Source organism: Meishania litoralis (assembly GCF_042611095.1).
In the GTDB taxonomy this organism is placed as follows: Bacteria; Bacteroidota; Bacteroidia; order Flavobacteriales; family Flavobacteriaceae; genus Meishania; species Meishania litoralis.
This window is the reverse complement of sequence record NZ_JBHFPV010000002.1, coordinates 744920-802104: the sequence shown is the minus strand read 5'-3', so window position 1 is coordinate 802104 and position 57185 is coordinate 744920. Positions and strand designations below refer to the sequence as shown.

Sequence of the window (57185 nt, the reverse complement as noted above, 5' to 3'; positions counted from 1 at the left end):
CGATTTCTTCGTCGTTCATATCCCTGTTTATTCGAATGATCAGATCATATTCCGAATTGGCCACCGCCTGCAACATATTAGCCGATTTGGGTATTTCTGCTTGATTGTTTTGACCGAATACGTTTTGAAAACCGATCAGCACTATAACCGTAAAGAGAATGTTTGCTTGTTTTTTCATGGTTCCAAATTAGAAGTTTACTAAAAGTAAGCATATTAAATAAGGTGCCCCAAGGGTACTACGAATTCAATTGCGGTGTATGATGCCTTTATTTTTCAAATATCCGGTTGAGGGCTTGCTGGCGATAATCAAAAATCTCTTTTAGTTTGGGTTCAATGATAATGCTGTTGGCGATTTTACCCAAAATACCGAACGGAGGCTGATAGCTTACAATATCCCGCATTAGGGTGCCCCCGTCACTTTCTTCCAAAAAATGCTGATGATGCCATAATTTATAGGGGCCAACGCGTTGTTCGTCTACGAAATAGCTTTGATGGCGTACATGGGTTATTTCGGTAACCCAAGTCGTCTTGATACCCCATAGCGGCGATACTTTATAGCCTATGATCATACCTTCGTACATTTCATCGGGGTTATCGTCGGGCACAATATCAAAGCCCATGTAATCGGGGGTTATTTTTTTGAGGTTTACGGGCTTCGAAATAAAATGCCATAGATCGGAGATAGGTTGGTCAAAGTGCTGGGCTCGCTTGAATTGATAGAATGCCATCGTATTATTTTATGGCTAAAAACCTAAGACCCGAGGGACTATTCGCCTATTTTCAGCCGATTTTTCGTTTAGCGTATCAATTTAATAAAAAGTAGCCATGAATTATAGCTATTGTCGGTAATCGAAAGCTTCGCAACCTGTTAGTATCAATGCAGCAATGCAAAAAGTAGTGAATTCTTTTCCTTCAGTTTCATAGTGGTCAATTTCTCAACACTTAATGATCATTGCTCCCAAGTGTGGCCGGTTATTATTTGTTCAACGCCCCAAGTCTTTCCACTTTTTTCAACCACTTTGTTCTGAACGATTCTGTTGATAGCCGTATAGGTCCAATGGTCGTGATCCTAACCTTTTTTATTCCGATAAAATTCAATGTTCCCTTTTTCATGGCGTAGTGGCTTGGGCTTCTATTGATCCACCGGTAATACCACGGGGGTTGATCCAAAGTACAAATAATCCGGGCCGTTTTTCCTTTTAAACGCCTTTCCCACCACAAAGAATTATGCTTCTTTTTAAAAGCGAAACCCGGTAGCAAGATCCGGTCTATAAATCCTTTGGTCATTGCCGGCAGGGCGCTCCACCAAACGGGATAGACCCAGACCAAATGGGTAGCCCACTTTAGTTTTTCTTGGGCCTCAAGCAGGTCAGGTTCCAATTCCATTCGTTTGCGATATCCAAATTCAAGATTTGGGTTGAAATCCAAATCCCTGATGTTTATCTCTTTTACCTCGGCTTTAGAAGCCAGGGCGCCCTTTTTATAAGCCTCTGAAAGTCCGAAATTGAAGCTTTCAGGATCTGGATGACCGTTTATAATAAGTATTCTTTCCATTTTTTTTTTTTTGAATGTTCTATTAAAATAAGGGTTTCATCCTTTCCTCGAAACGAGTACCCGTCAAATTTTCGACGCTAAAGAATTTGAATAAAAGAAAAGAAGTGCTTACGGTCAAGAAGGCAGTGCAAACCATAAAGGTGGCCATGCCGCTTACCAGTGCCAAATATTCATTGCCGATATTTTTGAGGTACAAGTGCACCGCTACCGCATAGTCGTAAAAACGATAAGATGTTTCGTATATAAGCCAAGAGGGATAAAACCATTTTCTGATCGGCGACCACCATTTTCCCCAAATAGATGTTGGCAATTTGTTATTGTCTTCCATTGTTTTGATTTTTTTACAAAGTTCATTGAAATGGAAGTCTTGTCATTTGATATAAATCAAATTCGCATTTTGCGATTTCTTATTCTGCTCAAAGTCTCTAAAGTAATGCCTAAATAGGAAGCAATGTGGGTTAACGGAATTCTTTGGGCAATATCTGGGTAAATGCCTATTAAATGACCATATCGCTCATCGGCCTTTGCAAATTGAATGGTATGTAACCGTTCGCAAAGTCCCAACATGGTTTCGGTCACTACTTTACTGATAAAGCGTTCAAAATCATGATGCTTCTCACAGAGTTCGTCAACCGTACTTTTTGAGAACTCCAAAACTGTTGAATCGTCGATAAATTCAATATAGTGCGGACTCGGTTCATCGCTGAAAAAACTTATTATGGAGGCCATGAACTGATTTTCAAACGTAAACCAATCAGAAATATCCTTACCGTCTTTTAGATAATAGGCCCTGGCACACCCTTTTACGATTAAATACGCTTTTTTGGAATATTGCCCCTCACGAACAACGATCTCACCTTTTTTGAAGTTACTGATTTTAGATGCGGCAGCGAACTCTTGTTGGGCATCGATCGACAATGGGGCATATGCCTTTTCTACTTCAAATAAAATTTTGTCGAGATCCATAATAATGGGTTGCAACTTAAGGCCAAGGCAGTTGAGTCTTGCCCACGAAGATATGATAAATACTTAATGGTGGTGCGGGGATGGCACGGATTTGGAAATTTGCGCCGATGTCAAGTTGAATTATCACCTCTATTACTTACAGCGTTTATTATAGTCGATCAATTCTTGGAACATTCCAATGTTGATAATACGTCCAAACTCAATTTTGCTTTCACAATTTTGGGTGATTAAAGATCACGGCATAAAGTTATCCTTCATTTTTTAAATGGTCAAAACACCTAATGCTACGTTGGGTCGAATATTTTATGATTTGAGCATATATCATTATGACTTTTATATCTGTCTTTTGAGATGGAATCGGGTACCTTCTTTACATAAAATGCATAATCAAAGTGAAATTCATCTGAATGTATTATGACCCGGTTGCGCACGAACGGTCATTTTAATGCCGTTTACAGGTTGTACTAAGATATATACATGGTAAATTAGGGTTATTACAATTGTATTATATACGCCATGGCCGAATATAGGATACCATAAATTTCTTTTATTAAATAAGAATAGCCCAAGATATACTGCACCTACGATCAATGCATTTAAAAGTCCGGCCCCGCCTAATCGATAGTGATATGCGCCAAAAATAATGGCCGTTCCAATAAAGGCAATAGTCGTTGCATATCTACCCGGGACCATTTTTTCAAGTCGGGAAAAGATGAATCCATGAAATACAATTTCTTCATAAAAATCTTATCATCTAAATTTTTTGGTGTCCATTCAGATCAAGATTTAATATCAACGGACACCAACATTGTTAGTGCTATTATGGCATTAAATGTTTCATACATTATTTAATACCTTTAGTTTATTGATTATAAGTATTTCTTTCTCAAAATTGTAGCCAATGGCACGTGTATGATTGACTGCGGGCTTTTCGACGGAAAATGTCCTCCTGGGACTAAAGATATTTGATTGCAGGAAATTCACTTGTTGAATTTCCACCCGCGATTAAATCATATACCGCTTGAATTGCGTTAGTTTTTTTTAACGTCCAATTGAAAGAACATGACCGCATTTTGGTAAAAAATCTTTCTTTTATCCAATTCGGTCAAAAAATCAAAGCTCTCTAGTTTTTTTATACTGTTTTCCAACTCATCTGGCCAGTACATACAATCTGAACCAAACATTACTCGGTCAATCATATCATATTTTTTAACCTTGCGCAAAAAGTCCTCGGCTTGGCTCTGGGTTATTTTGCGGTAGGAATACAATATCCATCCCAAATCCACAAATACTTGTGGATAAGAATCCATTAGGGCAAGGGTGTTTTCATAAAAGGGTAAGCCAGCATGCATCAGATATATTTTCAGTTTAGGATATTTAATCAAAACGGGCTCTAGCAATAAGGGGTCACCTAAAGCTAATCGATAGTTAGGGTAGCGAAGATGTATATTTGTTGGCCCACGCCCAGTGTGCAAGGCAATCGGAATACCTTCTTGCTCACATATTTTTAGGTAAGGTGCATAAGCATCATCGGCAAGAGTCATTCCATTGAACATGGGCTGTATCTCACCCCAAACTTGAATTTTTCCTTGCTTGATCAGTCTTTTAAATTCTATTGTGTCCAGTAATTTGTTCGATTCGTAACCTTCGAGCATATTCGCTTCCATATCCTCATCATATTGTCCGCCACTTTTAACTGCGTAAACAATGTTATAGGTTTCGAACACTTTGCGCATTTCATTTTTAAAATCTTCAAAGGTTGGAGGCGACCCTTCGATGAATTTGTACGTCTCAGGTGTGAATCCATGAAGATGAACATCGATAATGGGTTTAATTCCGTCTTGGCCTAAAACCATTTTGGCCACAAAAAAAAGTAGTAAAAGTATGTATGGTTTTTTCATTTCTGCCATTGTTTACCGAAGGGCCAAACGCAGTTCTGCAAATTTTAACGAAATATAGTGAAATCGCGCAACTATCGTTCGGCGATTCGTTTTGGTTTGACGCCGGTCGGTGGCGAGGATCCCATGTGAGTGTTATATGGCAATTCGGTTTGGCTATGCGCCGTGCCGACGTTTAAGAGGCATTGACATCATAGCTTGTGTTGTAGCGCGTATTAATCCACTAATCGTAAACAATTCAAAATTTTAATTCGGAATTCTCGTATGCCACTTGGGATTTCCCTGACATGCGCCCCATGGAGGCTCGTTTGAAACATAAAATCTTACTTCTACAAAACTGTATAGTTGCTTTGATAATGTCATTATCAAATCTTGTTCTTCCAAGGGTAACTTACCAAGATCAATTTCTTTAACTTCCGCTGATTCTTTAGCAATTTGCTTGGAAAGACTTTGAATCAAATCAACCGATTTTGGTAGATATTCCTTTGCAAATTCTGTTACAAGGAATCGATTTGTGAAATCTTCTGCTATCGGGTGATCTTCAAGCGTCCAGGGGCCAACAATATAGATTAGTCTTTTTAAAGACTCTTCGGCACTTAATTTAGATTCTTCAGTACAACTTAGAACTCCAGCAAAAGGTATAAAAGCAAGCAGTCTATAACTTTGTATTACAAATCGACGTCGCGTTATATTTTCCATAATTATTTATTTTATTCCTTTAAGATGATCCGCCAACCTCAGGGCCAAAGCTGAAATTGTCAGTGTAGGTACATTTGCGCCCATATGAGGGAATACCGAATTGCTGACTATATGCAAGTTCTTGAGTCCAAATACTTTTAGGTTTTCATCACAAACTCCTTTATCTGGATTCTTTGCCATAGCGGTGGCCCCTGATGGATGATAACCTACATTAGCTCCGGGTGGACTGACCTCCGAAATGTCTTGTGCCCCCATAGCTTCACCTAATTTTGTGGCAACTTCCGTAAACTTGTGATACCCTTGCATATCCCAATCCGTCAGTTTAAAAGTGATTTTTGCCACTGGATCGCCAAAAGCATCCAATATATCTTTGTCCAATTCTAGCATACTACCGGTATTTACATTTTCTATACCATATGACACTATGGTTGCCATGCGAGGTATTCGTTCCCTTAGTTCATCGAGAGAAAGCCTATTGTTTTTTGATGACCACATAGTTGCTTCATTGCCTATTGGAAACCAATCCATGGCGGGAGAAGAGAACAAAGAAAAAGTTGGGTGTTCATTTCTATCCGCATTCGTCCTGAAATGATCCGATGTCATGGTCTCAAAGCCCAAACGATTTCCTATCGGCTTTCCCATATCATAGGTTATATAAGGAGACAAATGGTCGCTAAACCCACGGCCAAGTTGCCCTCCCATATTTCCAAGGCCATCTTTATGATGATGATGGTCCGCAGATAATAAAAGCATCCGAGCGGTTTCTACACCTCCCATTGCCACAATAAAATTATTTGCCAGAATTGTGACTTCTGACTTATCTTGAATTCGCAATGCGTGTGCGGCAACTATCTTATTTCCCTCTTGATTAGTCTCTAATCTCCGAACACTTAAATGCTCTATTATTTCAACATTTTCATGTTTCTCCAATATCGGGATATGAACCCTGTCAGGTGAATATCGTGCTCCGGAAGGACAAAATTTACATGCTCTGCAAGCCAAACATCCCGAGCGTCCTCGATAAGGAACTGAGTTTACGGATATCGGACATGAGTGTCCTGCCATCCCCATTTTTTTTAATCCGGGGGCAAAGAACTCACTATCAAAATAGGAAGGTGGATGGCCCGGCATTGGAAAAGATCCCGACCGGTGTGAAGCATAAGGGTTGTCCTCATTTGCGGCAACTCCAATTTCGTATTCAGCTTTCAAAAGCCAGGGTTCCAGGTCAGCGTAGGATATAGGCCAATCGCGACCATAACCGAAAAGCGATCTGACTTTCATGTCCTCCTCTGTGGGCCGCATCATAATTCCCTGAAAATGAAGCGCTGTACCGCCCAGTCCAAATAATCTATAATTAGTCCATTCAATCACATCATCTTTTGCAGTCTCCGAACTTAATGGTGTTATTATAGACGGGTCAACATCATCATTGTAATCAGCAAAATCATTTAAGTCCTTTTTGCTTTGTTGCAACATATTAGCACGATCTTCTTCTGAAAATCGAGGACCCTGGTCTATGATCGTGATCTTTTTACCAGAAGATACTAATTGACTTGCTAATAAAATTCCTGCGATACCTCCTCCTAGGATACAGTAATCTGTTTTAATTTCTTCAGCCATTTTTAGTTCTTTTATATGTGCTACAACCGAAGGGCCAAACGCAGTTCTTCGCATTTTACGGTAATATAGTGAAATCGGGCAACTATCGTTCGGGAATTCGTCGTTTCGTTTTTGACCGAACCATAAAAAGCCCCGTAAAAGGGCTTATATCGAACTGTTCCATGGTCGGTCAGGGGCTTGTGCAACGGTTACCAATGTTAGCAACTTCTATTCCCATTTTTTTATTCTTAAAATCTATCAAAATTTCACTCTTAAAAAAGAGAATAGATCCTAAAAGTCCATCAATATTATCCTCAATAAATAAGTTTCGATGATAATCAGAATCTAAATAATAAATAATCTGTTTTCCAAAATCTTTTCCATTGATTATAAAGTTATCTTTTGAGTATGCTCCAGGGATAGTGTCATAAGTAGTACCCCAAGAGTGAAATTTATGTAAGTCATAGTTTCCTTTGCTCTTATCCGTCAATTCGTCAAACAAAATTTTATTGCTTACCAAAAGAGGAGTGATGCTCGATCCAGTATCAAAATTCACATCATATTCTTGGTTGTTAATCAAAACCTTTAAAATGACTTTGTTATTTCTTATGGTAAAATCAAAAAAATCGAAATTCTTTGCATATTCTGAAGGAATAGAATCTAGGCTTGCTAGTCTATTGTTAACATAGTCAATTATTAAAGCACGTTCAGAAAATTCCTTTGCTCCAATTGTTCCTATAACACCTTCGGCATCATAGTCATTCCTAACTATCCAATCCTTAACTGCACTTATTTTATTTCCTATTTTGATATTAGGATTACGCAACCAGTAATAATAATCTTCCGTATCGACAGTATCAATAATAAAATCTCGGTTAATTTGAGTATGCTTTTCTAGAGTTGACTCATAAAGCATATTAGTATTAGCCCCTAAATCAAATTGTGCATAGCATTTCACAGAGTCATTTATGACGAGTGGAACTTCCATTCCCAGCTTATCATAATATTCACCTCCTTGCTCGCCTCCAATCCATTTAAATGAAATCCAATTTATACCAGTAGAAGTATTTGTGTCTTTTTTTTTGTCGCTCGATTTATTATCTCCGCAACTCAGAATTGACAGACTCAATAATAATAGTAGTAGTTTGTTCATTTAATTCAATTATCAATGTTCGTTAAGAGACATAGTTTATATTATTGCCAACTGAAGGGCCAAACGCAGTTCTGCGAATTTTAACGAAATATAGTGAAATCGGGCAACTATTGTTCGGCGATTCGTCGTTTAGGTTAGACGCCGGTCGGTGGCGAGGATCCCATGTGAGTGTTATATGGCAATTCGGTTTTTTTATAAGAAAGTAGCGGATTTTTAAACACTGACTTTTCGATTTACAACAGTAGCTAAGTTTAAAAAATTCATCCTAAACTAAGTGCTTAAACCTCTTCTTTTTTGTTTTTATTGGTAACTGGCTTTCTAATTAGAAGTGCATTTTCATTCCCTCGTGGGTTGCTTTAAATCCTAAATTTTCGTAGAATTTAATTGCTTTCAGCCGTTGTTTGTCACTTGTCAATTGCAATAAATGGGCATTCCTCTCTTTTGCCCTATTAATTGCACATTCAAACATTGTTTTTCCAATGCCAAGTCCTCTTTGGTCTTTTCTGATTCTGACAGCTTCGATTTGTGCTCTTATACCACCACGATAAGTTAGATATTGGATGAAAGATAACTGTAAAGTTCCAATAATTTCAGAGTTTTCGTTTTCTACAACAACGAGTTCTTGATTTTGGTCGGCAGCTATATTTTCAAAAGCGTTTAGATATTCAACTGGTAATGGTATTTGATAATTCTCTCTTATTTTTCCAAGTTTATCATCAGTAAGTAGTTCTACTATTTTTGGGATATCATTTCTTGTTGCTTCTCTAAAGGTCATCATTTTACAATCTTTTATTATCCAATAGATTCTTTATCTTTTTTGCTTGTGTCACCATACAAGAATTGGTTAGCCAAATACCAATATTTTCTTTTTTGAGGTGAATAATAACGTTAGCTTTTTTATAAGACTTCTGATCCGGAAAATAAGGAACACCATTAAAGATCCAAGTAATTATTCGTAACCATTTTGCTAGTTTTGGAAACCAAATTTTATTTAATTCCACATATTCTAAATCACTATAGTTATAAATACCAGTATTTTGAATTGTCTTTTCATCAATGATTTGAAATACATTCTTCAAAAATTGAATTTCAATTTTTGGATTTTCTTTCAAAAGAACATTTTCACTCATTTTTTCTGGGTTTAATTCTTGTTTAGTTCTAAATTTCATAGGCCTTTTTAGCACTTGCTATTTGCTCTTGTTCAGTTGTTTCTGGATAAAGCACATATTTTGGTGCAAGAATGGGTTTAGTCTTTTCTACTGTAATTTCCGTGATCGTAGTAAAAGGAAAATCGCCTCCTGTCATTTCAGTTAAAATTTTTTCCATTTCCAAGAAGTCAGAATCGACTTTTGTAATTATTCTAGCTTTTCCTTTGATTTGAAATCCTTTTTGTAACAAGATGTCAATGAAACTGACACACACATTTTTGTTCTCCTTGATATTCCTGACAGTTTGAGGCGAAGCGATATTGGCAACAATGATTTTGTCTGTATCGTAATAATTAAAAATTTCTTTTGGAGAAACATTAGGGACATTATCAGGGGAAGCTGTTGCAAGCCAACATAACACACTCTTATTGATGTACTTCTTAATTTCTGGGCTTAATTCCATTTTATTGTGTTAAACTTTTTATACATTTTTCTCTGATAGTCCAAAGCTGAGTAAATTCTAATTTTGAGTTGGTCTTTTTTATCCAGTCTTTAATAAACTCTTTGTGGAAATTAACCTTAAATTTAGCAACTTGTTCTGGTTGAATTTCAAGTTCTCAATGATATCATTTTCAAGTTTGCTGAAATTGCTTTCAGAAGTTGTTACATCAATTCTTTTTTCTCAATATTTAAGTAGCAATGTGCCTCTGGAATAAAATCCAGCTTATTTATAGCTAACACATTTCCAACTTTTGGCGTGTTTGTTTCATTCATTCGATACATTCCAGGAATGAGTTTTATGTTTGGAATATCATTTAATTCTGCTAGTTTTCTTAGCATTGCATGTTTAGAACTACAACTTCCTTTTTGTTCTGAAATGACTAATTTAAAATCTGTTCGATTAGAGTTTCGCCCAAATGGTAAGCATCTTACAAATTCAATGGCTTCTTCCCAAGTTTTAATTCCTTTATCCTTGATTGGGTTGGTTAATTCATCTTTAGATGTTAGTTTTTGTTCGTGAGTTTTTATATTTCTTTTGAGAATACCTCATTTTCATATTCTTTGCCATTGACAAAAAAAGTTGATTTACCAACATCCTTGTATTCATTTCGTTGATAGAATTTAATGGCTCTAATATTATTCCTATGGACCGAAAGCCATATAGAATTTGCTTTAAATTCTTTGGCTTTCCTCTCAAGAAAGGTTAAAAATTGTTGTCCAACTTTTAGTGGGATAAAATCATTTAAAATATAAATTCGTTCTAACTGACAACTATTCTGTGAGTCAACATTTTTATGGGAAGAATTAAAAACCAGTTTTGCGTAGCCAATAGGCAAATCATCTTTACTAATAATGAAAAAGATGTTTTTCGTATCGCTTATCTCTTTTTTAGTTTGCAAAACTGAAAAAGCACTTTCATTGTATTTCATTAGGTCTTTTTCGTTGTCAATAAAATGACCGTGAGATTCAGTATAAGTTACTGTACCTAAAAGAGCCAAAATTTTTGCATCTTTAAAATGAGCTTTATTTATTGAAATCATTATCATCTATTTTTAAACTTTTCAGCCTGTAAATATGGAGAACTACTGCTATAGAGCAACCAATAATTATAGGGAAAGCAATTAATAGTATTCCGTAAATGATATAGATAAAATTGGCAAGAGCTGAAATTAGTCTTAATTTATATTCCCCTTTTACCGACATAGAATATAAATTTATTACCAAAGCAGAGTAACCTATTATGTCAATTGTTATAGATTTTAACATATACTATACTTTTTACAGTGTAAAAATATTTTGATTATTTTTGCCATGCAATAACTGTTAAAATTGATAGGTTAAAGTTTATAGTTATGATTTTAGAGGGAAAACATAAGGCATATAAAATAAATGATAGAGTTTATCATTGTGGAACTGACATTACCATGAGCTACATTGGTGGAAAATGGAAATGTGTGGTTTTATGGTATTTAAGACATGGTACTCTGCGTTTTTCTGAACTAAAACGTTTGATTCCTGATATAACTGAAAAAATGTTGAGTATTCAGCTAAAATCGTTACAAGAAGATGGCCTAATTACACGGCTTAGTTTTGGTAAAAGAGCTCCATTTCGAGTCCAGTATGAATTAACAGATTTTGGTTTGAGTTTAATTCCAGTTATAGAAGTTATTACAAATTGGGGAATAGAACTGGGCAACAATAAAGGAGAAATAATTGAAGTTCTGTGAGTTTCGTCAGCTTACGGCCGACCGAGTAATTAAACGCAGTTCTGCCGTGAGATGAAATGATACTGAATTCCTTTGCGATGTGTAGAGATAGAACTTGAAATGATAGTACGATTATTTTGAGATGCATTGATAGCGGTGGCCAACAAACTACGCAAACAGTGATTCGCCATTACAAAACCTGAACTGCCCTACGATGAGAATTATGTGTCGAAAGCGGCTAAAAGAAGAAACTTATTTTTTTACCTCAGTTCTTTGTTGTGCCTAGAAATTGTTTGATTTTTTTGTTTTCTTATAATGTTTTATCATTTTCCCAAAATCTTTGTCCTTTCTACGCTTTTCGGCTACAGCTGATTCATAATGTTCTTTCTCACGTTCCATTTTCAAAAAGTTCTCGAAATGCGATTTCTCAATCTGTCCATTATCTATCGCTAGTTGAACCGCGCAACCAATTTCAGAAGTGTGGGTGCAATCTGAAAACTTGCAGCTTTGTGCCAAGTCGTATATTTTTTCAAATGTACTTTCTATTCCTAGTGAACTATCTGTAATGCCCACTTCTCGCATTCCCGGATTGTCAATAAGTATGGCTCCATTTATCATCGGAATTAATTCACGACGAGTTGTAACGTGTTTACCTCTATCAATACTTTGGCTAATGTTGGCCGTTTTCATTCGACTTTCTCCAATCAAACTGTTAATCAGGGATGATTTCCCCACACCTGATGAACCAAGAAGACAATATGTCTTTCCTTTATAGAGAAGTTTTTTCAATTTATCTATTCCTTCCTTTGTTTCATTACTTACAGGGATAAGCGGAACATTTTTAACTCTGATTTTTATTTTGTTGAGCAAGTCATTCAGGTTCTCTTCGTCCGTTAAGTCCGTTTTGGTAATAACGATTATTGGCTCAATCCTGGAAGTGTAGCAAAGCGTTAAATATCGTTCCAGTCGGTTGATGTTAAAATCTCTATTTACCGATTGTACAATTAATCCATAATCGATATTGCTGGCAATTATTTGCAGCTCACCAAACTTGTTCACGGCTTGTCTCGAAAGCGTTGAAATTCTGGGTAAAATGCTATTAATAACAGCAAAATCTGTTTCATGATAAATCAAAGAAACCCAATCTCCAACGGCCGGAAAATCTTTACGACTCTTGGCGGAAAATCTCAAATTTCCTGTAATTTCCGCTTCAAATTCACCTTTTTCACTTTTAACAATATACCTTTCCTTTTGCTCGGAAATTACACGTCCAATTTCAAAGTCTTTGAGGTTATTATCGATTCTTAACTTTTCGAAATAATTATTATATCCTAAATCTTGAAGTGTCATATTTACCGTGGTATTCATAATTGACTTTCCTAGTTTAATTTAATGATTTTGGTTCTTTCGTTTACTAAAGTCTCAAATCGATTCAATTCTTCTACATTTTTGATTTCATAATGCATCGGAATAGTAATTTTGGGTCGAATTATATTCACCATCTTAGCAGCCTCTTCTGCATTCATCGTTAGATTATCTCCTCCGATTGGAACCAGAGCGACATCAATACCGCTTAGTTGTTCCATTTCAGAAATATAGTCCGTATCTCCTGTATGGTAAACTTTTAAGCCATTTTTTAATGTAATCACATAGCCTACATTTTCTTTCGATTTAGGGTGTGCTTTAATCCATAAAAAAACGGATTTTGTATTGTACGCAAAAGTTGTCCCGATGCTAAACTCTTCAAATTGCAATTGCTGATTGGGCCTTACGACTTGCACTTTGTCTTTAACATCTCCCAATTTTTTTGAAACTCCTTTTGAACAAATCATCTTTGTTTCATTCTTTAAAAGGTTTTTAATATCCTTTAAAGAGAAATGGTCTGGATGAGCATGAGTTATTAAAATATAATCTGCTTGCTCTGCATTCTCAATTCCGACTGGATCAATGTAAATAACCTTATCATCAATTTTCAGCTGAAAACTCGATGGAAAAAAGTGTGACTTGTTCACCTTGATTGCTCCCCAAGTTGTTAAGGTTGTTTTTTCTTCAATAGTTACCTTTTGAGGTATTGGATTTCTTTTTTCGCTTATTTTTACTTTTACCATGGTACAACCTTGATTAATTAACAAAACCAAGCAGAGCATTAGAAAATGTAATCTGTTTGTCCGCATTTGTAATGGAATATTTTACAAAGTTAAATATCCGAAATGTCAAACTTTAGACGCTTCCGTCTAACTTAATGGTCTTTTGATTTTTGGAAAAGAAACACCATTTTACGAATATCCGAGAAGTATTCTCTTAGCCAATCTCGGTTCAAAGTCTCGTAGGTGATTTGAAGGTAAAAATTTTCCAAACTAAGGTGCAATACCATTTTAGCTAGCGGACTGTTTTCTGATAAACAGATGATATTCTTCCATACAGGTAATAGTCCTTGAATTGAGAATTGATTTATTCGGGACAAACAGTTTTTGAATTCTTGATTGTCTCGGTGAATTCTTAGTTGACGGTTAAATAATAAGTCAATTTTATGTTCGATGATAATGGATATCAACTCTTCTTCATTCTTTGCCTTTGCTTCTTTTGTCGAAATATTTTTTGCTCGGCTTAAGTGAAAGTCCAATAAGTGTTTTGTGAAAATTTCTAAGTCAGCAAACAAATGATAAAAGGAAGATTTATTCTTTCCCACTTCTTTAGATAATCGTTCTATCTTAAGCCCCCTTGGTCCTTCAAAAGCAAAATGCTTATAGCCTGTTTCTAACCATATGCTCTCTATTTCTCTCATTTATAACCAAAGAAATTCTAACTGATTAATGTTTATTGTGTGAGGTTTTGTATTAAGCACAACTAAAGAGCCAAACGCAGTTCTTCGCATTTTACGGTAATATAGTGAAATCGGGCAACTATTGTTCGGGAATTCGACCTTCCGTTATTGACCGAACCATAAAAAAGCCCCGTAAAAGGGCTTATATCGAACTGTTCCATGGTCGGTCAGGGGCTTGTGCAACGGTTACCGGTGTTGTGTGCAGTACTTTTAATTATATTTCAGTTCTCTCATTATCTTAATTGATTTTCTAAGCTGAGCCTCTGAAAACTTTCTGTTCAGAGTGTTTTCAGGATGGTGAATCGAGTGTCTTATATATTTTGGAAGTGATACGTTGTATGTATTATTATTTCTAGAGTCTATCCATTGTCTATCTTGGTCTAAACCATCAAGCCTTGCTTTGTCAACTTCCTCCAAGTAACCATAAAGCTCATTATGATAATCGGTTGTTGGAATATCGAACACTTCAAAGTTTACTTCTGAATATGTACTTGTTGTTCTTTCTATTCTTTCAACTTTAGTTTTCTCATTATTTTCTTTATAAACTTTGAAATTTCTATTCAGATTGTTTTTATCGATTAGATAATTAGAATGTGTTGCATAAATGACAAATGTCGAATCTTGTTTAGATGTTATCTTATTTAATTCCTTTCTCAAATTTAATTGAGCCTGAGGATGTAAATGAGTTTCTGGTTCATCAATTAGCAAAATCTTATTGTTTAATGATTCTGTTTTATCGTCAGCAGATATAGTAAGCAGGAAGCTTATAAATTGTTTAAAACCATCTGACCTTTGAGAAGGTGTTTTCGCTTTGTCGTGAACATTTTTATCTTCAATTAAAAGCGATATTTTATCGCTATCTATTTCAAAGAGTACTGAAATTGGGTGATTCTCCCATATATTATTAATGTGTTCAGTCACTTTTCGACTCAACAACGATTCTAAATTCCTTATACGTGCGTGACTGGTTAAAGAACTTATTTTAGATGTAATTTGTTTTGTTGTTTTAATACCTGCAAGTTTAAAGCAGTTATGTAGAGGAATTGAAGTTGTGGCAGGTTTTGTTGAAAACTCTGTTAAACTAATATCATCTAAAACTAAATATTTTGCTGTTGACTCCCAAAATACCACTGTGTGAGAATACCTGTAAAAAAAATCAGGATTATTGGCTTCCATAAAAGATATTAAATTGAAGTCATATTCTTCACTTTCTTTATCTTTCTTTTGAATCGTAGTTTCTTTGCTATAATAATCTTTAAAAATGGCAGTCTTGAAATTGATTGTTTCCGATATTTCTCTTTCGCTATCAGAATCATTTTTATGAATTACAGTAATTGAAACTTCAGTTGCTGAAACTTTGTTGATTATTTCCTTTGGGCATTTATGATCTTTTACTAAAGTCTCCCTAAGTTCTTTTAAATCATTTTGTTCTAATGAATAATGAAAAGTAATTTCTATATTCTCTAATTCGTCAAAAAAATCTTCAGGATATGCCAACTCTTTGTGGTCATATAATGAAATTCCCATAAGTATACTGCTCTTTCCTGATTCATTAATACCAAATAGGCAATAGGTGTAATTATCACCTATTTTCTTTAATTCAATTTCTACGTGCTCAATGCTTTTGTAGTTTTTGATTTCAATCCTGTTTAACTTCATTCAATTTGTTTGTGTTTGGTATTCTGACTAACGGTTAAATTTAGTATAATTTTCCTACACAAAATTTGACTCGTTAGCTTAACAAATTAATAGAGTTTCTTTATGTAGGGAATTACCGTCATTTATATGAATCGTAGCTTTGGAATGTGCGCTCAGCTTGAGCGGCTATGGTTTCATACATAATGTTGGTAGTCATTTATTCATCAATTCTTTCTTGAATTACACCTCTTTTTATCACTGAATTAATCGATAGAGTATTACCTATGTTTTCCAAAGGGTCTTTATCGAGCAATACAAAATTTGCAATTTTACCAACCTCGACGGAACCTAAGCTATCTTGTGCATTCATCATTTCAGCAGCATTAAGTGTTCCCATTTTTATGATCTCAACTGGTTCCATTCCTCCTAGTTCTAGCAGTTGCATTTCTTCATGTAGACTATATCCCGGAAAATTGAAATCATTTCCAGTGTCGGTACCCAGAACCATGTTAAATCCCATATCGCTTAAAAATTTAATGTCTTCAACCTGTGGAAGCATGAAAGCCTCAATACTGTTTTCATCTATTCCATATTCATCCATGAGAATTCTTATATAAATTTTCGCTCGATCAATTAATTCTGGAGTGAGTTCGTTTACGGCCTCTTTATATACGCCAAGCATTGATTTAGACTCAAACCACTCTGGGTGTAGGGGATAAAGGAACGACTTATCAATCATTAATGTAGTTACCCAATATGGGTTTCTCTTCACAAATTTCTGAAGTAGTCTTATTTGAATGCTATCATGAGGATCAATGTTTACCCCGGTGAAATGAACCAAATTTTGAACACCGCCATTGATGGCCATTTCCAGTTCTATGTTATCACTTACATGCGCAAATACTTCCAGTCCATATTTCGAAGCTTCCTTTACAGTCTTGTCAATAAACAGCTGAGGCATTCTTTCAACGAATGGAGGAGCAGGTCCATCTTCAATTGTAAGCTTGATTCCAACGATCGGATATTGAGATACTTTCTGGACAAGATTTTCAATCTGTAAGGTGTCTTTTAAATAAAAAATTGTTTCGCCATCACGCCAGTTGCTGCCCCTATATGTCTTTGCTGGATGACGTCCTTCCATTGTAAAGTGCTGACTGGTATGATAAACAAAAGGTGCAGGAATGGAATCTTGATTCCCCTGTTTACGCATTGACGCATAGAAGTCATTTGTACATAAACCTCCACCAGTGACAAACACTGAAGTCACTCCGTAATGGATAAACCTGGGAAAATCTCTTTCAAAATATCCGGTGTGAACATGACAGTCAAATAATCCCGGAATAAGAAATTTCCCTGTTCCATCAATGCTCTTTCCGTTACTATTCGAAATGATTGAATCAATCGCAACTATTTTACCTTCAGTGATCCCAATTGAAACTCCAGTTTGTAAAGGTTTTCCAGTTCCATCGATAAGGTTGACGTTGGATATCACTAAATCATATTGTTCTGACTTTTGGTAAGAACAGCCTGTAAGAAAGGCAATCAATGTAAGGATGATAAACTGTTTCATATGTCTTCAATGACCACCAACCGAATGGCTAAACGCGGTTCTACTAATTTTACCGAAATATAGTGAAATCGGGCAACTATCGTTCGGCGATTTGACCTTCCGTTTTTGACCGAACAATAAAAGAGCCCCGCAAAAGGGCTCCTATTTACCTGTACCGTGGTCGGTCAGTGACTTGTGCAACGGTTACCGGTGTTACTGGTTAGTGCTATATTGTTTTCAATACTCCTGCGTCTGCTCTTAGAGTTGCTCCGTTTGTTGCAATAGATAAAGGGCTTGATAAATAAACCGCTAAATTGGCTATCTCTGTCGGGTCAATGAAACGTTGTAACAAGATATGAGGGTTTGACTGTTGAAGTATTACATTTTTCATTTGCTCAACGTCAAGTTTTTGCATTTGAGCAATTTGCTCAACAACTGTCGCAACCCCGTCTGAATAAGTTGGTCCGCCTAAAACTGTGTTTATGGTAACTTCCGTTCCTTTTGTCAGTTTTGAAAGTCCATTTGCAATAGCTGACATTGCTGATTTTGTCATACCGTAATGTATCATATTTTCCGGAACATTTACTCCCGATTCACTACTAATAAAGATAATTCGCCCCCATTTTTTATTCAGCATTTCTGGTAATAGCTGTCTTGATAAACGAATACTACTCATTACATTTATTTCAAAATATTTATACCAATCTTCGTCTGTAATATTTTCAAATTTTTCAATCCCGAAAATACCAAGATTGTTAACCAAAATATCAATGTTAGAAAGTTGGTTTAGCAATTTTTCTACTTCTTCTTTTTTTGAAAAATCTGCTGATATTGCTGCAATATTGGAGTTTGGAAATTCTTTCTGTAACTTCTCTTTGGCTTGATTGGTCTTTTCGGTCTGTCTTCCGTTAATTGTAACGGACGCGCCCTCTTTTAACAACTGCCGTGCAATAGCAAAGCCAATTCCTTGTGTTGAGCCACTTATAAATGCGCTTTTCTCGTTTAGTTCTAAATTCATCGTTTAATTTTGTAATGATTGTTAAATAAATAGTCAAAAAAAATTAGTTTAATATTTGTAGTTGCATTTCTATTTGCTGTTTGAGTATTTTTTCATTAGGGTAAATTCTTCTAAATGAATTAATTCCACACCAAAGCGTAATTAAAAATTTTCCTAAATAATCTGCGGGCAATTTTGATTTTATATTCCCTTTTTTTTGTTCTGTAAGAATGATAGAGGTATAAAGTTTTTCTGTGTCTTTCAATATTTCGATTGCTGATTGTTCTAATTCATTATCTACAAATGCCATTTCAACAACTGTATTAGCAATTATGCAACCTTTCAAATGAGTGCTTTTAGAAGCAACAGCTACAGAAAGGAAAAAGTCCTTTATTAGTTTAATGGGACTATCACTTTTTTCTAATTGTATTTTGAAATCGTTAAAATCTTCTCTTCGTTGTTGAAGTGATTTTTTGAAAAGTTCTTTTTTTCCACCTTTGAATGAGTTGTACAAACTTCCTGCACCCGCACCTGTTGCTTTGCTTAGATCTGCTAACGAAGTAGCGTTGAACCCCTTTTTCCAAAATAGCTCTTGTGCTTTCAGAACGACCTCTTTGTCGTTATGTATGTGTGGTCTTCCTTTCATATTATTGTAATGTTCAATACAAAAATAATAAAAGGTAGAATAAATTGGTGCTTTGCATCAACTTGTTTTAAGCAATTGGTCTTACTTTTTGTTTGGTCAGTTTTGGCATCTGACCGTTCAGCATTAGCGCCAATGGTTGGTGTATGAATCACAAAAGCACCTGAAATTCACCGAAAAACATGTCAAGAGCGGGGCCGGGGCCATAGATCTGCAAAAAAAGCTTGCAAAAGGTCCTTGAAAAGTCCATTTTCGCTATTTTGGGCCACCCAAAATCTCACCTTCACTATAGCTTATTGAACCAAAAAGCCCCGCAAAAGGGCTTGTTCGAGGTCTGTTTTTCTTAAATCAGGGGCTTGTGCAATGGTTACCAATGCTGTAATGCGTTTTTATCTTTCACCTTAATGGTTATCAGAGTCGTTAAACTGCCAAAGTACGTTGACTATTTGCCATTTTCCATTGAGTTTTACAATATGCATATAATCAATCCAGTCATCCGCTATAAGTTTTACTGAAGCAGTTTTGTCATAAACATCCAGTATGATAACCTCTTTTTTTGGATTTTCTGGGAATTTGTCTCCGTCTTGGTTATACGTTTCGGCAAGTAAAATCATAGCATCGGTAAAAGTTTCTCTCAAATATTCTTTTCCTGTGTTTTTGTTTGTCCAAAAAGTCCTTTTCACCATTCTCGGATGAGCTGCACTTGCAAACTGTTCGGGTCTTACGTTATGTTGAGACTCAATATAATTTAACGCAACTTGTTTAATATCCAGAGAGTCCTGTCGAGTTTGTCCCTTCACATAAAAAGTGATTAGACAAAAAAGAGAAATCGTAAGAATTATAGATTTATTCATAATTATATCTGTTTTTGACACTGCTTTAAATGCACTACAATGATAGGCGCATGATCTATGGTTCATTTATAAGGTGCATGACGAAGATAACTTTTTGTAAGAAAATGCCATTGTGTTTTGAGACCAAAGTAGTGCTGCCGTTTTTTTGAAACAGCAGCAATGGCAATACATAAAAAGGCCCGCGTCGCGGGCCTTTTGTTGACTGCTGTCTAAACCCAATGGTTTAAAATCGGATCCTGAATGCTTGGTCGGTATCGGTCACTTCGAATTTGGCACCGTCAAAGGTCGGGGGGCCATAGAGGTTCATTTCGCCGGTGGTGGCATAGCTTTCCTTGGGCATGCCGTTTTCCATATCCATTTGTTTATTGTCGTTCTTGTCGTGCATGACCATGATCGCGTAGGTGCCCGGTGCCACGTTTTCAAAAACCAAGCTTACCTCACCGGCCTTTGCGGGCGACATGGCATTGGCTATTCCGATCCCTTTCATGAAGGTATCCGAGGTATGGAGTCCGGCGAGAATGCTTCCGCCCTCCGACAGTACATTTTCAACGGTTACGGTAATGGTGGCCCCATCGTTTTCTTGGGCATTGGCGGTGATCGCGGTGACGATCAAAATGGCTAATACGGTTAATTTTTTCATGAGATGTTTATTTAGATGATTAATTCTTCAGGGTCAAAACTGCGAAGAACATCCCCGCCCCGGAAAAACAAAATACCCAATTGTAAAATTTGGTGGCTGAACTGTAATGCCGATTTTCCTTTTCAATTCAGCATCGAAAAATTACGGTTCGGTACCCTTGTTTATGATTACCGTTTGCCGCGCCCCAATTTTGCCCCATCGATCAACAAATTGAATACGGCAACCTGCCCTGGGCGCAGTCGAAGGGGCAACAAACGAACAGTCATGTTAAAACAACTTTTTACGCTCACCATAGGTTTATCATTTACTTTAGTAACGGCGCAATCGACCGTATCGGGCAATGTAACGGACAAAAACGGGACACCGATAGTAGGGGCCAATATCTATCTCGAAGGAACTTATGACGGGGCTTCATCAGATGACGACGGCAATTTTTTGTTCGAGACCGAAGAAACCGGCACCCAAACGCTGATCGTCTCCATGCTGTCTTTCGAAACATACGTGCAGACCGGCGACGTTTCTTATTTAAACGGTTTAAAAATCGAACTCCATGAGGCCATCAACCAATTGTCGGGGGTAACGCTCACCGCCGGAACTTTCGAGGCGGGCGACAATTCAAAGGTCTCCGTGCTCAAACCTTTGGATATCGTGACCACGGCCGGGGCGGTCGGCGATTTTGTCGGGGCGCTTCAAACGCTTCCGGGAACCACTACTGTAAATGAAGACGGGCGTCTGTTCGTTCGTGGCGGTGAAGCGGGCGAGACGCAGGTCTTCATCGACGGCCTCCGGGTATTCCAGCCCTTTAGCGCAACGGCGAACAACATTCCCACCCGGGGAAGGTTTTCCCCCTTTCTGTTCAAGGGAATCACATTCAGCACCGGGGGCTATTCGGCCGAATATGGTCAAGCATTGTCGAGCGTTCTCCTTTTGAACACCACCGATATGCCTGATCAAGAAAAGACCGATATCGGTATCATGTCGGTCGGCGGTACGTTGGGGCATACCGAGATCTGGGGCGACAAATCATTGAGCGTCAATGCGTCGTACATCAACCTGTCACCGTATCAATGGATCATTCCCAACGATATCGGCGTGCTTTGGAACAAGCCCTATGAATCTTTTTCGGGGGAGGCGGTTTTCCGGAGCAGGAAAGAGAAAAGCATGTTCAAGTTCTACACCGGCTTCAACCAGGCCAATATGGATATCGACCAAGAGGATATCAATTTTGATGACTTTGTGAACTTTAAATTGAAGAACAACAACCTCTATGCGAATACTTCGTACAAGCATTTTTTGGAAAAGGAATGGACGCTCACCGCCGGGGCCAGTGTTTCTTCCGATAAGAACGATATCGGTTTTCGGGCGAATTCGATAACGACCCAAGAGACCGCGGCGCACATAAAACTGAAATTGAAGAAAAATTTCAGCAGTCGTTTTCAATGGCGCTTTGGGGCCGAACATTTTATGGCAAACTATACCGAGGATTTCTTGTCGCCCGACGGGTTTACCTTTGCATCGAACATTACCGATAATCTCAGTGCGGCATTCGCCGAGGCCGATATTTTCTTCAGCAATCGTTTTGCCATGAAGCTCGGTGCGCGGGGCGAGTATTCCTCTATGTTAAAGGCTTCCACCGTTTCCCCCAGGGCTTCGTTGGCGTATAAGAGCGGCGCTAACGCACAGTTTTCGTTGGCCTACGGCAATTTCTACCAGAATCCGTTCAACGATTACTTGAAGTTCGATAAAACGCTTGATTTCGAGAAGACCTCGCACTATATACTGAACTATCAATATTTGGCCGATGGCAAGACTTTTCGTGCGGAAGCTTATTATAAAGACTATGCCGATTTGATCAAATACGATACGCCCATGGCACAGTTCGATTCGCAGTTCAATAATTTAGGAAGCGGTCATGCAGCGGGACTCGATATTTTCTGGAGGGATAACAAGAGCATCAAAAACCTCGATTATTGGGCCTCTTATTCGTATTTGGATACCGAACGCGATTATCGCAATTTCCGCGGGGCCGCCACACCGAACTTCGCCCCGAAACATAATCTTTCACTGGTGACAAAATATTGGGTCGAGGATTGGCGATCGCAAGTGGGACTCTCGTACAGCTTTGGATCCGGAAGACCCTATGATAATCCGAATACACCAGAATTTATGGCCGAAAAGACCAAGGCCTATAATAGCCTTAGCGTGAACTGGGCCTATTTGATCTCACAACAGAAAATCCTATATTTCTCGGTCAGTAACGTGGCAGGGTTCCGCAATGTAAACGGATATCAATATGCCGATGCACCCGATGTAAACGGAATTTTCGATAGGAGGGAAATACGCCCTACGGCCGATGCCTTTTTCTTCGTCGGCTTTTTCTGGACGATCAGTGACGACAACAACAGCAACCAGTTGGATAATCTTTAGGGAAATAAAGCTGGAAGCACGAAGTTTGAAGTACGAGGTACGAAGCTGGAAGTTTGAGGTGCGGCTAAGAACTTTATGCTGACCTCATTGATAAACAACTTCAATATTTCACAATCGCAAAGGGCGTCAAGCTATTTGTAAAACCCTAGCGCCTTTTGTGGTTAAGTTTTGGCCGTACACATATTTACAGGTCAAATTTGTTCACGGTTTCGATTTTGGGTATCTTTTCTCCTCTATTAAGGTCCGAAATATGCAGGCAAAAGAACTTTCCCGAATTCAAAAAATGTTGCAAGACCAAGGGTATATTGACGATGGCGCCATTGCCATGTCGCTGTTCCTTGCCATGAAGTTGGAAAAACCCCTGTTGGTGGAGGGCCCCGCGGGAGTGGGAAAGACCGAGATCGCCAAGGTCATGGCCAAGGCCATGCAGACCGAGCTGATACGTTTGCAATGCTATGAAGGGTTGGATAGCACCCATGCGCTCTACGAATGGAACTACCAGCACCAATTGCTCTACCTTAAGATGCAGGAGGATGGGGGCAAAAAATTGGAAGCTTTGGAGCAGACTATTTTTTCGGATAAGTTTTTATTGAAACGACCGATACTTCAGGCGATAACCCATGAAAGGAATCCGGTTTTGCTGATCGATGAAATCGACAGGGCCGATGAGGAGTTCGAGAGTTTTTTGTTGGAAGTGCTGTCCGATTGGCAGGTGACCATTCCCGAGATCGGAACGATTTCCGCAAAGAGCAGACCGCAGATCATCTTGACCGGCAATCGTACCCGCGAACTTTCGGAGGCCCTGCGCAGAAGATGCCTTTACCTATGGATAGATTACCCGACTTTCGAAAAAGAGTTGGCCATCGTAACCGCAAAAGTGCCTGAAATCGATGCAAAATTGGGGAACCAGATCTGTGCCTTTATGAAGGAGCTGCGTACCCTGAAACTCGAAAAGACACCGGGTATCGCCGAAACGATAGACTGGGCCAGGGCCTTGGCCGGCATGCATTTAGCGCATTTAGATAAACAAATGGTCGAAGATACCTTGGGCGTGGTCTTAAAAGATTGGCAAGATATTCGGCATACCCAAGATTCGCTTTCCGAACTTTTTGAACGTACGGGGGTGGTTTCCAGAATTGTGTAGAGGTCCGATGCCGGAAGTTTGAAGCACGGTGCAACTATTGGAATACAGGACTCGGGAATCTATTTTTATGGTGACCAACAGAAATAATCTGGACAAATAAATGGAAGATAAGCCAAAATTTAAATTCGAGAAATTGCGTATTTGGCAAGATGCTATGGAAATGGGAGATGAAATGGATGAAATGACAAGTAGATTTCCGAAAAAAGAAATATATAACCTCTCATCGCAGCTTAGAAGAGCGGCCGATTCAATCGCTTTGAACATATCTGAAGGATCTATAGTTCAATCAAAACCGGAATTCAGAAAGTTTATGGGATATGCGATTCGATCATTAGCTGAAGTGGTTACATGTTTGCACAAAGCGAAGAATCGCAATTACATAAATGAAGATATCTTTGAACGGCATTACAACAGATCTTACAGATTGATGAATTCGATGATTGCCTTTAGAAATAAAATTTAAGTAAAACTCCGAGCTTCGTGCTTCAAACCTCTAACATAACCTATCGAACAGCACTCTCGGCCAACATCGTATTGCTCTGCCGTTTCCTTCGAAAAAAGGGGTTTTCGATCGGGGCCCATGAAGAAGCCGAGGCCCTCAAGGCCATTTCTTACCTTCCGATCCATAAAGAAGGTTATTTCCGCGATGCGCTAAAAGCCGTCTTGTCGAAGAATGTCTATCAGCGGCAACAGTTTAACGATTTGTATCTTGAATTTAAGGATGAATTGGCCCGGTCGGTCGATTCGAAATTGAAGGAAAAAGAAGAAAAAAAAGAGAAACGGTCCGATGCCGAAAAGTCCCGTGCCCAGTTCGAATCCTTAAAGGAATGGCTGAACCTCAATGCCTCCGATGACGAAAAGCAAATGGCTTCCTACAGCGATATCGAAGTATTGACCAAAAAGAACTTCGCCGATTTGAGTACGGAAGAAATGCAATTGGTAATGCGTTTATTGCAAAAAATGGCCCGTAAGATCGCCCACCAAAAGAGCCGGCTGCGAAAGAAATCAAAAATAAGGAAGACCGTCGACCTAAAGAACACCATTCGTATGAACATGCGTCGGGGAGGCGATCTGACCGAAATACGTTTCAGTGAAAGAAAGGAAAAGAAATTGAAACTGGTTTTGCTCTGCGATGTCAGTCGGTCGATGGATCTGTACAGCCGTTTTTTGATGCATCTTATTTATGCCTTTCAAAACGCCTATGACAGAATAGAGAGCTTTGTGTTCAGTACGGCTTTACATCGCGTGACCGAACTGCTTGACAATCATGAATTTGATAAGGCCTTTGAAATGATTTCCGATAGGGTGCCGCAATGGTCGGGCGGTACGACTATAGGTTCGTGCCTTAACGGTTTCGTACAAGAATACGGCCATCGTATGTTGGACAAGAAGACCATTGTTCTGATCTTGAGCGATGGATGGGATACCGGGGAACCCGATGTTATGAAAACGGCCATGCAGACCATCCATAAAAAAACAAAAAAAGTGATTTGGCTGAATCCGCTGGCCGGAAGTGCCGATTTCGCCCCTGAGGCCCTGGGTATGAGAACGGCGCTTCCGTATATCGATGTCTTGGCATCAGCACATAATTTGGAAAGTTTGAAATCGGCCATTTCGCATATCCGCAAAAAAAGGAATTTGAAGAATATGCCGTATTTCTGACCTTCACGTAATAGATATTCAAAATACCATCTCCTTTTTTATTTATACTTTGTAAAAATTGCCAAAATTGTGGCAATTCCGCAACATATTTTTTATATTGATAAACATATTTCCTCAATCATGAAAATCAACGGAACCTACAAACTGAATGCCGCTCCCGATGTGGTCTGGAAGATGCTAATGGATCCTACAGTACTTGAAAAGGTGACCCCAGGGGTAAAGCAATTGAAGCCCCTCGGCGAAGATGCTTACAACGCGATTTCAGAGGTTCGTATCGGCCCCGTAAAGGGTACATTCGAAGGCAATCTCTCGGTCAGGGACAAGGTGACAGAGAAAAGTTGTCTACTGGTCATTGACCAAAAGAGCAAGTCGGGCAACGTCGTAGCCGAAATCGGCATGCAGTTCAATGCGCTTGACGACGGCAAAACCGAAGTAAAATATACCGGGGAGGCAAAAATGTCGGGTATGTTGGCGCGCATGGGGCAACGGATTATGAGCGGGGTGGTGAGCACCTTGTCAAAACAGTTTTTTCAGGCGTTTGAAAATGAATTGGAAAAGAATGGCGCATAAACTGAAAAGGAAAAAGAAACAGTAATAGAACTGCAAAGTGCACAGGGAAAGAAAAAGTACGCAAAGAATATCGAGCTTGCGGAAGCTCATGGCGAACCTTGCGTAAACCATTGTGTCCCTTGCGGTTAAGTTTAGCGAAGGCGTTACATACATACCTTTTTCAACAAGCGAAAAAAGATAGAATACATAATTAAAAAAGAACACATATGAATATTTCGATTACGGTGAACGGGAAGGTGCATTCCCATGATGTAGAACCCCGTATGAGCCTGGCCCAATACCTGCGCGAGGTTTTGGACCTTACGGGTACGCATATCGGTTGCGACACCACCGGGTGCGGGGCCTGTACCATAACTTTGGATGGCAATGCGGTAAAATCATGCACCTTATTGGCCGTTCAGGCCGATGGTTGCGAGGTTACGACCATTGAAGGGATGGCCAATGGCCATGCGATGCATCCGATACAGGAGGCATTTAAAGAGAACCACGGATTGCAATGTGGTTTTTGCACTCCCGGAATGGTGATGACGGCCGCTGACATCCTGAAAAACAATCCGAATCCGACCGAAGAGGAAATCCGACACGGACTTGAAGGCAACTTCTGCCGTTGCACGGGTTATCACAACATTGTCAAATCGATACGGCATGCCGCTGAAAAAATAAACGGGTAATTATGGAAACATTTATAGGAAAACCGATTAAGAGAAGGGAAGACGCCCGGTTTTTGAAAGGGGCGGGTACCTATACCGACGATATAAAATTGCCGAAAATGGCACATACGGCCTTTGTTCGAAGTCCGTATGCGCATGCAAAGATCCTTTCCATCGATACTTCGGAAGCTGAAAAATCCGAAGGGGTAATAGCCATTTATACCGGAAGCGATGGTTGTGGGGAATATGGAGTGCCCTGCGGATGGCAGGTCGATTTCAAGAACGGCGAGACCATGCGCGAACCGAAACACCCGTTATTGGCCAAAGACAAGATCAGGCATTTGGGGGAAGCGGTCGCCATCGTGGTCGCCGAGACCTTGGCACAGGCCCGTGATGCCGCCGAATTGGTTGAAGTCGATTATGAAGAACTTCCCGCGGTCACCGACGCCAAAGCCGCCATGGAAACGGGCGCACCAAAGGTTCACGACGAATGGCCCGATAATGCAGCCTTTGATTGGTGCATCGGCAACGATAGGGCCGAGGTAGAGGCCGCACTGGCCTCGGCGCATCACGTGACCGAAATGGAATACCGCAACCAACGCTTGGCACCGAACGCCATCGAACCGCGCAGCTATATCGCCGATTACGATGTCAATGGCGATAAATGGACGCTGTACACAAGTACCCAGAATCCGCATTTGATACGTTTGCTCCTATGCGCTTTTGTTTTGGGAATTCCGGAGCATAAAGTGCGCGTCGTCTCCAAAGATGTGGGCGGCGGTTTCGGAAGCAAGATCTATCATTATACTGAAGAAGCTTTGTTGACATGGATTTCAAGGGAAATCGGGAGACCGGTGAAATGGACCTCCGACCGAAGTGAGGCCTTTTTGACCGATGCGCATGGCCGCGACCATGTCGTGAAATCAAGAATGGGCTTTGATAAAGACGGTAAGATCGTTGCGCACCTCACCGATGAGTATTGTGCAATGGGAGCCTATCTTTCAACATTTGCCCCTGCCGTGCCGACCTATCTGCACGGTACCTTGTTCCAGGGCGTTTATACCACGCCATTGATCCATTTGAACGTTACCGCGCCTTTTACACATACCGTGGCCGTAGATGCCTATCGTGGAGCGGGAAGGCCCGAAGCTACATATTTGCTGGAGCGCATGCTTTCAAAAGCGGCCAAGGAAATGGGTATGGACCCTGCCGAGATCCGTTTCAAGAACTTCATTCCTCCCTTTGACGGCGTGAATGAACCAGGTTATCAAACACAGGTGGCCTTGCAATACGACAGCGGCAATTATAAAGGTGTTCTAAAACGCGGATTGGAAATGCTGGGTTATGAAGACTTTAGAAAAGAACAGGAAGCCGCCCGTAAAAATGGAAAACTTTTAGGGGTCGGTATTTCTACCTATATCGAAGGATGCGGTATCGCGCCATCGGCCGTTGTCGGTTCATTGGGTGCCCGTGCCGGACTCTATGAGGTGGGCCATGTTCGCGTACAACCCACCGGAAAAGTGCAAGTGCTGACCGGCGCGCATTCCCACGGGCAAGGCCATGAGACGGTCTTTGCGCAATTCGTCGCCGATAAATTGGGCATAGCGATGGACGATGTCGAGATCGAGCATGGCGACACCGATCAGGTGGCCTTCGGTATGGGAACCTATGGTTCGCGAAGTTTGGCTGTTGGGGGTAGTGCCATCATTAAAAGTATCGATAAGATCTTGGAAAAAGGCGCCAAGATCGCTGCGCATAAATTGGAGGCGGCCGAAGAGGATTTGGAATATGCAGAAGGAAAATGGACGGTCAAGGGAACCGATAAATCGATATCGTTCGGCGATGTTTCGTTGACGGCCTACGTTCCGCACGATTATCCCGAAGGTCTTGAACCCGGACTTGATTTTTCAAGTTTCTACGACCCTACGAATTTTACGTATCCTTTTGGAACGCACATTGCCGTAGTCGAGGTCGATGCCGATACCGGCAAGGTAGACCTTCAAAGGTTTGTGGCCTGTGACGATGTGGGCAACGTAATGAACCCGATGATCGTCGAGGGGCAGATTCATGGCGGTGTGGTACAGGGAGTAGGGCAGGCGCTTTTGGAAGAAGTCGTTTACGATGGCGGTGGCCAGATGATCTCGGGATCCTATATGGATTATGCCATGCCTCGCGCCGATGACGTGCCCAACATCGAGACCGACAGAACGACGACTCCGTGTCCTCATAACCCATTGGGAGTTAAAGGAGCCGGAGAGGCAGGGGCCATTGGTTCTACGCCAGCCGTCGTGAATGCCGTAGTCGATGCACTGTCACATTTGGGCGTGACCGACATTCAGATGCCATTGACCCCTCAAAGGGTATGGAAGGCGATACAGGCGCAGACGTGAATATGATGCGGGAAGCACGGAGCACGTAGTTTAAGCACTTATGCGAATTAGAAAGGAAAAAAGAGAAAACTTCAGACTTCGGGTAACGAGCTCCCAACTTTGGTAAACACCTAAGGTGAATATTCTAAAATGATATTAAAAATAAAGAGAGAAAACAAACAACATACAAAATGATTCCAGCAAAATTTGATTATGTAAAAGTGGGCTCCGTTAAAGAAGCGGTCGATTTGCTCGATGAATATGGCTATGATGCCAAAATTTTGTCCGGGGGGCATAGTTTGGTTCCCGCTATGAAGCTGCGGTTGAACAGACCGGAGATTTTGGTAGATATCAGTGGTATCAAAGGAATGGATTCCATTTCAAAGGATGGGGATGAAATCGTCATCGGCGCCAATTGTACCCATAGTGCCATCGTCAATTCGGGATTGATTAATTCAGAACTTGCGATTCTCGCCCAGACCGCAAAATGTATCGGTGATATTCAGGTGCGCAACCGTGGAACCATTGGGGGAAGCCTAGCCCATGCCGACCCGTCGGCCGATTATTCGGCAACGGTCTTGGCCTGTGATGCCAAAATAGAAGTAGAGGGTAAAAACGGAAAGCGTACCATTGCGGCGACCGATTTCTTTCAGGGAATTTTCACTACGGCCCTGCAGGACGATGAAATCATAACTGCGGTACGGTTTCCCAAAGTCGTCAATGGAAACTATCAAAAATTCTTTCAGTCCGCCTCGCGTTTTGCGGTGGTCGGCGTGGCCGTGGTAAAAGATGGGGACTCGGTCAAGGTGGGAATCACTGGGGTTTCCGATACCCCGTATCGTGCGACGGCCGTGGAGAACGCGTATTCGGGCAATGCCGGTGAAGCCGCCAACCATGCCGTAGATGGTGTTGAGGTTATGAGCGACCATTTCGCCGATGCCGAATACCGCGCGCATTTGGCCAAAGTGTTTGTAAAAAGAGCATTGGAAGCCTAAAAAAAATAAGAAATGATATTCCTTTCGAACCCCGATGTGCACGTCGGGGTTTGTTATATAGTAATGCTATAGATGTATAATTGTTACCTCTAAAAGGTGTTTATGTCCATCGTTAATTTAGGTGAGTAAAAATATTTTAATATCGCTAAGTGACAATTTTGATCAATTTGTCCACGAACAAATTTCCACATGATGCTATAAAAATGTGGGCGAGGTCATTCGTGCAGGGCTTAGGCTGCTGGAAAAAGAAGAAAGTAATCGCACTAAGGAAAGCGATTCAAGAAGTAATCGATAGTGGAATCGCTCACGACATCGATTGGGAGAAAAACCTGAAGGAATTAAAAGCAGGTAGAAAAGCCGATGGTTAAGTTCAATTTGACCAACAGAGCCGTAGCGGATTTAAATGGAATTTGGTATTGATTCATATTTGGTGTAATTTTACATCAAATAATAAATTTATGGCAAGACAGAGTATTTCGTTCACCAAACCAAACGATGAATGGCTAAAGGCCCAAGTAGATAATAAAGAATATTCAAGCAAAAGTGAGCTTGTAAATGATTTGATCAGACAGGCCCGGAAACAACAGGTTCAAATCGACTGGGTTCGCGCTAAACTTGAAAAAGCTGAAAATAACGGATTCACGACTGCTGGTAAAGAAGAAATTTTAGCCGAATCAAAGTCTTTACTTAATGGCTGAATATCGATTGAGCAATGAAGCTAAAAACGACTTGATTCGGATTCATCATTATGGTGTTCATAAATTTGGAACTGCCCAAGCGGACAAATATTTCGATTCTTTTTTTGAATGTTTTGATCGTATTGCGCAACGACCTTTTTCGTTTGAATCGGTCGATTCTATAAAGAAAGGTTATAGACGTTGCGTTTGTGGCGTTGACAGTATTTACTTTAAAGTAAACAAAAACATTGTGGAGATTATGGCAATCATTGGAAGACAGGATTTAAACGAAAAAATATAGGTCATCTCCATATTATTGTTAAGATTCTATGAGGACGATCATAACAATAGCCCTAAACCATATAATACTACTTTTTGACCTTTTTCTTCTTACTACTTTTTGCCATAGGATTGAAGTCCAAACTCATTTGGATCCACGATTCGAGGTCGTTTTCAGAATCGATGCCTTCCTCCGAAACAAAGACAAAACCCTTCATAGTGCGCCCGGTAAAGGTCATTTCGCTACAATGGGGTCGTTGTAAGGCCCTATCATAATTGGGTTGGCCGACACGGCACATCAAGAGCGATGCGTCGGTATTTTTGTCGGTATGCATACCGAAGCACATTTTGTCATCGACCATAAAACAAAGGCCTCCCATCATTTTCTTTTCTTCAAAGGCCACCGATTTGGTCTTTAAAATGTTCCGGGCCCGGTCGGCCAAAAATTCATCGTACGCCATATGGATTTATTTTAATGTTGCCCAGATCTTTTCCAACAAAGCTTTCGTTGCCTTGATCCCCTCGTGTTCACTTAAATTCTCCCCTTCGTATTCGATACCGATATAACCATCGAAGTTTGAATCTTTGACCAGTTGTAATAATTTTGGGTAATCGATCAGGCTTTGGTTTCCATTACTGTCGAAATCGTAGGTTTTTGCACTGACACCTTTGGCAAAGGGCAAGAATTCTTCTATTGCCTTAGCTTGTGGATAAATTTCGGCACAGTTCTTACCGTTCGCCGTGCTTCCCCATTCGGCCGTTAGGCACCAATTGCCAAAATCGGGAAGCGTTCCCAGAAAAGGATTGCCGATTTGCTTGATGATTCCTGTTATAAAACTTGCATTTGAGGTATGCAGACCGTGATTCTCGACCAAAACATTGATTTCTTCCTTTGCGCCATATTCGGCCAATTGCCCCAATCCGTCCATCAATGAGGCTTCCAGTGCCTTCATGCTTCCTTTTCCGAAGGCATTGACCCGGATCGAATGACAACCCAAAATCTTGGCGGCATTGATCCATTTAAAGTGGTTTTCGACGGCCTTTTTTCGCTCATCGGCTTTCAAATTTCCAAGCTCCCCTTCGTTGTCGACCATGATCAATAGGCTTTTTACACCTTCATTTTCAGCCTTTTGCCTAAGCTGAGACCAAAACTTTTCATCGTTGGCCCTATCGACATAAAATTGATTTACGTATTCAATGGCATCGATGTCATAGGTGTTCTTTGCAATGGCCGCAAAATCAACGGCCTTTATCTCACCTTTTTCAAGGGCACGGTGCAATGACCATTGGGCCAATGAAATTTTTGGGATTGACATGTCGGGCCGCTGGTTCAGGCTTTTCGAAGCATGTATTATTTGAGGGGCCGCCACCATAGTAATTGTGCCCAAAGTAGCATTTTTCACAAAGGTTCTTCGATTGTTCATTTTGGTTGTTATTATTGAAGCCATGGGCTATTATTTAGTTTTTAAGATCGCGATGACGGGCAGATGGTCTGAAATGTGCTTGCCGGAACCAAGTCGCTCATCGATATGTTGATAATCCAAAACCTCAAGATTGGTGACAAAAATGTAATCTATCCGTCGCGAAATGGGGTCTGAGATATTGAAACCATTAAAAGTGCCTACGGGACCGTTTTGCGGTTTTTTCGAAAAGACCAATCCATCGTGCATTTTTCTTTTGATCGATCGGATGGGCTTTTCTTCGGGCATCAGGTTAAGATCACCCATAAGTATTACAGGAAGCTTATCCGTATTGAGCTGGCTGATTTTTTCAAGGATAAGTTTTGCCGATTTCTTTCTTGCCTTCACGCCGACGTGATCGAAATGCGTGTTAAAGACCCATAACTTTGCATGGGTAACCTTATCTTCAAAGAGTCCATAAGTACAGATGCGCTCCAGGGCCGCATCCCAACCGACCGAAATGTTGTCCGGGGTTTTTGAAAGCCAAAAGGTATCGGATCGCAGCAATCGATATTTTTCCGAATTATACAGAATAGGGGAGAACTCCCCCTTTTCCTTACCGTCGTCACGACCCACGCCGATATAGGCATAGTTGGGCAAGGCTTCATCCAAAAATTGTAATTGGTTAAAAAGCACCTCTTGCATTCCGATGAACACAGGCCCTTGTTGCTTTAAGAGACCGACCATACCATCTTTACGATCGTTCCAGTTATTTACCGTGTCGTTGACGTTATCGTATTTGATATTATAGGTCATAACCTTTACCGTCTGGGCGGTCAGCAACATCGGTAATAGAATCAAGGGCAAGGTTACTGTTTTGCAAAGTATTTCTTTCTTTAGGTTCATTCCAGAGGTATTTTAGGTTCTTTTGTTAAGCGGATAATCAAAACGTAATATAGCGATTATCCCTTTAAAATTTTGCGCATTCGACGGTTTTGAAAATTAGCGGTAGGAATGCCCTTTTACTTTTTGGAATAATCTTAAATTGTAATAAATTAATAGGATTATGAAAGTATTGTTTATCGGGGGAACAGGTAATATCAGCACGGCTTCAAGTCGTTTGGCGCTGACGAAGGGCATGGATCTGTACTTGTTGAATAGAGGAAAGTTGAAAGTCGATTTGCCGGGAGCCACATCGATAGTAGGTGATATCTCAAAACCTGAGACACTGACCGAACTGGATACCCACAAATGGGACGTTGTCGTCAACTGGATCGCATTCGACGTCAACGATATCGAACGGGATCTAGAACTGTTCAAGGGTAAGACCAAACAATACATTTTTATTAGTTCGGCCTCATGCTATCAGACCCCTTTGAGCTATCCGGTAATTACAGAATCGACACCGCTCTGTAATAATCTTTGGGATTATTCGAACAACAAGATACAATGTGAGGACCGTTTGTTGAAGGCCTATCGCGAGGAAGGCTTTCCCATCACCATTGTGCGGCCGTCGTTGACCTATGATACCGTGATACCCATTGCAATTGGGGGCTTCGACAAATACAATACGGCAGACCGCATCTTAAAGGGAAAGGAAATCATCGTTCATGGCGACGGCACTTCATTGTGGACGGTCACCCATGCCGATGATTTTGCCAAAGGATTTGTCGGACTTCTAGGGTTGACCCAGGCCATTGGCCATGCTTTTCATATTACTTCCGATGAAGTACTTACGTGGAACATGATCTATAAGATTTTGGCGGACAGTTTGGGAAAGGAAGCCAAAGTGGTGCATATCGCCTCTGATTTCATTTGTAAGGTCGAACCTTCATTCACCGGGACACTGTTGGCCGACAAGGCAGAAAGCGTGATTTTCGACAACACCAAGATCAAGACCTTTATACCGGGTTTTAAGGCGACCATTCCCTTTGCCGAAGGTATCAAACGCACCTTGAAATGGCTGGACGAAAATCCCGAGCGAAAAATTATCGACCGTGATACTGAGGAAAAGATCGAGAATGTACTAAGTGTGTATCATACGCAGTAGTTAATGGCCTCTCATATTATTTTAATCGAAAAGAATTCCCCGATGCTTGGCGTCGGGGTTTCCGATGAAATGTCATTCCCGCAAAAACGGTAATCTAAATAACAGCATTTCAATAAAGTATTTAGTACCGGCCCATTGGGTGTCAAATTAACCTCAAATTGGCCGTGATCACCTATTTATCGGAGACACGATTGAAATCAAGATCGTGAAAGTCGTAACTGAAATCGATTGCGGGTGAGATTCCCTTCATTTTGATCGATTGTCCTTTTCCTTCTTCATCGAGACCGAACATAACAAAGGCATCTGCATCCACAAGACTTGTATCAGACCATTTGACCACGAACGTATTTGCCTTGTAATAGTACATCGGGCCTTTCAATTTTGGTGAACGAAACGACCTGAACATTAATTGGTCGCCTTCTTCGTAAATTTCGATCTTGCCGAACCAGACATCCTCATAAGTGCCTATATAACCGTTCTTGTCAATATTGGAATCATCTGCCGCATTCACCGTTTCCCAGATTTCGGCGACCACCTTGGCGGCCGACCCACCACGTTGCCGCATCCGTTCCGAATAATGACCGACCCAATCAAAATCGTCCAATTCCAAATAGCGGTCGACTATCGATTGTGAAACGGATTGAAATACACCGGCACCGTCCATCCAAGTATTGGTAAGAACGATGATGCCAAGGTTTAAATCTGGAATCAAGGTCGTCTTTGACAGCATACCGATCAGTCCTCCAGTATGGGAAACCATCATGTTGCCTTTGACATCGGTCAGTTGCCACCCTAGGCCATAACCGGCAAAATGTGAATTATACCTCGGATTTGGGTTCGTATTTAGCGTGGTATGGATTTTCCACATTTCTTTTTGGCTACCTTCCTTAAAAAGTTGCTTTTCAAGATTGTTTCCATATTTGCCATGGTTGAGGTGGACCAACATCCAATTGGAAATATCGTTCACGTTCGATTGAATGCTTCCCGCGGCCCCGTTTATTTTCTTCGGGTCCCATTGCTCGGGCTCGGTCACCGAGAGTTCTTTTCCCTCGTTCAAATGAGGTGAGGCAACATTGCTTTTGTCGTTGATGTAGGTGAGTGAGGCATACGAGTTGTCCATACCCAATGGGTCGAAAATACGCTCTTTGATAAACTGCTCCCAAGGCATACCGCTCACTCTTTTGACCACTTCACCGGCCACAAGATAGAGCAGGTTGTCGTAGTCGAATTTTGTACGGAAGGCCGACTCTGGCTTGAAATGTTGAAAACTGGTAACAATATCATCAATACTGAAATCGGCACCGTCGGGAAAAAACATCAGATCCCCTATACCCAGACCTAGGCCACTACGGTGGGTCAACAGATCTTGAATGTTGAAATTTTGCCTGACGTAATCATTGTACATGGTGAATTCGGGAATATGGTCGATGACCTTATCGGTCCACCTAAGTTTTTCTTCCTCGACCAAGATGGCCAGAGCCGTTGTAGTGAAGGCCTTTGAATTGGAGGCGATACCGAAATTGGTATGTTCATCGACTTTCTCCCCTGTCTCGATCGATTTTACTCCGTATCCTTTTTGGTGGACGATCTTTCCATCTTTTACAACGGCGACCGCGACTCCCGCAACCGTAAATTCATCCATAGCCTTTTGTACAATGGCGTCTATTTGCTTGGAGCTTACTTGGGCATTATTGGATTGAATTCCCAGATAGAGCATACATGTAAAGAATGCCGTAATAATTCTATTCATTGGTTTCATGTTTATTTGTTGGTTTTTATGCTATGATATTGTCTTGCGGTGAATTAATCAATCTTACTTCACTAAATCATCGAATGCGGTTTGGACATTTTTAGTATGTATACTTGGTATCGATAAAACTGTATTTGCACGCAAATAGTGAAAATCGATTTCCCTAAAAATAAACCAAATAAGGATAAATTGAGGCGTTTATTCAAAATTCAATGACAGAAACATAAAAAGAATCTTGATTTGAGGCGTTTTAAGTAAATTGTAGGCTAAAATTAAAAAGATGAAACAGTTTTGCACGGCCATTTTTCTATTATGGTCGCTTTCTTGTATTTCGCAGACATCTAAAATCCCCGTTTACGCATGGATGGGCGGTCCGGGTGAAGCCACCGACCAAGAGTTGCGAACGCAATTCAAAGATTTGAAGGAAAAAGGAATCGACGGACTCATGTATAACGGAGGTCACGATCCAGCTACGTACAAGAGGGTGGGTAAATTGGTCAAGGAAGCCGGGATGGAATTCCATACATGGATTCCGACCATGGTACAGGGCGACCCTAAACTAAAACCCGAATGGTACGGTGTAAGCGGTTTGGGCGAATCGGCTCACGAAAAACAACCCTATGTTTCCTATTACAAGTTCCTTTGTCCGAACAAGGAGGAGGTTTATGATTATTTGGCGAATATTTACGGAAGTGTGGCCGATGTCAAGGAAGTTGATGGCATACATTTGGATTATATACGCTACCCCGATGTAATCCTTGCCCGAGGATTGTGGAACAAGTACGGACTGATTCAAGACCGTGAATTTCCGGAATACGATTTCTGCTATTGCGATACCTGTACTTCGGATTTTATGGAGAAAAGTGGAATCGATATTAAATCCGTCCAAGAGCCATCACACGTACAAGAATGGAAACAATACCGGTACGACGTGATTACAAAATTGGTCAATCGGCTGGCCACTTTGGTTCATGATAAGGGCAAGGAAATAAACGCGGCCGTTTTTCCGGGCCCTTCGATTTCAAAGAAATTGGTGCGCCAAGAGTGGAACAAGTGGAACTTGGATGCGTTTTTTCCCATGAACTACAATGATTTTTATCTGGGGAACACTTTATGGGTCGGTAGCGTGGTGAAAGAAGAAGTTGCAGCCGTACCTGAAAAACCTGTCTATAGCGGTTTGTTCATTTGCCCGAGACCTGAGAACAAAACCCAGGAAAAAGACCCAGAGGGACATGGATTGCTGCCGGAAGCATTGGGCGAGGCCATAAGACAATCGATGATCAACGGTGCCAAGGGCATTTGTCTATTTACGCCGGGTAGGATGACCGATGCGCATTGGGATGAATTCGAAAAGGCGATTTATATGGAGTATTCCAAAGAGTAGTGCATTGCCCAAAATATTAGTGTTACGATTCGAGAATGGTGGTACCTGTCTGCTGGCAGAAAGGAATCCCTCACTTTATTCGAAGACTTTGATTTTATCCCCTCCTTTTAACTCCCCAAAGGGGAGGGATGGCCTCTTAAAGTATACTCCTCTCCTTTGGAGGGGTTGGGGTAGGACTTCTTGAGCCTGCTTATAGTCAGCCTTTAGGCGATAGTAGTTTAATCATTGTCTCTTGGTTTGTTGCGGTTTCGGCTTTGATTGTTTCCTCCCTTAAAGTTTGATTTTCCAGATCGGTTACGATTCCGGTTTCTGTTCCGATTCCTGTTTCGATTTCGAGACGGCTTCGGGTTTTGAGGCCTTGAAGCTTCCTTTTCGTTCTGCTCTTCTTCTAGGGCATCATCGACGAACTGATGTTCGGGCATTCTGGGGATCTCTTGTTTGATCAATTTTTCGATATCGCGTAGATAAGGCCTTTCATCCTTGTCGCAAAAAGACAGGGCGATACCACTGGCGCTGGCGCGGCCCGTTCGACCGATGCGGTGCACGTAGGTTTCTGAAACATTGGGCAGGTCGTAATTGATGACCAGTGAAAGCTCCTCGACATCGATACCTCTCGCAGCGATATCGGTAGCGACAAGAATTTTCAACTTACCATCCTTGAAATCACCAAGGGCCTTTTGACGGGCTGTCTGGGATTTATTGCCATGTATTGCGGCCGATTTAATGGTAGCCTGCCCTAACTTTTTTACGATTTTATTGGCCCCATGCTTGGTCCGCGAAAACACTAGAACCGAGTCTTTTGGCCTTTCTTGGAGCAAATGCACCAAAAGTTTTGGCTTGTTTTTTTTTGAAACAAAATAGACCCCTTGTTCGACTTTCTCCGCCGTCGCTTGCTCAGGTTTTATGGTCACCCGCTCAAAATCGCCCAACATTTTACGGGACAGTTCAACAATGGTCTTGGGCATGGTCGCCGAAAAAAACAGGGACTGTCTTTTTGGGGGGAGTTTTGCGATGATTTTCTTGATGTCATGTATGAACCCCATATCGAGCATCTGGTCTGCCTCGTCAAGCACGACAAATTCCAAATCACGAAAAGTGATGAAACCCTGATCCATCAAGTCCAACAAACGGCCCGGGGTCGCTATCAAAATATCTACACCGTTTCTAAGGGCGTTTACTTGTTTACCTTGTTTTACACCTCCGAAAATGACGGTATTTTTTAGTCCTGTGAATTTACCATAGGCCGTGAAGCTTTCGCCGATCTGAAGGGCCAGTTCCCTGGTAGGGGTTACAACCAAGGCCCTCACTTTACTTTTGCCTTGATTTTGGTGCTTCGCAGTATGCAATAACTGAAGTATCGGAATACCGAACGCGGCGGTTTTACCAGTTCCGGTCTGGGCAACGCCCAACAGATCTTTTCCTTTCAATAGAATTGGTATGGCCTGTTCTTGAATTGGGGTAGGATGTGTGTAGCCTTCGGCTTCAACAGCTTTTAGAATAGTTTCGGCGAGGCCGAGTTCTTTAAATGTCATTTGTACGGATAAGCCGCGAAGGTAGGGTTATTTTGGCGATCCATCCCTCAAAACCTACAACTGGGTATCTATTTCTTCATCTTGAACACCATTGAGCTGACCTTTGTACTGTAAATCGAAATAAAAGAACCTGGCAAGGGTTCATGAAACCAACTAATAAAGCAAAGTAGCATGAAAAATCTAACCGTAATTATCGCGTTAATGGCAACCACTTTTCTGACGGCCCAAGACCAATACACCAAGGGTATGCAAAAGGCATTCCAGCTGTGGGGCGAGGGTAAGAACACAGAGGCTTCGAACCTGTTCGAACGTATTGCTACGGCAGAACTTGACAATTGGCTTCCTTTCTATTATGTATCGCAGGTGAATACCGTGGCTTCCTTCGGTGAAAAAGACAAGTCAAAATTGACCCAACAATTGGAAAAGGCCCAGGAATATATCGACATGGCCAAGAATATATCTCCAAATAACCCAGAAATATTGGTACAACAGGCTATGATACATACGGCATGGGTCGCTTACGATGGCGCCACCTATGGCATGACCTTGGCCCCAAAGGTTGTCTCGATATATGCAAAGGCGGCCAAAATAGCACCCGATAATCCAAGGGTAGTCTTTTCAAAGGCGGAATGGGACATGGGTTCGGCAAGCTATTTCGGAGGAGATATTACACCTTATTGCAAAGATGTTGAACGTGCCATTGAACTTTTCGATAACTTTAAGCCAGCTTCTGAATTCCATCCGAATTGGGGAAAAGATAGAGCCGAAGCGACTTTAAAAAGATGTAATAAGTAGGTCAATCAATGATAAGGAGGGTACGAAAAATATTCAAATATGCGACCTTGATTGCATTGGCAATTATAATTGCCGATAGACTCATTAATTGGGAGAAAGACATCGATTGGGGAGAACAGCTGGAATACGCCATAATTGTTTTTGTCATAGCCCTATTTTTGACAATAATCAACTTTTACTATGAGGAGTTCATTTCAAAAAAATTCTCGTGGGAGTCGCATCCTAATAAACGCTTAATAATAGGGTCGCTTGGGTCTATCATTATAACCGTTTTAGCCTATGGCTTGGCCCGTATGGTTCTTATTGTTGGATATTACGGTAATTCTGTAGACTATTTTTGGCAAAATGAGGAGAGATCAGAGTATCTGATTTTCATTGTGATCGCGATTATTATTTCATTGTTCATTCATTCATTTCATTTTTACAAAGCTCTACAAGAGAGTAAGGTAAAAGAACAGAAAATAATCGCTGGTACGGCATCGGCGAAGTTCGATGCCCTAAAGAACCAATTGGACCCCCATTTTCTTTTCAACAGCCTAAATGTGCTAACAAGTCTAATAGAAGAAGACCCGAATCAAGCCCAGAAATTTACTACCTCGCTGTCAAAGGTTTATCGATATGTGCTTGAACAGAAGAACAAAGATCTGGTGTCGGTCGATGAAGAATTGCAATTTGCCAAAACATACGTTAAATTGTTGAAAATGAGGTTTGAGGACAGCATTGTTTTTGATATTCCCGAACAGAGCAATACTTCCGACGCCAAGATTGTGCCACTCTCACTGCAGCTTCTTTTGGAAAATGCGGTCAAGCACAACGTGGTGACTTCAGATAGGCCATTGCATATAAGGGTTTATGAGAAAGACGGTATGCTGGTGGTAGGTAACAATCTTCAAGAAAAGCAAGTGGTCAAGAAGAGTAGCGGTGTCGGGCTTCAGAACATTCAACAACGGTACGAGCTTTTGACCGATAGAATGGTATCGATCGATAAGACCTCTACCGATTTTAAAGTGCGTATTCCGATATTGACCAAGCAGGTATCTTCGCTTAAAACGCAAAAGGCATACATCGACGAAAAGCTATACAAGAAGGCCAAAGAGCGGGTCGAACAGATAAAGGGGTTTTACGGCAATCTATTGGCCTATTGCATAGTGATTCCTTTTTTTGCCTATCTGAACTATCAGACCACTGACTTTCCATGGGTATTGTTCCCCATTGTCGGATGGGGCATCGGAGTGGGCGCCCATGGCATGGAAGCTTTTGGCTATAATCCGCTATGGGGCAAGAAATGGGAAGAGCGCCGAATCCGTAAGTATATGGAAGATGATAATTTTTGATCTCCAGAACAGTTCGTCCTCCAAAATTGACGGTTCAGTGATAAAGAATTTCTCACGCCTTTCTTTTGGCGGAAATTTGATTTAAAATAAAAACCACCAAAATGGAACATTCTGACAAGGAGAATAAATATTTTAGGGCCAAGGAAAAGGTCGAAGGCATAAAGAAATTCTACACCAGTTTATTGGCATATGTCTTGGTAATCGGTCTTTTGGCCGCGGCCAACTACTACATCAATGCGTTTAGATATGCTTGGTTTCTGTGGGCTGCATTCGGCTGGGGAATCGGGTTGATCTTTCAAGGGCTAAAGGCCTTTAGCTACAATCCTTTTTTCGGAAAAGGTTGGGAGGAAAGAAAGATCAAGGAGTTTATGAACGGAGATAAAAACACCGAGCGATGGAGATAGAGGAGAACAGTGAAAGGGCCAAATTAAGACGCGCAAGAAAAAAGGTGGAGGAACTAAAGGGTTTTTATTGGCACATGGCCATTTATTTGACGGTAAATCTATTTATCAGTATTTCGAAAATCAGTAGAAACATGTTTTCCGGTGAGAGTTTTGGCGAAGGATTTCTTGAATTTGAAACCTTTGCCGTATGGGTTTTTTGGGGTGTCGGCCTTGCGTTTCATGCGGTAAAGGTTTTCTCGTTGAATCCGATTTTCGGAAAAAAATGGGAAGAAAGGCAGATCAAGAAATATATGGAACAAGACAGTAAAGAAGTCGAAAAGTTCAGATAAATAGGTCTAGATGAAAAATAAAGGTGTTTCTAAACTTGAAGATGAACAAAAGGTGGTTGCCGAGATCGATTCGTATGACGAGAATATTTCGAAAGCCGAAAGAAGGGCTCGGGCAATAAAAAAGGTCAAAGAACTAAAGGGGTTTTATATACACCTAACCATTTATTTGACCATAAATACAGTGCTATTAATGATCAAGATCGTAGGAAACTCGTACTACGGAGAAGGTTTTATGGGGCCTTTGTGGCACTTTAGCACCTTTGGGTCATGGCTTTTCTGGGGCATAGGTCTGGGCTTTCATGCCTCGAAAGTATTTGGTTTCTTTCCTTTTTTTAGAACAGAATGGGAAAGGCGGCAAATTCAAAAGTACATCGAACAAGAAAAAAAAGAGGCCGAAAAATTTAGATGATTATGGCCATGGAAACGAAAAAGAACCATACCGAGAAATTGGTCCGGGCGCAAAAAAGGGTAGATGCGATCAAAAAATTCCATCGACATCTTAAAGTTTATCTCGTCATCAACCTGTTGCTGTTGTTTGCCAACTATCGGGCATTTGATTTCTTGACCGATAAGGGTGTAAACGACACGGGATTTTTTGATTGGTTTCAATGGCATGTTGTTTCCACCCCCGCATTATGGGGTATCGGCCTGTTGGTTCATGCCGTGTATGTCTTTAGGTTCGGTGCAAGACCGCTCAAAGAACTAAAGCCCCGATTTTTAAAGGATTGGGAAGCGCGACAGATCCAGAAATATATCGATAAAGAGAAATCAGACCCTGAAAAATATGAATAATCAAAGATGCCTGAAAGTGAGAATGATATACGACGGGCACCATTACTATTATTTGACCAAATGAACGTAATAATAATTGAAGACGAAAAACCTGCCGCAAGACGATTGGCAAGGCTATTGGCGGCATTGAATGTCGATGTTTCCGTAATGTTGCACTCGGTTCGTGAGTCCATAGAATGGTTTCAGAACAATCCGCATCCCGATCTTATTTTTTTGGATATTCAGCTATCCGACGGACTATCTTTTGAAATCTTTGAAAATGTCGAGGTAAAGAGTGCTATAATATTCACGACCGCCTATGATGAATATGCGCTTCAGGCATTCAAACTGAACAGTATCGATTATTTATTGAAACCAATCGACGATGAAGAGCTAGAGGCGGCGATGAAAAAATATACCGGTCTAAAACCAGTTGGACAAAAATTGACCTTGGATTTTGAGGATATCAAAAAGTTATTGGTCAATCCATTGGAGCGTGAATACAAAAAAAGATTTACCGCAAGAGTAGGGCAGCACCTAAAGATTATAAATGCGGAAGAGGTCGAATGTTTTTACAGTGAGAACAAAGGCACCTATGCCGCTACCATCGATGGTAGAAATTATCTTTTGGAAACTACTTTGGAAAATCTAGAATCAGAACTCGAACCCAAGATTTTCTTTCGCGTGAGCCGTAAGTTCTATGTGAACATCGACCATGTGAAGGATATCATTTCCTATACGAATTCTCGGCTTCAAATCAAATTAAATCGGTTTTCAGATCAGGAAATCATCGTAAGTAGGGAGCGCGTAAAAGATTTCAAGTTATGGTTGGACTAACGTTATTCAAATAATTGAATAACAGAAAATAAAGTATGGCAATAGATTTTTCTTATAATGATAATATAGGGCAAAATCATTCGTCTTTATCGATTCGGTTATCATCAAAGGACGAAGGCAACAATTTAGGAATCAATTTGATAAAAATAGGAAGCAGAACGGCCCCGCCAGGGAGCATAAAAATTGCCAACGAAGGTATGCTCTTGAAGATATCCAAAAGCTGATTTTGCACTTTTTTCTTTTCCTCTGGTGTTAAGTCTTTGACGGTCGATTTTGAAATAAGTGCCACCAACTCCTTGCTCTCGGCAAGCTCTTTTTGCAGCCTTTTGCTATTTCGAATGATCAGTTTATTGACAATTTTCGACATGCTATCATAAAACTGAACGGCCAAATTGGTGTCTTTCAAAAACGGTATTGTATCCGAATTTTTATTGAAAAACCAGGTAACCTCTTCCAATGACCCGGCAATTTGATCGTCATCAAAACCCAGATCCTTTCCGATTCCGAAAATAAATTCTGATTCTTTGTACTCCAATGTATGGTCTTCCCACACGGTTAAGCAAGCTACATCCAAAAAATACCTATTCTCTGAATCAGAGGTGGAATTGTCGAATAGCTTTTCTCGATATGAGCCATCGAAGTTTTCAGCGCTGCTATCAATAAAAGTCAATGAAGAGGCGAACAGTTGCGCCAATCTTTCATCGTTTTTATTCTTTTCCTTCGAATTTAGGGCATGATAGGTAATATTAATGGCCAGGTACTCTAGCGTGTAGGCATGATCACGTATACCGTTTTGATTTTTCAAATAACGTATGAACAGTAAAACATCTATAAAGAGCAGCGAATTGGTGATGATACTGTTGAATGTCTTGCTGATGACATTGTCATCCAAATAAACCCTGGAATCGATAAGCTTTTCGAGCTGGACAGATTTCTTATTGCCGGTGAAGAGTTTGCCCAGAAATGATACATGGTTGACTTCAAGATCTTTATAGAACTGCAGCACTTTTTCTAGAAAATGCTGAAAATCATTGTCGCCGGTATTCCCCTTAAAAGTGAAGTACAACGATGTAAGAAGGTTGATTTTCGCTTTTTCGTCTTCAGACAGCCTGTGTTCCGGTGATATGAAATCAGGAATCTTGGTATTGATTCCATAAACGAATCCCGTTTTCCGCATGCTATTGTATAGGTCCCGAAAATCAAGATAAGTGTCCTGTTGCTCCTTTATGATCGAACCGAACTTATCGATCCAACCGGCTCCTGAGGGGTTCATGGGTAGGTCGTTTAGAACTGCAAATTTAACTTAAAATATGAGATAAACTATGTGCTCAAAATAGGATCGGGCCATGTATTGTAAAATCATTTTTTCTATCGCTTTTTGAAGATAAAAGTACTTTTGGCCTGAGTGACTATCGTGCTGAGATTTTTGACTTTTAGGCGGGTAATTATGGTTTAATGCCCATTTTAGTATACCGAATTCTGGTAGCAAGCAAGTCGTAGTGAAGAAACATGAAGTAATGTAAATGCCCGCCCATATAACATTCAAACGACGACCTATTTATTTCAAGTTAGACCATTGCCCTCTCATTCTTTTGGTTGCCATGATCAAAGCTCGATCCAATTGTCGAGATCCAAGGTCCAATCGTAGTTTTGGTAGGTGATATCGATTCTTTTTGTGGTAGGTATGATTTCTTGTCGCTTTAAAATTTTCTTTATGCCCTTTTTGCAACCAAAATCACCTCTAAACCAATTGAATAATGAGGTGACGGCAACCTCGTTGTTTTCAGCATTATATTTTGATGTTCTTTTAAGATAAAGCTCAGTGCCTCTATCAAACTGGTCATCTAGCCTAGGAGCTTCGTAGATGGCGACCGGCGGACAGTCTTTGGCGCCACAGTTCAGGGCGAAATGAACGCGATGATCGCGTTTGTCTACGCGCAGTTTTCTTTCAAATCTATCGGGAAACCATTTTCGAACGAAACCGAGCCCCAAAGGCCATTGCGATTTTCGAATGATGCCATGTTCGATTTTTTCAAAGGAAATCATTCTGCCCGCAATAGGAAGCTGTTCTTTTTTAAAAAAGCTTCTTTTATCATCATAAAGCTTCGGGTTCTCAGAAAGTATGACCTGAATATAGGCGTTGTAGACATTCACCCAGAACGCTAATTTCTTGTCGTCGGTAGAGAGTCCATTTACAATATCCTCGAGCGAGAGGCCATAAATTTTCTCCCTGATTTCATTGGTGCTTGCACCATTTTTGATATTCACGAGAAACGCCTCTGAAAGTTCATTTAAATCAAGTTCTTTGCTGGTACTCTGAGCATTTGAATTCAATGTTATCAGCAGAAAAACACAGATTAGGCGGTTAAGTTTCAGACCTATGGTTTGCATGCGACTTCTATTTAGCTTTTCACTACATACGAAAAATGGTGTCCAAAGGTTTGGTCGTCAAAAGAACCAAACCTTTCCTGTAAATTTACGTATATAAGGGGCGCATTGTTGGTCAAAAAATACGTTCCAAGTAATTTTCAAGAAAGACAGGCTTACTTTTGTACAATGGTTTCCATAATTATTCCAGCACATAACGAAAAGAAAAATTTAGAAAGGCTCTTGGGGTATTTGGAAAAATCGAACATTAAAAATGCTGAAGTAATCGTGGCGTTTTCAGAAGCAACCGATGATGGCCAGATTGATGTCAGGAAGCCTTCATTTGCGAATTTTTTGAGATGTAAAGGCCAGGGCAGGGCATTTCAAATGAACAGCGGGGCGAATGCCGCAAAAGGCGGAATTCTTGTTTTTTTGCATGCCGATGTCATTCCTCCTGAGACATTTTTGACTGATATAGCGAATGTTATGAACAAGGGATATGATGCCGGCTTTTTTTCTTATCGATTTGACAGTAATAGTTTACTGCTTAAAATAAATGCACTGTTCACGGCCAGAGATGGATTTTTTACCGGCGGAGGCGACCAATGTCTCTTTATCAAAAAACCAGTTTTTGAACGTTTGGGGCGATTTGACGAAAATCAAATCGTTATGGAGGATTTTGAGTTTTTTCAAAGGATGAAAAAGCATAAGGTAAGATATACGATCATAAAGAACGACTTGATCGTCTCGGCTCGTAAATATCTTCATAATTCGTATATTCGGGTCAATCTATCTAATCTCTTGCTCGTAATCTTGTTCAAATTTGGATATCCACCGCACAAGCTGAAATCGCTTTACGGCAAACTGATTCGAACTCCCTATCAAAATCCGTCCTGATTTTGAAAAAGGTAAAAATCATCAATGGCATACAACAGGTGGGTATTGGCGTGAAAGACGCCAAGCAAGTCTTCAATTGGTATCGAAAAAACCTAGGTTTTGACATACTTGTTTTTGAAGATGTGGCAACGGCCAGTTTAATGACCCGTTATACCGATGGCGTAGCTCATGAGCGTTACGCAATATTGGCTTTGAACATGGTCGGGGGCGGGGGACTGGAAATCTGGGAATATCGCAGTAGAGTTTCCGAGCCATCAAAAACATCCCTGTTATTAGGTGATTTGGGAATTAACGTTCTTAAGATACGATCTCATTCTATCGATAAAGTATATGCCAAGCTTCAAGAACAAGGCATAAATCACTTGTCGAAAAACGGGAAGTCGCATTTCTTTTTTTCCGATTCTTGGGGCAATCTAGTTCAAGTGGTCAAGGATGATTATTGCTTTACGGCCACGAAATCTTGCTCGGGCGGTGTTTCGGGGTCAATTATCGGCGTTTCCGATATGCGAAAAGCATTAAGGTTTTATCAAGGGTTCTTGGGTTATGAAACTCTGATAAGCGACCAAACAGGCGTGTTCGCCGATTTTGAAAGACTACCTGGCGGAGGAAATCAATTTCGAAGGGTACTTCTTAAACATCCGGCAAGACAGATCGGTGGGTTTGGAGAACTTTACGGACCTTCACAAATCGAACTTTTACAAGTTTTGGACCGAACACCCCATAAAATTTATAAAGATCGTCTATGGGGCGACCTTGGATATATACATTTATGTTTTGATGTGAACGGAATGAACGTGCTTCGCCAAGAAGCCAAGTCTTTGGGCTATGAATTTACGGTCGATAGTGCCGATAGTTTTGATATGGGCGAGGCCGCTGGCCGATTTGCCTATGTTGAAGACCCCGATGGAACTTTGATAGAGTTCGTTGAAACCCACAAAGTACCGATACATAAAAAATTAGGATTATATATCAATCTTAAAAATAGAAATCCTTTCAAACCACTTCCAAAGATTTTGGTCAAAGCCTTGAAGTTCCATCGACGAACAAAAGATTTATAGGCGTCACTGAATGCAGTTCTTTAAGGGTTTTGACCAACTTTTTAAGGCCGATGGCATCAACATTGCTTTCGGCCGAACGACCATGTTCAACTACACCTACGAAGTAATCCGCCGATAAGTTTTGTTTGTTGTTCTTATAGGATTTTGAGCGCACTTCGTCGATTGCGGCGCTACGAGCGATGTTCAAAATCCACGTAAAAAAATCGACCTTTGGAGGGGCTATAGGTTTCGGCATTGTTCCAAATTTTAATGAATACATCTTGACGGATTTCTTGGGCAAGCGCATCATTACGCACGATAGTATTGATCACCCCACAGATATTTTCTGCATACATTGTATGTAGCCGTTCTAAGGCGGCAATATTTTTTGACTGAAACTTTTTAACTAGTAAATCTAGTTCTACCATACTTTTTCGTAGCCCAACAAAATAAAAAAGCTGCCAGATAGGCAGCTTTTTAAACCAATTGTTTTACGTTATTCTATAATTCCCGTGCAACTGACCCGGGCACCGGCGGCACCGCTGGGCTGTGATGTGAAATCATCAACTCCCTGATGCACGATTACGGCTTTGCCTACAATATTCTTGTTCTCGTCATCACAGCCGATACACCATTGGTCCCTAGCATTGAATTCAATAGTGGCGTTACCTTCTGAATCGGCCGTAAAATTACCAATATCGCCCCGATGATAACCTTCTGAAGCACCCCACTTACCATGTGGTTCATTGGTAGGGTTCCAATGTCCGCCGGTGGAGTTACCGTCATCGGACGAACAATCGGCCTTTTCATGAATATGTATGGCATGTTCGCCGGGAGTCAGTCCGGTTAAAACCGCGGTCATTTTTACTTCACCGTTTTCTTCCGTAAATGTGACATCCCCCTTTACGTTGCTATCGCTTTTAGGTTCCATTGAGAACTTTATGGTCTCGACCGAAACTTCTTCTTTTACTTCTTCAACAACTGTCTCAACATCTTCGGCTGCATCCTCGGCATCCTTTTTGACTTCCTTGCAGTTATAACCGGCTATCATAACCAGACCCAAGGCCATTATTTTTATTTTTTTCATTGTTGTTCTATGTTTTAGATGGGCAATAAAGTTAAGAATTAAAACACGGCATTTCAAATGCGATTCAAAACGTTTTTAGCCCGGTAAATCGAGTTTCTATTCGGTTTCCGGCATAAGAATGCCAAGAAAATATTTTTCATCGAGATATTTTTTGGCGACTTCTTGTAGGTCTTCAGCCTTTAAATCGGCCAATTTTTCCACAAAGTTCAAAATTGCATTGGCATCTTTATCTTCTTGATCGGCTTCCAATAGGTTGTCGATCCAGAATTTATTGGTTTTTAAATCTTCCTTGTATTTCACCAAATAGGTTTCTTTTACCTTGGTCATGTCCTCCGGAGTGACGCCTTCATTCTTGATTTTCTCCACCTCGGCCAACGCTGCCGCTACCAATTTGTCAACGTTCTCGGGCCCGCAAGGAAAATTAATACTGAAGGTCATACTGGAATATGAGATCTTACTAAGGCTGCCACGTGCACCAACGCCGTAAACGCCACCTTCTTCTTCCCTGAGCTTTTCGATAAGCTTAATGCTCAGCACCTCGCCGAGGGCAGCTATCGCCATTTCGGTCTTGCTGTCATAGGGCATCTCTTCTATCCATGTGATGCTGACGTTGCTTTTGGGATCTTCACCTCTTTTTATGACATGTTTTTGATATTCGTCCTTGCTTCTAAATTTGGTGGGAATGTATTTTTCATTGCTCTGTTTCCCCGGTAAAGAGGCCAAATACTTTTCTGCATACTCGGCAACTTTTTCTTCGTCTAGGTTGCCGACTAGATAATAATGAAAATCACCAGCATCGGCAAAGCGCTCCTGATATTTGGCATAGGCCAAATCGTAATCCGAAGCATCCATTTTTTCGATCGTTGGAAAACCGGTATATCGCGGATTTCCCTCATTTCGGATTTTACCCAATTGATCTTGAAAATAGAACTGTGGATTGGCCATTAGGTTGCCCAAAAAGCTCTTTTGTTTGGTAATGAACGAATTGAAGGCTTCCTTATCCTTGTTCAGTGCGGTAAAATAGAGATGGATCATTTGAAACAAGGTTTCCAAGTCTTTTGGAGCGGCCGACCCCGAAAAGTTTTCACTGAAACCACGTATACTTGGATTGACCATAACAATTTTACCGCTCAGGAATTTATTCATATCCGTTAAGGAAAGCCCGCCAATACCAGCTTCCGCCAGACCATTATTGGCAAAGGTCGTCGCCTTAAGCTCCTCATCTGAATACAGACTTGTTCCGCCCGGACTGAATGCCTTAAACAGCACTTCGTCATTTTTGAAATCGGTTTTCTTGTAAGTCACGGTTGCACCATTACTCAAGATGAGTGTGGTTGTGCCCAAAGTCTCGTTTGTTGGCTTATCGGTAATGGAGCCGGGTTCGGGCAAAGTTTCCAAAAGTTCGCTTCTTACAGCTTCGTCTTCATATTTGGCTATTTCGGAGGTTTCTAATTTTTCGAGCAACTCCCGAACCTGTTCCTCGGTTACTTGGGTCAGCCCCTCTTTTTCAGGGCCGGTAATGACGATAACCCGGTTGTCGTCATGTAAAAATGCGTTGATGAGATCGCTAATTTCCTTCAGCTTTATATCTGGCAAAAGCTGTTTGGTCATGTCAAACTCCCATTCGATACCCGGAATCGGGGCATTCTCAAGATAATTATTGATATACTCACCTACGATTCTTTCACTTTCCAATTTATCGCGATCATTATATTGTTTCTCCAACTGTGCGAGCAGACTTTTTTTAGCTCTTTCGAATTCAGCTTCTTGAAAGCCGAATCTTTTTACACGTTCATTTTCCTCCAAAATGGCCTTCAGTCCATTAAGTTGGCCTTCTGGGCTTGTCATCGCAAAAGATTGATAGGCATTCTTGGTTCTGGCAAACGTTCCCCCATACGATGAAAAACCAAAAACAAATGGTGGGTTCGCACTGTTTCTCAACTCATCCAATCGGTTATTGATCAAGGTCGAAAAAAGGTTTTTTACCAATCTGTCACGATAATCACCAATCGTGGTAAGTGTAGGAGCTTCAAAATGATCCTTGTACATGACCTGTACCTGTGAGAACGCCGCTTCTTTGTCAGACGCAATGGCAATCAAGGTTTCTTCATGATTGGGCAATTCATAAGATTCGCGCTTCTTCGGATTATCGGACTTTTTGATACCCGAAAAGTGTTCCTGGATCTTTTTTTCCATGGTTTCGATATCCAGATCACCAACGGCCACCACCGCCATCAAATCAGGTCGATACCATGTTTTGTAATAATGGCGAACATCGTCATAAGAAAAATTCTCAAGATTTTCTTTTGTGCCGATAGGTAGTCGGTCGGCGTATCTCGAACCATACATCATTTTGGGCAGGTATACTTTCTGCATTCGCTCATCGGCACCCAGACGAAGCCGTAGCTCTTCCAAAACGACTCCTCGCTCACCATCTATTGCCTCTTCGGATAAAGTGGTGTTGTGCGCCCAATCTTCAAGAATCTGAAACCCTTTTTCAAGTTTTTCGGGATCATCACTGGGAATGGGAAGAATGTAAACCGTTTCATCAAAACTGGTATATGCATTTAAGTCGGCCCCAAATTTTACACCGATGCTCTGTAAATAGTCGACAAGGTCATTCTTTTTAAAATTCTTGGTGCCGTTAAAGTTCATGTGTTCCATGAAATGGGCAAGGCCGAGTTGTCTATCACTTTCCATAATAGATCCGGCGTTGACCACGAGCCTTAATTCAACCTTGTCTTCAGGCTTGCCATTATTTCTAAGGTAATAGGTGAGTCCGTTCGAAAGTTTGCCCACTTTTACATTGGGGTCGGTAGGGATTTTACCCTCGGTAATCGTTTCGGATTCAGAAATCGCCGAATCGGTCTGTGCCAATAGGCCTGCCATGCAAAATAGCATCACTATCAGCGTAGATATAATTTTTTTCATGTGAGTTACTTAATGATTAGTTTTTAAATATAGAGCATATCAACGTTCTTACAAAGGTTCGGTGGATTATTATGGTCTTCTTAAGATTTTAGCAGCGCTTTAGGGTCGAGAATCTGGCGTTTTAGGTTCTCACAGATTAAAATCGATTTGTCGATTCTTGTTTGTGGGTTTTTGTAGCGTGCTATTGCGTAGATGAGCCCTCGCTTTTTGCCCGGGGTGAACGATTCAAAAATTTGTTGGCCTTCGGGGCCACTTTCGAATACCGCCTCCATCTACTCGGGCATCTCGACCCCATATTTGGAGTCGTCTTCGAACAATTGCCATTGAAAATAGTGGTTTGGAAAAACACCCGATTCTTTTTGATAGCGTTTGCCGAACGTCATGAGGTAATTTCTCTTTATATTCAGGATGGCCCCATAAAATATGAGCTCCCGGCCTTCAAAGAAGGCCTTTATCTTGACCCTTTTCTTATTCTTTTCGAGAAAGGGCAGCACGATTTCTTCGGGAAGCATCAGGGAGTGGTCGCTACCCGAAACAGATGTCTCAAAGACCTTTCTTTTCAATTTGTAACCTGTGTTTTTCTCAAATCGGTATTTATAAAAACCCCGATCTGTAAACGATCAAAGTGGGCCGACGAAAAATGGTTCTTCAAATAACCCAATTGCAGACTGGTGTTTTTGAATACATGAAATCCTATTGCCCCATAGAGCCTGTTTTGACCAAAAACCTCGTTCTGTAAGTTGATAAAGATTTCATCATAGAAATTTAAGAACACAGCTTTGGCCAGGGGCACGGTAACCTGAAGCCGATAGCGTGCCCGATGTTGGGTGTCGGTACGGTCGCCGAAATCCAAAAAACGTTGCTCAAGCCGGTAGCGATGTTCGAATGCTACTTTGTTGACCTTGTTCTTTAAAATGAACTGCTCAAAAATACGATGCTCCTTCGATTCTGTTTCTCCAGGAATTTTTTCATAAGTACCGTCGGTAACAATAAATCCGTAACCGAATGTTGCTATTGCATTAGGATTGATATGATAGTTCAGCCCGGAACGCAACAATAATTGATTGAAGTTCTTCAACTGTTCGTAATACCGTGCTTGGGCCTCGGTGTGAATGCTCAATTTTTCCGACACCCGGTTCGTTCCGAAATACATATGCCAAGAACCCAATTTGTTTTCTCCCGATTCTTGGGCCGTTGCAAAAAGAACGTTGAACAACATTAAAGTTAACAGTAGTCGATTCATACGGTCAAAATCTTAATACCTCACACTTCAATAAACACGAATTACACAATTTCGAGTCTTAATCATTTTCTAAACTGAAGTTTTCGGTTTCCTTAAATGGGGATAGATTCAGTTGCTCCATGGATTCGCGATACGTTTTCCACTTCTCTTCGAAAAAAGTATTGGTCTTCTGTAGTGCGCCATCAAGTTCTTCTTTGGCAAACTGCATCAAACGTTTTTCGGTGGCTGTAAGCCCATTTTTTCGTGTGCCCACATAATAACTGGCATTGCCGATACGCTGCATGACCGTTATTTCGGGATTTCTCGTGATTCCCTGGCGTTTGTCTTCCTTGCCCAAATACAGGGCGATTACCGAATCGATTTGTTTTACAATATCGGTTGACGCCTTGATCTGGTCCTTGTATTTTTTCTTGTCAAGTTCTTTCAGTTCTTTTTGATATTTATCGGCGGTGTTCTTACTTTCTACCAACTGCTTTACGGCATCTGCCGCAATTTGGGTAAGGTTTTCGAGGTTTTTGGAGTTTTCATAGACCTCGTTTATCGATGCGACGGAAACATCAAGTCTGGGATCCGACTCCACTTTGATCTTCGTTTCATCGCTCTTATCACCAAAAGAAACCTTTATCTTATAATCCCCCGGTTTTACATCGGTGCCGCCGCGTTCATCATTTGATTTGCTGATTTTTCTCGAAGGTCGATCTGGACCTTTTTCATCCATATTCCAATAAATTCTATGGAATCCTGCCTTTTCAGGGGTTTTGTACTTTAACGTGCGGATAACTCGGTCTCCTTCGTAAAAATCGAACTGGATGGAATCTTTTTTCTGCACGCCGGTAAGTTCTTCTTTATCATCGGTTGCCGTGGAATCTTTCTTTGTTTCTTCTTTTTCGGAATCTTTTTTATCCGCATCCTTCTTTTTGCCCTCCTTCAAATAGTAGGTAATCATGGCTCCTGCTTTTCGGTTTTCGGCATTGTACAGGGCATCGCCCCCGAAACGGCTTCCCGTGGGTTGTTGATAGGCCGCTTGGTAGGCCGTTGGCGGTTCGAACAGCTTGATCTCGTTTTGAAGTATGTTCGGATCTTGAGCCATTGCCCGCAAGGGTCTTATGTCGTCCAATACCCAAACGGCACGGCCAAAAGTACCAATGACCAGGTCATGTTCCCGTGGATGTATGACCATGTCTTTCGTTGAAACGGTAGGGAAGCCTTCTTTCCACTTTTGCCATTTGGCCCCGGCGTTGAACGAGATGTAAAGTCCATCGTCAGTGCCTAAAAACATTAAATTGGGATCGATGATATCCTCAACGATCGAAAGGGTGTAGCTCTGCACGTCGTTTTCATCAACGATCCGTTCCCAGGTTTTTCCGTAATTCTTGGTACGATAGGCATAGGGGGTGTAGTTGAACCTACGATAATCGTTGGCGACCAAAAGTGCTTCACCCTTATTTTTGTTCGATGCCTTGATCTGGGCTATCCAACTTCCTTTGGGCAGGCCTTTGATGTTCTGTGTTACCTCGACCCAATTGGCGCCACCATTTTGCGAATAATGTACCCGACCGTCATCGGAACCCGTCCATAGCATATTTTTTTCTACCGCAGAGGGCTCGATCACCAAAAGCGTACAGTGGTTCTCGGCCCCGGTCGCATCCATGGTCAGGCCGCCACTTTCCGATTGTTTTTGCTTTTCGGGATCGTTCGTCGTCAGATCCGGAGAGATTACTTCCCAAGTCAGGCCTTTGTCGGTCGTTTTGTGTACGAACTGACTACCAAAATAAGCGGTACTATTATCAAAGGGGTCTTGGGCTATGGCTGAATTCCAATTGAAGCGAAGTTTGGTCTCGGCATCGGGGGGCGTAGGACGCACGATATAATTGTTGCCGGTAATATGGTCGTAGCGCGATACAAAGCCCTGTTGACTCATGGTATAGCCATAGCGGGAATCATCAGGGTCGGGCACGACATCGAAACCATCGCCGAAGCTGATTTCTTGCCAATAGCTATTTCTAATACCTTGGGCTTTCCAGACATAGGCGGGACCGCGCCAAGAACCGTTGTCTTGTAGTCCGCCATACACGTTGTACGGAAATTCGTTGTCGACATTGATATGATAGAACTGCGCTACGGGGATATTGCCGATAAACCGCCAGGTCTTTCCACCATCTTTGGTAATGTTCATGCCCCCATCGTTGCCGTCCATCATGAACTGTCCGTTCTCGGGGTGGATCCACCACGCGTGGTGGTCGGGGTGAATACCGTTATCGACCCCGTAGGCAGGCATTAATTGGGTAAAACTCTTGCCGCCATCTTCAGAAACGTTGACATAGGTAAATATGGAGAATACGCGATTTTCGTTCTGTGGGTCTACATAAAGCTCGAAATAATAAAAAGGGCGGTTGCCAATATCGTCCTTATCATTGATTTTTTTCCATTTGAACCCGCCATCCTCCGACTTGTACAGCGCGTTCTTTTTTGATTCGATCAAGGCATAGACTATATTCGGTTTTCCAGGGGCAATGGCAACGCCCATACGCCCTAGTTCACCTTTGGGAAGCCCGTCCTCGTCGGTCAACTTCTTCCAATTTTTACCACCATCATGGGTCATGTACAGACCACTGCCAGGGCCGCCCGATTTAAAGAACCACGGATCCCGTTTGTGTTCCCACATCGCGGCTATCAATTTATTCGGGTTGGCAGGATCCATTACCAAGTCGGCAACACCGGTCTTGTTGTTCACAAAGAGTATTTTTTCCCAGGTCTCGCCTCCGTCTGTAGTCTTATAGACCCCGCGTTCGGGGTGCTCGCCCCAGGGCGAACCGATAGCACCGACATATACGGTATTGGGATCTGATGGGTCGATTTTTATGCGATGTATGTGCCTTGTGTTTTTAAGGCCCATGGCGATCCAGTTTTTGCCTCCGTCCAACGATTTGTAAACGCCATAGCCCCCGTTCAAACTGTTTCTGGGATTTCCTTCTCCCGTACCGACCCATATTACCGAAGGATTCGATTGTTGGATGGCCACCGCACCAATTGACGCCGTCAGTTCTTTGTCGAATATAGGCTCCCATTTGATGCCTCCCGAAGTCGATTTCCAAAGTCCGCCCGATGCCGTTCCCACATACATTATATCCGGATTATCATTAACCGCATCGATGGCGGTAACGCGCCCGCTCATGCCACCAGGACCTATATTTCTTGGTTTTAGATCTTGCATTAGATCCATGTTGAAATCTTGGGCGAATAGGGAAAGGGTTGCGAAGAAGAACGCAACGAAGGGTAATTTTGTAGTCATTTTTAGAGTAGTTAATTAGCTGTTCTAAATATACAGAAAACTATTGCGTAAAGTCTTAAAGAGGTGTTAACGGATGGCATGTGATGAGGGAGGCGGTTCATTCATTTTTATAGATAGTTCCGTCTTTCATCACGAACCTTACCTTGCGCATGACAGATATATTTTTGGTAGGATTACCTTCTACGGCTATGATATCTGCCAAAAAACCTTTCTCCAACTTCCCAAGTCTTTTCAAATGGAAAACATTGGCATTCAAGGAAGTAGCTGATTTAAGGACATCCAAAGGTTGCATACCGTACTCGACCATCATTTCCATTTCGCGATAATTCTCGCCGTGCGGAAAAACACCCACATCGCCACCAAAGGCAATATCTACTCCCGATTCCATAGCGAGCTTGAACGATTTTTTCTTCGTTGTAATCCGTTCCGGATCTGGATCGCTTCCCTTTTTCCAACCGCCGTATCGCAAAATAGCATCTCCCGCGGCCAAGGTGGGGCAGAGGGCCACACCATTGGTTTTCATCATTTGAAAGATTTCGGCGGTTCCGCCATCACCATGTTCGATGGTTTCCACACCTCCTAAAATGGCACGTTTCATCCCTT

At 41.1% G+C, this 57185-nt stretch carries 62 protein-coding genes and 1 pseudogene (2 of these 63 running past the window's edge); 23 read left to right on the top strand and 40 right to left on the bottom strand.

The genetic code is table 11. The annotated features are described in order from the left end of the window. From ACEZ3G_RS12770 to ACEZ3G_RS12700, 15 genes are all read right to left on the bottom strand, one after another. Positions 1-178 carry the beginning of a hypothetical protein gene (locus ACEZ3G_RS12770; RefSeq protein ID WP_432425881.1) on the bottom strand. Its footprint begins 209 nt before the window's first position, so the window shows 178 of its 387 coding nt (coding positions 1-178); its start codon is at positions 176-178; its stop codon lies off the left edge, out of view. Between the two features lie 88 nt (positions 179-266). Continuing rightward, positions 267-728, bottom strand: coding sequence for an SRPBCC family protein (locus ACEZ3G_RS12765; RefSeq protein ID WP_432425880.1), 462 nt, complete (start codon positions 726-728; stop codon positions 267-269). Between the two features lie 247 nt (positions 729-975). Then, complete coding sequence (locus ACEZ3G_RS12760) at positions 976-1554, bottom strand: NAD(P)H-dependent oxidoreductase (protein ID WP_432425879.1); 579 nt, start codon at positions 1552-1554, stop codon at positions 976-978. Positions 1555-1576: 22 nt separating this feature from the next. After that, the gene (locus tag ACEZ3G_RS12755; protein ID WP_432425878.1) at positions 1577-1882 is read right to left on the bottom strand and encodes a hypothetical protein; all 306 of its coding nucleotides are present in this window, start codon (positions 1880-1882) and stop codon (positions 1577-1579) included. 56 nt (positions 1883-1938) lie between these two features. Next, a complete protein-coding gene (locus tag ACEZ3G_RS12750) occupies positions 1939-2520 on the bottom strand; it encodes a Crp/Fnr family transcriptional regulator (RefSeq protein WP_432425877.1) in 582 nt (193 codons plus the stop codon). A gap of 399 nt (positions 2521-2919) precedes the next feature. Next, positions 2920-3252 carry a CPBP family intramembrane glutamic endopeptidase gene (locus ACEZ3G_RS12745; protein ID WP_432426071.1) on the bottom strand — a complete coding sequence of 111 codons (333 nt, stop codon included), beginning with the start codon at positions 3250-3252 and terminating at the stop codon, positions 2920-2922. Between the two features lie 299 nt (positions 3253-3551). After that, positions 3552-4421 (bottom strand): amidohydrolase family protein, encoded by an 870-nt coding sequence (locus ACEZ3G_RS12740; protein WP_432425876.1) that lies wholly within the window; start codon positions 4419-4421, stop codon positions 3552-3554. A gap of 243 nt (positions 4422-4664) precedes the next feature. Next, the gene (locus ACEZ3G_RS12735) at positions 4665-5117 is read right to left on the bottom strand and encodes a hypothetical protein (protein WP_432425875.1); all 453 of its coding nucleotides are present in this window, start codon (positions 5115-5117) and stop codon (positions 4665-4667) included. 6 nt (positions 5118-5123) lie between these two features. Then, positions 5124-6791: a GMC oxidoreductase gene (locus ACEZ3G_RS12730; RefSeq protein WP_432425874.1), complete on the bottom strand. Its 1668-nt coding sequence runs from the start codon at positions 6789-6791 to the stop codon at positions 5124-5126. Between the two features lie 115 nt (positions 6792-6906). Beyond that, entirely contained in the window at positions 6907-7869 is a 963-nt protein-coding gene (locus ACEZ3G_RS12725; protein ID WP_432425873.1) for a hypothetical protein, read from the bottom strand. Between the two features lie 322 nt (positions 7870-8191). Beyond that, entirely contained in the window at positions 8192-8647 is a 456-nt protein-coding gene (locus ACEZ3G_RS12720) for a GNAT family N-acetyltransferase (RefSeq protein WP_432425872.1), read from the bottom strand. 1 nt (position 8648) lies between these two features. Beyond that, the gene (locus ACEZ3G_RS12715; RefSeq protein ID WP_432425871.1) at positions 8649-9038 is read right to left on the bottom strand and encodes a hypothetical protein; all 390 of its coding nucleotides are present in this window, start codon (positions 9036-9038) and stop codon (positions 8649-8651) included. Then, positions 9028-9480, bottom strand: a complete 453-nt coding sequence (locus ACEZ3G_RS12710; protein ID WP_432425870.1) for a pyridoxamine 5'-phosphate oxidase family protein — start codon at positions 9478-9480, stop codon at positions 9028-9030. The genes ACEZ3G_RS12715 and ACEZ3G_RS12710 overlap by 11 nt, the downstream gene beginning before the upstream one ends. 200 nt (positions 9481-9680) lie before the next feature. After that, complete coding sequence (locus tag ACEZ3G_RS12705) at positions 9681-9857, bottom strand: hypothetical protein (protein WP_432425869.1); 177 nt, start codon at positions 9855-9857, stop codon at positions 9681-9683. Positions 9858-10042: 185 nt separating this feature from the next. After that, on the bottom strand, positions 10043-10558 hold the full coding sequence (locus tag ACEZ3G_RS12700) for a GNAT family N-acetyltransferase (protein WP_432425868.1): 516 nt from the start codon (positions 10556-10558) through the stop codon (positions 10043-10045). A 312-nt stretch (positions 10559-10870) separates the two neighbouring features. On the opposite strand from ACEZ3G_RS12700, the gene ACEZ3G_RS12695 reads away from it, so the two are divergent. Next, a complete protein-coding gene (locus tag ACEZ3G_RS12695; protein WP_432425867.1) occupies positions 10871-11245 on the top strand; it encodes a winged helix-turn-helix transcriptional regulator in 375 nt (124 codons plus the stop codon). Positions 11246-11506: 261 nt separating this feature from the next. Here the strand turns inward: ACEZ3G_RS12695 and rsgA are convergent, their stop codons facing one another. From rsgA to ACEZ3G_RS12650, 9 genes are all read right to left on the bottom strand, one after another. Next, positions 11507-12592, bottom strand: a complete 1086-nt coding sequence (gene rsgA / locus ACEZ3G_RS12690; RefSeq protein ID WP_432425866.1) for a ribosome small subunit-dependent GTPase A — start codon at positions 12590-12592, stop codon at positions 11507-11509. An 11-nt stretch (positions 12593-12603) separates the two neighbouring features. Further along, a complete protein-coding gene (locus ACEZ3G_RS12685) occupies positions 12604-13332 on the bottom strand; it encodes an MBL fold metallo-hydrolase (protein WP_432425865.1) in 729 nt (242 codons plus the stop codon). Between the two features lie 131 nt (positions 13333-13463). Further along, positions 13464-14009, bottom strand: a complete 546-nt coding sequence (locus tag ACEZ3G_RS12680; protein WP_432425864.1) for a hypothetical protein — start codon at positions 14007-14009, stop codon at positions 13464-13466. Positions 14010-14258: 249 nt separating this feature from the next. Next, entirely contained in the window at positions 14259-15707 is a 1449-nt protein-coding gene (locus ACEZ3G_RS12675) for an ATP-dependent nuclease (protein ID WP_432425863.1), read from the bottom strand. Between the two features lie 196 nt (positions 15708-15903). Then, complete coding sequence (locus ACEZ3G_RS12670) at positions 15904-17256, bottom strand: amidohydrolase family protein (RefSeq protein ID WP_432425862.1); 1353 nt, start codon at positions 17254-17256, stop codon at positions 15904-15906. A 205-nt stretch (positions 17257-17461) separates the two neighbouring features. Then, on the bottom strand, positions 17462-18253 hold the full coding sequence (locus ACEZ3G_RS12665; RefSeq protein WP_432425861.1) for an SDR family NAD(P)-dependent oxidoreductase: 792 nt from the start codon (positions 18251-18253) through the stop codon (positions 17462-17464). A gap of 43 nt (positions 18254-18296) precedes the next feature. Next, on the bottom strand, positions 18297-18878 hold the full coding sequence (locus ACEZ3G_RS12660; protein ID WP_432425860.1) for a TetR/AcrR family transcriptional regulator: 582 nt from the start codon (positions 18876-18878) through the stop codon (positions 18297-18299). Between the two features lie 398 nt (positions 18879-19276). Further along, complete coding sequence (locus ACEZ3G_RS12655) at positions 19277-19729, bottom strand: nuclear transport factor 2 family protein (RefSeq protein WP_432425859.1); 453 nt, start codon at positions 19727-19729, stop codon at positions 19277-19279. Positions 19730-19952: 223 nt separating this feature from the next. Next, the gene (locus tag ACEZ3G_RS12650) at positions 19953-20369 is read right to left on the bottom strand and encodes a DUF2141 domain-containing protein (RefSeq protein ID WP_432425858.1); all 417 of its coding nucleotides are present in this window, start codon (positions 20367-20369) and stop codon (positions 19953-19955) included. Positions 20370-20633: 264 nt separating this feature from the next. On the opposite strand from ACEZ3G_RS12650, the gene ACEZ3G_RS12645 reads away from it, so the two are divergent. The 11 genes and pseudogenes from ACEZ3G_RS12645 to ACEZ3G_RS12595 all read left to right on the top strand — a co-directional run bounded on the left by ACEZ3G_RS12645 (position 20634) and on the right by ACEZ3G_RS12595 (position 31164). Then, positions 20634-22796, top strand: a complete 2163-nt coding sequence (locus tag ACEZ3G_RS12645) for a TonB-dependent receptor (RefSeq protein WP_432425857.1) — start codon at positions 20634-20636, stop codon at positions 22794-22796. A gap of 250 nt (positions 22797-23046) precedes the next feature. Then, positions 23047-23940 carry an AAA family ATPase gene (locus ACEZ3G_RS12640; RefSeq protein ID WP_432425856.1) on the top strand — a complete coding sequence of 298 codons (894 nt, stop codon included), beginning with the start codon at positions 23047-23049 and terminating at the stop codon, positions 23938-23940. A gap of 100 nt (positions 23941-24040) precedes the next feature. Then, positions 24041-24403 (top strand): four helix bundle protein, encoded by a 363-nt coding sequence (locus ACEZ3G_RS12635; RefSeq protein WP_432425855.1) that lies wholly within the window; start codon positions 24041-24043, stop codon positions 24401-24403. 17 nt (positions 24404-24420) lie between these two features. Further along, the gene (locus tag ACEZ3G_RS12630; RefSeq protein ID WP_432425854.1) at positions 24421-25602 is read left to right on the top strand and encodes a vWA domain-containing protein; all 1182 of its coding nucleotides are present in this window, start codon (positions 24421-24423) and stop codon (positions 25600-25602) included. Between the two features lie 120 nt (positions 25603-25722). Continuing rightward, positions 25723-26172 (top strand): CoxG family protein, encoded by a 450-nt coding sequence (locus tag ACEZ3G_RS12625; protein ID WP_432425853.1) that lies wholly within the window; start codon positions 25723-25725, stop codon positions 26170-26172. A 206-nt stretch (positions 26173-26378) separates the two neighbouring features. Beyond that, positions 26379-26843: a (2Fe-2S)-binding protein gene (locus ACEZ3G_RS12620; RefSeq protein WP_432425852.1), complete on the top strand. Its 465-nt coding sequence runs from the start codon at positions 26379-26381 to the stop codon at positions 26841-26843. Between the two features lie 2 nt (positions 26844-26845). After that, on the top strand, positions 26846-29212 hold the full coding sequence (locus tag ACEZ3G_RS12615; protein ID WP_432425851.1) for a xanthine dehydrogenase family protein molybdopterin-binding subunit: 2367 nt from the start codon (positions 26846-26848) through the stop codon (positions 29210-29212). 170 nt (positions 29213-29382) lie between these two features. Further along, positions 29383-30186 carry an FAD binding domain-containing protein gene (locus tag ACEZ3G_RS12610; protein ID WP_432425850.1) on the top strand — a complete coding sequence of 268 codons (804 nt, stop codon included), beginning with the start codon at positions 29383-29385 and terminating at the stop codon, positions 30184-30186. 121 nt (positions 30187-30307) lie between these two features. Further along, positions 30308-30554 (top strand): annotated as a pseudogene (locus ACEZ3G_RS12605) (type II toxin-antitoxin system ParD family antitoxin). 90 nt (positions 30555-30644) lie between these two features. Next, a complete protein-coding gene (locus tag ACEZ3G_RS12600) occupies positions 30645-30884 on the top strand; it encodes a ribbon-helix-helix domain-containing protein (RefSeq protein ID WP_432425849.1) in 240 nt (79 codons plus the stop codon). Next, positions 30877-31164 carry a type II toxin-antitoxin system RelE/ParE family toxin gene (locus ACEZ3G_RS12595; protein ID WP_432425848.1) on the top strand — a complete coding sequence of 96 codons (288 nt, stop codon included), beginning with the start codon at positions 30877-30879 and terminating at the stop codon, positions 31162-31164. The genes ACEZ3G_RS12600 and ACEZ3G_RS12595 overlap by 8 nt, the downstream gene beginning before the upstream one ends. 67 nt (positions 31165-31231) lie before the next feature. On the opposite strand, the gene ACEZ3G_RS12590 is transcribed toward ACEZ3G_RS12595, so the two are convergent. From ACEZ3G_RS12590 to ACEZ3G_RS12580, 3 genes are read right to left on the bottom strand one after another with little or no spacing between them, the layout of a single operon-like run. Next, complete coding sequence (locus ACEZ3G_RS12590) at positions 31232-31603, bottom strand: TfoX/Sxy family protein (protein WP_432425847.1); 372 nt, start codon at positions 31601-31603, stop codon at positions 31232-31234. 6 nt (positions 31604-31609) lie between these two features. After that, positions 31610-32566, bottom strand: a complete 957-nt coding sequence (locus ACEZ3G_RS12585) for a sugar phosphate isomerase/epimerase family protein (protein WP_432425846.1) — start codon at positions 32564-32566, stop codon at positions 31610-31612. Positions 32567-32596: 30 nt separating this feature from the next. Next, a complete protein-coding gene (locus ACEZ3G_RS12580; RefSeq protein WP_432425845.1) occupies positions 32597-33448 on the bottom strand; it encodes an endonuclease/exonuclease/phosphatase family protein in 852 nt (283 codons plus the stop codon). A gap of 160 nt (positions 33449-33608) precedes the next feature. Here ACEZ3G_RS12580 and ACEZ3G_RS12575 point away from each other — a divergent pair, with 160 nt between their 5' ends. Further along, complete coding sequence (locus ACEZ3G_RS12575; protein ID WP_432425844.1) at positions 33609-34592, top strand: NAD-dependent epimerase/dehydratase family protein; 984 nt, start codon at positions 33609-33611, stop codon at positions 34590-34592. Positions 34593-34764: 172 nt separating this feature from the next. On the opposite strand, the gene ACEZ3G_RS12570 is transcribed toward ACEZ3G_RS12575, so the two are convergent. Next, positions 34765-36342: a serine hydrolase gene (locus tag ACEZ3G_RS12570; RefSeq protein ID WP_432425843.1), complete on the bottom strand. Its 1578-nt coding sequence runs from the start codon at positions 36340-36342 to the stop codon at positions 34765-34767. A 280-nt stretch (positions 36343-36622) separates the two neighbouring features. Between ACEZ3G_RS12570 and ACEZ3G_RS12565 the strand changes: the two genes are divergently transcribed. Next, entirely contained in the window at positions 36623-37726 is a 1104-nt protein-coding gene (locus ACEZ3G_RS12565; protein ID WP_432425842.1) for a hypothetical protein, read from the top strand. Between the two features lie 218 nt (positions 37727-37944). Here the strand turns inward: ACEZ3G_RS12565 and ACEZ3G_RS12560 are convergent, their stop codons facing one another. Beyond that, positions 37945-39258 (bottom strand): DEAD/DEAH box helicase, encoded by a 1314-nt coding sequence (locus ACEZ3G_RS12560; protein WP_432425841.1) that lies wholly within the window; start codon positions 39256-39258, stop codon positions 37945-37947. Positions 39259-39429: 171 nt separating this feature from the next. On the opposite strand from ACEZ3G_RS12560, the gene ACEZ3G_RS12555 reads away from it, so the two are divergent. The 7 genes from ACEZ3G_RS12555 (at position 39430) to ACEZ3G_RS12525 (ending at position 43728) form a co-directional block, all read left to right on the top strand. Then, positions 39430-40053 (top strand): hypothetical protein, encoded by a 624-nt coding sequence (locus ACEZ3G_RS12555; protein ID WP_432425840.1) that lies wholly within the window; start codon positions 39430-39432, stop codon positions 40051-40053. 11 nt (positions 40054-40064) lie between these two features. Further along, on the top strand, positions 40065-41387 hold the full coding sequence (locus ACEZ3G_RS12550; protein WP_432426070.1) for a 2TM domain-containing protein: 1323 nt from the start codon (positions 40065-40067) through the stop codon (positions 41385-41387). A gap of 101 nt (positions 41388-41488) precedes the next feature. Further along, positions 41489-41791 carry a 2TM domain-containing protein gene (locus ACEZ3G_RS12545; protein ID WP_432425839.1) on the top strand — a complete coding sequence of 101 codons (303 nt, stop codon included), beginning with the start codon at positions 41489-41491 and terminating at the stop codon, positions 41789-41791. Then, positions 41782-42120: a 2TM domain-containing protein gene (locus ACEZ3G_RS12540; protein ID WP_432425838.1), complete on the top strand. Its 339-nt coding sequence runs from the start codon at positions 41782-41784 to the stop codon at positions 42118-42120. Before ACEZ3G_RS12545 ends, ACEZ3G_RS12540 begins: the two co-directional genes overlap by 10 nt. A 10-nt stretch (positions 42121-42130) precedes the next feature. Further along, positions 42131-42529 carry a 2TM domain-containing protein gene (locus ACEZ3G_RS12535; protein ID WP_432425837.1) on the top strand — a complete coding sequence of 133 codons (399 nt, stop codon included), beginning with the start codon at positions 42131-42133 and terminating at the stop codon, positions 42527-42529. A 2-nt stretch (positions 42530-42531) separates the two neighbouring features. Then, on the top strand, positions 42532-42912 hold the full coding sequence (locus tag ACEZ3G_RS12530) for a 2TM domain-containing protein (protein WP_432425836.1): 381 nt from the start codon (positions 42532-42534) through the stop codon (positions 42910-42912). Positions 42913-42972: 60 nt separating this feature from the next. Next, the gene (locus ACEZ3G_RS12525; RefSeq protein ID WP_432425835.1) at positions 42973-43728 is read left to right on the top strand and encodes a LytR/AlgR family response regulator transcription factor; all 756 of its coding nucleotides are present in this window, start codon (positions 42973-42975) and stop codon (positions 43726-43728) included. A 76-nt stretch (positions 43729-43804) separates the two neighbouring features. On the opposite strand, the gene ACEZ3G_RS12520 is transcribed toward ACEZ3G_RS12525, so the two are convergent. Continuing rightward, complete coding sequence (locus ACEZ3G_RS12520) at positions 43805-45001, bottom strand: LETM1-related biofilm-associated protein (protein WP_432425834.1); 1197 nt, start codon at positions 44999-45001, stop codon at positions 43805-43807. A 332-nt stretch (positions 45002-45333) separates the two neighbouring features. After that, positions 45334-46119 (bottom strand): DUF547 domain-containing protein, encoded by a 786-nt coding sequence (locus ACEZ3G_RS12515; RefSeq protein WP_432425833.1) that lies wholly within the window; start codon positions 46117-46119, stop codon positions 45334-45336. Between the two features lie 165 nt (positions 46120-46284). Here ACEZ3G_RS12515 and ACEZ3G_RS12510 point away from each other — a divergent pair, with 165 nt between their 5' ends. Both ACEZ3G_RS12510 and ACEZ3G_RS12505 read left to right on the top strand, forming a co-directional pair. Beyond that, positions 46285-46992 (top strand): TIGR04283 family arsenosugar biosynthesis glycosyltransferase, encoded by a 708-nt coding sequence (locus tag ACEZ3G_RS12510; RefSeq protein ID WP_432425832.1) that lies wholly within the window; start codon positions 46285-46287, stop codon positions 46990-46992. 2 nt (positions 46993-46994) lie between these two features. Next, a complete protein-coding gene (locus ACEZ3G_RS12505; protein ID WP_432425831.1) occupies positions 46995-48050 on the top strand; it encodes a VOC family protein in 1056 nt (351 codons plus the stop codon). On the opposite strand, the gene ACEZ3G_RS12500 is transcribed toward ACEZ3G_RS12505, so the two are convergent. The 9 genes from ACEZ3G_RS12500 to ACEZ3G_RS12460 form a co-directional block, all read right to left on the bottom strand. Beyond that, entirely contained in the window at positions 48010-48285 is a 276-nt protein-coding gene (locus ACEZ3G_RS12500) for a hypothetical protein (protein WP_432425830.1), read from the bottom strand. The two genes, ACEZ3G_RS12505 and ACEZ3G_RS12500, sit on opposite strands and share 41 nt — an antisense overlap. Next, complete coding sequence (locus ACEZ3G_RS12495; protein ID WP_432426069.1) at positions 48221-48385, bottom strand: sigma factor; 165 nt, start codon at positions 48383-48385, stop codon at positions 48221-48223. Before ACEZ3G_RS12495 ends, ACEZ3G_RS12500 begins: the two co-directional genes overlap by 65 nt. A gap of 140 nt (positions 48386-48525) precedes the next feature. Next, on the bottom strand, positions 48526-49116 hold the full coding sequence (locus ACEZ3G_RS12490) for a superoxide dismutase family protein (RefSeq protein WP_432425829.1): 591 nt from the start codon (positions 49114-49116) through the stop codon (positions 48526-48528). A 96-nt stretch (positions 49117-49212) separates the two neighbouring features. Next, positions 49213-52047, bottom strand: coding sequence for a M16 family metallopeptidase (locus tag ACEZ3G_RS12485; RefSeq protein ID WP_432425828.1), 2835 nt, complete (start codon positions 52045-52047; stop codon positions 49213-49215). 80 nt (positions 52048-52127) lie between these two features. Beyond that, positions 52128-52319 carry a YdeI/OmpD-associated family protein gene (locus tag ACEZ3G_RS12480; protein ID WP_432425827.1) on the bottom strand — a complete coding sequence of 64 codons (192 nt, stop codon included), beginning with the start codon at positions 52317-52319 and terminating at the stop codon, positions 52128-52130. Then, on the bottom strand, positions 52320-52610 hold the full coding sequence (locus ACEZ3G_RS12475) for a hypothetical protein (protein WP_432425826.1): 291 nt from the start codon (positions 52608-52610) through the stop codon (positions 52320-52322). It lies immediately after the preceding gene. Beyond that, positions 52607-53290 carry a DUF2490 domain-containing protein gene (locus ACEZ3G_RS12470; protein WP_432425825.1) on the bottom strand — a complete coding sequence of 228 codons (684 nt, stop codon included), beginning with the start codon at positions 53288-53290 and terminating at the stop codon, positions 52607-52609. Before ACEZ3G_RS12470 ends, ACEZ3G_RS12475 begins: the two co-directional genes overlap by 4 nt. 58 nt (positions 53291-53348) lie before the next feature. Further along, on the bottom strand, positions 53349-56582 hold the full coding sequence (locus ACEZ3G_RS12465; protein WP_432425824.1) for a WD40/YVTN/BNR-like repeat-containing protein: 3234 nt from the start codon (positions 56580-56582) through the stop codon (positions 53349-53351). 97 nt (positions 56583-56679) lie between these two features. After that, positions 56680-57185 carry the 3' portion of a metal-dependent hydrolase family protein gene (locus tag ACEZ3G_RS12460; RefSeq protein ID WP_432425823.1) on the bottom strand. 742 nt of this gene lie beyond the right edge of the window, so the window shows 506 of its 1248 coding nt (coding positions 743-1248); its start codon lies beyond the right edge, outside the window — the gene reads right to left on this strand; the stop codon is at positions 56680-56682.

Coding starts and splice junctions, on each gene's coding strand:
- ACEZ3G_RS12765 (WP_432425880.1), bottom strand. CDS start 728: ATGGCATTCTATCAATTCAAGCGAGCCCAGCACTTTGACCAACCTATC.
- ACEZ3G_RS12760 (WP_432425879.1), bottom strand. CDS start 1,554: ATGGAAAGAATACTTATTATAAACGGTCATCCAGATCCTGAAAGCTTC.
- ACEZ3G_RS12755 (WP_432425878.1), bottom strand. CDS start 1,882: ATGGAAGACAATAACAAATTGCCAACATCTATTTGGGGAAAATGGTGG.
- ACEZ3G_RS12750 (WP_432425877.1), bottom strand. CDS start 2,520: ATGGATCTCGACAAAATTTTATTTGAAGTAGAAAAGGCATATGCCCCA.
- ACEZ3G_RS12740 (WP_432425876.1), bottom strand. CDS start 4,421: ATGAAAAAACCATACATACTTTTACTACTTTTTTTTGTGGCCAAAATG.
- ACEZ3G_RS12735 (WP_432425875.1), bottom strand. CDS start 5,117: ATGGAAAATATAACGCGACGTCGATTTGTAATACAAAGTTATAGACTG.
- ACEZ3G_RS12730 (WP_432425874.1), bottom strand. CDS start 6,791: ATGCGAAGAACTGCGTTTGGCCCTTCGGTTGTAGCACATATAAAAGAA.
- ACEZ3G_RS12725 (WP_432425873.1), bottom strand. CDS start 7,869: ATGAACAAACTACTACTATTATTATTGAGTCTGTCAATTCTGAGTTGC.
- ACEZ3G_RS12720 (WP_432425872.1), bottom strand. CDS start 8,647: ATGATGACCTTTAGAGAAGCAACAAGAAATGATATCCCAAAAATAGTA.
- ACEZ3G_RS12715 (WP_432425871.1), bottom strand. CDS start 9,038: ATGAAATTTAGAACTAAACAAGAATTAAACCCAGAAAAAATGAGTGAA.
- ACEZ3G_RS12710 (WP_432425870.1), bottom strand. CDS start 9,480: ATGGAATTAAGCCCAGAAATTAAGAAGTACATCAATAAGAGTGTGTTA.
- ACEZ3G_RS12705 (WP_432425869.1), bottom strand. CDS start 9,857: ATGCTAAGAAAACTAGCAGAATTAAATGATATTCCAAACATAAAACTC.
- ACEZ3G_RS12700 (WP_432425868.1), bottom strand. CDS start 10,558: ATGATTTCAATAAATAAAGCTCATTTTAAAGATGCAAAAATTTTGGCT.
- ACEZ3G_RS12695 (WP_432425867.1), top strand. CDS start 10,871: ATGATTTTAGAGGGAAAACATAAGGCATATAAAATAAATGATAGAGTT.
- rsgA (WP_432425866.1), bottom strand. CDS start 12,592: ATGAATACCACGGTAAATATGACACTTCAAGATTTAGGATATAATAAT.
- ACEZ3G_RS12685 (WP_432425865.1), bottom strand. CDS start 13,332: ATGGTAAAAGTAAAAATAAGCGAAAAAAGAAATCCAATACCTCAAAAG.
- ACEZ3G_RS12680 (WP_432425864.1), bottom strand. CDS start 14,009: ATGAGAGAAATAGAGAGCATATGGTTAGAAACAGGCTATAAGCATTTT.
- ACEZ3G_RS12675 (WP_432425863.1), bottom strand. CDS start 15,707: ATGAAGTTAAACAGGATTGAAATCAAAAACTACAAAAGCATTGAGCAC.
- ACEZ3G_RS12670 (WP_432425862.1), bottom strand. CDS start 17,256: ATGAAACAGTTTATCATCCTTACATTGATTGCCTTTCTTACAGGCTGT.
- ACEZ3G_RS12665 (WP_432425861.1), bottom strand. CDS start 18,253: ATGAATTTAGAACTAAACGAGAAAAGCGCATTTATAAGTGGCTCAACA.
- ACEZ3G_RS12660 (WP_432425860.1), bottom strand. CDS start 18,878: ATGAAAGGAAGACCACACATACATAACGACAAAGAGGTCGTTCTGAAA.
- ACEZ3G_RS12655 (WP_432425859.1), bottom strand. CDS start 19,729: ATGAATAAATCTATAATTCTTACGATTTCTCTTTTTTGTCTAATCACT.
- ACEZ3G_RS12650 (WP_432425858.1), bottom strand. CDS start 20,369: ATGAAAAAATTAACCGTATTAGCCATTTTGATCGTCACCGCGATCACC.
- ACEZ3G_RS12645 (WP_432425857.1), top strand. CDS start 20,634: ATGTTAAAACAACTTTTTACGCTCACCATAGGTTTATCATTTACTTTA.
- ACEZ3G_RS12640 (WP_432425856.1), top strand. CDS start 23,047: ATGCAGGCAAAAGAACTTTCCCGAATTCAAAAAATGTTGCAAGACCAA.
- ACEZ3G_RS12635 (WP_432425855.1), top strand. CDS start 24,041: ATGGAAGATAAGCCAAAATTTAAATTCGAGAAATTGCGTATTTGGCAA.
- ACEZ3G_RS12625 (WP_432425853.1), top strand. CDS start 25,723: ATGAAAATCAACGGAACCTACAAACTGAATGCCGCTCCCGATGTGGTC.
- ACEZ3G_RS12620 (WP_432425852.1), top strand. CDS start 26,379: ATGAATATTTCGATTACGGTGAACGGGAAGGTGCATTCCCATGATGTA.
- ACEZ3G_RS12615 (WP_432425851.1), top strand. CDS start 26,846: ATGGAAACATTTATAGGAAAACCGATTAAGAGAAGGGAAGACGCCCGG.
- ACEZ3G_RS12610 (WP_432425850.1), top strand. CDS start 29,383: ATGATTCCAGCAAAATTTGATTATGTAAAAGTGGGCTCCGTTAAAGAA.
- ACEZ3G_RS12600 (WP_432425849.1), top strand. CDS start 30,645: ATGGCAAGACAGAGTATTTCGTTCACCAAACCAAACGATGAATGGCTA.
- ACEZ3G_RS12595 (WP_432425848.1), top strand. CDS start 30,877: ATGGCTGAATATCGATTGAGCAATGAAGCTAAAAACGACTTGATTCGG.
- ACEZ3G_RS12590 (WP_432425847.1), bottom strand. CDS start 31,603: ATGGCGTACGATGAATTTTTGGCCGACCGGGCCCGGAACATTTTAAAG.
- ACEZ3G_RS12585 (WP_432425846.1), bottom strand. CDS start 32,566: ATGAACAATCGAAGAACCTTTGTGAAAAATGCTACTTTGGGCACAATT.
- ACEZ3G_RS12580 (WP_432425845.1), bottom strand. CDS start 33,448: ATGAACCTAAAGAAAGAAATACTTTGCAAAACAGTAACCTTGCCCTTG.
- ACEZ3G_RS12575 (WP_432425844.1), top strand. CDS start 33,609: ATGAAAGTATTGTTTATCGGGGGAACAGGTAATATCAGCACGGCTTCA.
- ACEZ3G_RS12570 (WP_432425843.1), bottom strand. CDS start 36,342: ATGAATAGAATTATTACGGCATTCTTTACATGTATGCTCTATCTGGGA.
- ACEZ3G_RS12565 (WP_432425842.1), top strand. CDS start 36,623: ATGAAACAGTTTTGCACGGCCATTTTTCTATTATGGTCGCTTTCTTGT.
- ACEZ3G_RS12560 (WP_432425841.1), bottom strand. CDS start 39,258: ATGACATTTAAAGAACTCGGCCTCGCCGAAACTATTCTAAAAGCTGTT.
- ACEZ3G_RS12555 (WP_432425840.1), top strand. CDS start 39,430: ATGAAAAATCTAACCGTAATTATCGCGTTAATGGCAACCACTTTTCTG.
- ACEZ3G_RS12545 (WP_432425839.1), top strand. CDS start 41,489: ATGGAACATTCTGACAAGGAGAATAAATATTTTAGGGCCAAGGAAAAG.
- ACEZ3G_RS12540 (WP_432425838.1), top strand. CDS start 41,782: ATGGAGATAGAGGAGAACAGTGAAAGGGCCAAATTAAGACGCGCAAGA.
- ACEZ3G_RS12535 (WP_432425837.1), top strand. CDS start 42,131: ATGAAAAATAAAGGTGTTTCTAAACTTGAAGATGAACAAAAGGTGGTT.
- ACEZ3G_RS12530 (WP_432425836.1), top strand. CDS start 42,532: ATGGCCATGGAAACGAAAAAGAACCATACCGAGAAATTGGTCCGGGCG.
- ACEZ3G_RS12525 (WP_432425835.1), top strand. CDS start 42,973: ATGAACGTAATAATAATTGAAGACGAAAAACCTGCCGCAAGACGATTG.
- ACEZ3G_RS12520 (WP_432425834.1), bottom strand. CDS start 45,001: ATGAACCCCTCAGGAGCCGGTTGGATCGATAAGTTCGGTTCGATCATA.
- ACEZ3G_RS12515 (WP_432425833.1), bottom strand. CDS start 46,119: ATGCAAACCATAGGTCTGAAACTTAACCGCCTAATCTGTGTTTTTCTG.
- ACEZ3G_RS12510 (WP_432425832.1), top strand. CDS start 46,285: ATGGTTTCCATAATTATTCCAGCACATAACGAAAAGAAAAATTTAGAA.
- ACEZ3G_RS12500 (WP_432425830.1), bottom strand. CDS start 48,285: ATGCCGAAACCTATAGCCCCTCCAAAGGTCGATTTTTTTACGTGGATT.
- ACEZ3G_RS12495 (WP_432426069.1), bottom strand. CDS start 48,385: ATGTATGCAGAAAATATCTGTGGGGTGATCAATACTATCGTGCGTAAT.
- ACEZ3G_RS12490 (WP_432425829.1), bottom strand. CDS start 49,116: ATGAAAAAAATAAAAATAATGGCCTTGGGTCTGGTTATGATAGCCGGT.
- ACEZ3G_RS12485 (WP_432425828.1), bottom strand. CDS start 52,047: ATGAAAAAAATTATATCTACGCTGATAGTGATGCTATTTTGCATGGCA.
- ACEZ3G_RS12480 (WP_432425827.1), bottom strand. CDS start 52,319: ATGGAGGCGGTATTCGAAAGTGGCCCCGAAGGCCAACAAATTTTTGAA.
- ACEZ3G_RS12470 (WP_432425825.1), bottom strand. CDS start 53,290: ATGAATCGACTACTGTTAACTTTAATGTTGTTCAACGTTCTTTTTGCA.
- ACEZ3G_RS12465 (WP_432425824.1), bottom strand. CDS start 56,582: ATGACTACAAAATTACCCTTCGTTGCGTTCTTCTTCGCAACCCTTTCC.